This is a genomic window from Streptomyces sp. AP-93 (genome assembly GCF_022808175.1).
Classification (GTDB): Bacteria; Actinomycetota; Actinomycetes; order Streptomycetales; family Streptomycetaceae; genus Streptomyces.
Genome location: NZ_JALGBX010000020.1, coordinates 114301 through 171187, shown reverse-complemented (window position 1 = coordinate 171187; position 56887 = coordinate 114301). Strand labels below are relative to the sequence as shown.

The 56887-nt window shown below is 72.2% G+C and carries 47 protein-coding genes and 1 pseudogene (2 of these 48 running past the window's edge); 13 read left to right on the top strand and 35 right to left on the bottom strand.

Annotated features, from left to right (window positions below):
- Positions 1–1855, top strand: the 3' portion of a protein-coding gene (locus MTF69_RS29465) for an MMPL family transporter (protein WP_243339209.1). Its footprint begins 323 nt before the window's first position; the window shows 1855 of its 2178 coding nt (coding positions 324–2178); the start codon falls outside the window, past its left edge; it ends in the stop codon at positions 1853–1855.
- 37 nt (positions 1856–1892) lie between these two features.
- Here the strand turns inward: MTF69_RS29465 and MTF69_RS29460 are convergent, their stop codons facing one another.
- From MTF69_RS29460 to MTF69_RS29450, 3 genes are all read right to left on the bottom strand, one after another.
- Positions 1893–2402 (bottom strand): O-acetyl-ADP-ribose deacetylase, encoded by a 510-nt coding sequence (locus MTF69_RS29460; RefSeq protein WP_243339208.1) that lies wholly within the window; start codon positions 2400–2402, stop codon positions 1893–1895.
- 73 nt (positions 2403–2475) lie between these two features.
- Positions 2476–3018, bottom strand: a complete 543-nt coding sequence (locus tag MTF69_RS29455) for a MarR family winged helix-turn-helix transcriptional regulator (protein WP_243339207.1) — start codon at positions 3016–3018, stop codon at positions 2476–2478.
- A 10-nt stretch (positions 3019–3028) separates the two neighbouring features.
- Entirely contained in the window at positions 3029–4447 is a 1419-nt protein-coding gene (locus tag MTF69_RS29450; protein WP_243339206.1) for an MFS transporter, read from the bottom strand.
- A gap of 317 nt (positions 4448–4764) precedes the next feature.
- Here MTF69_RS29450 and MTF69_RS29445 point away from each other — a divergent pair, with 317 nt between their 5' ends.
- Both MTF69_RS29445 and MTF69_RS29440 read left to right on the top strand, forming a co-directional pair.
- Complete coding sequence (locus MTF69_RS29445; protein ID WP_243339205.1) at positions 4765–5955, top strand: inorganic phosphate transporter; 1191 nt, start codon at positions 4765–4767, stop codon at positions 5953–5955.
- Positions 5956–6016: 61 nt separating this feature from the next.
- Entirely contained in the window at positions 6017–7180 is a 1164-nt protein-coding gene (locus MTF69_RS29440) for an FUSC family protein (RefSeq protein ID WP_243339204.1), read from the top strand.
- Between the two features lie 22 nt (positions 7181–7202).
- Here the strand turns inward: MTF69_RS29440 and MTF69_RS29435 are convergent, their stop codons facing one another.
- From MTF69_RS29435 to MTF69_RS29425, 3 genes are all read right to left on the bottom strand, one after another.
- Complete coding sequence (locus MTF69_RS29435) at positions 7203–8624, bottom strand: NAD(P)/FAD-dependent oxidoreductase (RefSeq protein WP_243339203.1); 1422 nt, start codon at positions 8622–8624, stop codon at positions 7203–7205.
- A gap of 157 nt (positions 8625–8781) precedes the next feature.
- Positions 8782–9606: an inositol monophosphatase family protein gene (locus MTF69_RS29430; RefSeq protein WP_243339202.1), complete on the bottom strand. Its 825-nt coding sequence runs from the start codon at positions 9604–9606 to the stop codon at positions 8782–8784.
- A gap of 245 nt (positions 9607–9851) precedes the next feature.
- A complete protein-coding gene (locus MTF69_RS29425; RefSeq protein WP_243339201.1) occupies positions 9852–10022 on the bottom strand; it encodes a hypothetical protein in 171 nt (56 codons plus the stop codon).
- A 262-nt stretch (positions 10023–10284) separates the two neighbouring features.
- Between MTF69_RS29425 and MTF69_RS29420 the strand changes: the two genes are divergently transcribed.
- Complete coding sequence (locus MTF69_RS29420) at positions 10285–10953, top strand: DUF4352 domain-containing protein (RefSeq protein ID WP_243339200.1); 669 nt, start codon at positions 10285–10287, stop codon at positions 10951–10953.
- 132 nt (positions 10954–11085) lie between these two features.
- On the opposite strand, the gene MTF69_RS29415 is transcribed toward MTF69_RS29420, so the two are convergent.
- Positions 11086–13539 carry a tetratricopeptide repeat protein gene (locus MTF69_RS29415; protein WP_243339199.1) on the bottom strand — a complete coding sequence of 818 codons (2454 nt, stop codon included), beginning with the start codon at positions 13537–13539 and terminating at the stop codon, positions 11086–11088.
- A 185-nt stretch (positions 13540–13724) separates the two neighbouring features.
- Here MTF69_RS29415 and MTF69_RS29410 point away from each other — a divergent pair, with 185 nt between their 5' ends.
- Both MTF69_RS29410 and MTF69_RS43505 read left to right on the top strand, forming a co-directional pair.
- Positions 13725–14180: a carboxymuconolactone decarboxylase family protein gene (locus tag MTF69_RS29410; protein WP_243339198.1), complete on the top strand. Its 456-nt coding sequence runs from the start codon at positions 13725–13727 to the stop codon at positions 14178–14180.
- 212 nt (positions 14181–14392) lie between these two features.
- Entirely contained in the window at positions 14393–15172 is a 780-nt protein-coding gene (locus tag MTF69_RS43505; RefSeq protein ID WP_243339197.1) for a 4'-phosphopantetheinyl transferase superfamily protein, read from the top strand.
- Here MTF69_RS43505 and sbnB read toward each other — a convergent pair.
- From sbnB to MTF69_RS29370, 7 genes are all read right to left on the bottom strand, one after another.
- The gene (gene sbnB / locus MTF69_RS29400; RefSeq protein WP_243339196.1) at positions 15147–16148 is read right to left on the bottom strand and encodes a 2,3-diaminopropionate biosynthesis protein SbnB; all 1002 of its coding nucleotides are present in this window, start codon (positions 16146–16148) and stop codon (positions 15147–15149) included. The genes MTF69_RS43505 and sbnB overlap by 26 nt on opposite strands.
- Before the next feature lie 88 nt (positions 16149–16236).
- Positions 16237–17214, bottom strand: coding sequence for a 2,3-diaminopropionate biosynthesis protein SbnA (gene sbnA / locus MTF69_RS29395; RefSeq protein WP_243339195.1), 978 nt, complete (start codon positions 17212–17214; stop codon positions 16237–16239).
- On the bottom strand, positions 17211–22541 hold the full coding sequence (locus MTF69_RS29390) for a non-ribosomal peptide synthetase (protein WP_243339194.1): 5331 nt from the start codon (positions 22539–22541) through the stop codon (positions 17211–17213). The genes sbnA and MTF69_RS29390 overlap by 4 nt, the downstream gene beginning before the upstream one ends.
- The gene (locus MTF69_RS29385; protein ID WP_243339193.1) at positions 22531–25884 is read right to left on the bottom strand and encodes an amino acid adenylation domain-containing protein; all 3354 of its coding nucleotides are present in this window, start codon (positions 25882–25884) and stop codon (positions 22531–22533) included. The genes MTF69_RS29390 and MTF69_RS29385 overlap by 11 nt, the downstream gene beginning before the upstream one ends.
- 178 nt (positions 25885–26062) lie before the next feature.
- A complete protein-coding gene (locus MTF69_RS29380; RefSeq protein ID WP_243339192.1) occupies positions 26063–27028 on the bottom strand; it encodes an ornithine carbamoyltransferase in 966 nt (321 codons plus the stop codon).
- Complete coding sequence (locus MTF69_RS29375; protein WP_243339191.1) at positions 27022–27225, bottom strand: MbtH family NRPS accessory protein; 204 nt, start codon at positions 27223–27225, stop codon at positions 27022–27024. The genes MTF69_RS29380 and MTF69_RS29375 overlap by 7 nt, the downstream gene beginning before the upstream one ends.
- Positions 27226–27474: 249 nt before the next feature.
- Complete coding sequence (locus MTF69_RS29370; RefSeq protein WP_243339190.1) at positions 27475–28815, bottom strand: MFS transporter; 1341 nt, start codon at positions 28813–28815, stop codon at positions 27475–27477.
- A 184-nt stretch (positions 28816–28999) separates the two neighbouring features.
- Between MTF69_RS29370 and MTF69_RS29365 the strand changes: the two genes are divergently transcribed.
- Both MTF69_RS29365 and MTF69_RS29360 read left to right on the top strand, forming a co-directional pair.
- On the top strand, positions 29000–30259 hold the full coding sequence (locus MTF69_RS29365) for an ATP-grasp domain-containing protein (protein ID WP_243339189.1): 1260 nt from the start codon (positions 29000–29002) through the stop codon (positions 30257–30259).
- A gap of 87 nt (positions 30260–30346) precedes the next feature.
- A complete protein-coding gene (locus tag MTF69_RS29360; RefSeq protein WP_243339188.1) occupies positions 30347–30853 on the top strand; it encodes a GNAT family N-acetyltransferase in 507 nt (168 codons plus the stop codon).
- Here MTF69_RS29360 and MTF69_RS29355 read toward each other — a convergent pair.
- The 7 genes from MTF69_RS29355 to MTF69_RS29325 all read right to left on the bottom strand — a co-directional run bounded on the left by MTF69_RS29355 (position 30843) and on the right by MTF69_RS29325 (position 38337).
- On the bottom strand, positions 30843–31844 hold the full coding sequence (locus MTF69_RS29355) for a TIGR03842 family LLM class F420-dependent oxidoreductase (RefSeq protein WP_243339187.1): 1002 nt from the start codon (positions 31842–31844) through the stop codon (positions 30843–30845). The two genes, MTF69_RS29360 and MTF69_RS29355, sit on opposite strands and share 11 nt — an antisense overlap.
- Positions 31845–31857: 13 nt before the next feature.
- Complete coding sequence (gene hydA, locus MTF69_RS29350) at positions 31858–33246, bottom strand: dihydropyrimidinase (protein ID WP_243339186.1); 1389 nt, start codon at positions 33244–33246, stop codon at positions 31858–31860.
- Between the two features lie 160 nt (positions 33247–33406).
- Positions 33407–34702, bottom strand: a complete 1296-nt coding sequence (locus tag MTF69_RS29345; RefSeq protein ID WP_243339185.1) for an aspartate aminotransferase family protein — start codon at positions 34700–34702, stop codon at positions 33407–33409.
- Entirely contained in the window at positions 34699–35541 is an 843-nt protein-coding gene (locus MTF69_RS29340; protein ID WP_243339184.1) for a nitrilase-related carbon-nitrogen hydrolase, read from the bottom strand. Before MTF69_RS29340 ends, MTF69_RS29345 begins: the two co-directional genes overlap by 4 nt.
- A 173-nt stretch (positions 35542–35714) precedes the next feature.
- Complete coding sequence (locus tag MTF69_RS29335) at positions 35715–37442, bottom strand: hypothetical protein (protein ID WP_243339183.1); 1728 nt, start codon at positions 37440–37442, stop codon at positions 35715–35717.
- Positions 37443–37487: 45 nt separating this feature from the next.
- A complete protein-coding gene (locus MTF69_RS29330) occupies positions 37488–37886 on the bottom strand; it encodes a PPOX class F420-dependent oxidoreductase (protein WP_243339182.1) in 399 nt (132 codons plus the stop codon).
- A 22-nt stretch (positions 37887–37908) separates the two neighbouring features.
- Complete coding sequence (locus MTF69_RS29325; RefSeq protein WP_243339181.1) at positions 37909–38337, bottom strand: MarR family winged helix-turn-helix transcriptional regulator; 429 nt, start codon at positions 38335–38337, stop codon at positions 37909–37911.
- A 134-nt stretch (positions 38338–38471) separates the two neighbouring features.
- Between MTF69_RS29325 and MTF69_RS29320 the strand changes: the two genes are divergently transcribed.
- Positions 38472–39356 carry an MBL fold metallo-hydrolase gene (locus MTF69_RS29320; protein ID WP_243339180.1) on the top strand — a complete coding sequence of 295 codons (885 nt, stop codon included), beginning with the start codon at positions 38472–38474 and terminating at the stop codon, positions 39354–39356.
- Here the strand turns inward: MTF69_RS29320 and MTF69_RS29315 are convergent.
- From MTF69_RS29315 to MTF69_RS29305, 3 genes are all read right to left on the bottom strand, one after another.
- A complete protein-coding gene (locus MTF69_RS29315; RefSeq protein WP_243339179.1) occupies positions 39353–39616 on the bottom strand; it encodes a hypothetical protein in 264 nt (87 codons plus the stop codon). The two genes, MTF69_RS29320 and MTF69_RS29315, sit on opposite strands and share 4 nt — an antisense overlap.
- A complete protein-coding gene (locus tag MTF69_RS29310) occupies positions 39613–40041 on the bottom strand; it encodes a hypothetical protein (RefSeq protein ID WP_243339178.1) in 429 nt (142 codons plus the stop codon). Before MTF69_RS29310 ends, MTF69_RS29315 begins: the two co-directional genes overlap by 4 nt.
- A gap of 142 nt (positions 40042–40183) precedes the next feature.
- Positions 40184–40435, bottom strand: coding sequence for a helix-turn-helix domain-containing protein (locus MTF69_RS29305; protein WP_243339177.1), 252 nt, complete (start codon positions 40433–40435; stop codon positions 40184–40186).
- A gap of 64 nt (positions 40436–40499) precedes the next feature.
- Between MTF69_RS29305 and map the strand changes: the two genes are divergently transcribed.
- Positions 40500–41267, top strand: a complete 768-nt coding sequence (gene map / locus MTF69_RS29300) for a type I methionyl aminopeptidase (RefSeq protein ID WP_243339176.1) — start codon at positions 40500–40502, stop codon at positions 41265–41267.
- Positions 41268–41270: 3 nt separating this feature from the next.
- On the opposite strand, the gene ggt is transcribed toward map, so the two are convergent.
- On the bottom strand, positions 41271–43070 hold the full coding sequence (ggt, locus tag MTF69_RS29295; protein WP_243339175.1) for a gamma-glutamyltransferase: 1800 nt from the start codon (positions 43068–43070) through the stop codon (positions 41271–41273).
- A gap of 101 nt (positions 43071–43171) precedes the next feature.
- On the opposite strand from ggt, the gene MTF69_RS29290 reads away from it, so the two are divergent.
- Positions 43172–43897: a hypothetical protein gene (locus MTF69_RS29290; RefSeq protein WP_243339174.1), complete on the top strand. Its 726-nt coding sequence runs from the start codon at positions 43172–43174 to the stop codon at positions 43895–43897.
- On the opposite strand, the gene MTF69_RS29285 is transcribed toward MTF69_RS29290, so the two are convergent.
- The 6 genes from MTF69_RS29285 to MTF69_RS29260 all read right to left on the bottom strand — a co-directional run bounded on the left by MTF69_RS29285 (position 43857) and on the right by MTF69_RS29260 (position 50922).
- On the bottom strand, positions 43857–45113 hold the full coding sequence (locus MTF69_RS29285) for a cytochrome P450 (RefSeq protein ID WP_243339173.1): 1257 nt from the start codon (positions 45111–45113) through the stop codon (positions 43857–43859). The two genes, MTF69_RS29290 and MTF69_RS29285, sit on opposite strands and share 41 nt — an antisense overlap.
- Positions 45114–45185: 72 nt before the next feature.
- Positions 45186–45731: a hypothetical protein gene (locus MTF69_RS29280; protein WP_243339172.1), complete on the bottom strand. Its 546-nt coding sequence runs from the start codon at positions 45729–45731 to the stop codon at positions 45186–45188.
- The gene (locus MTF69_RS29275) at positions 45728–47176 is read right to left on the bottom strand and encodes a HAMP domain-containing sensor histidine kinase (protein ID WP_243339171.1); all 1449 of its coding nucleotides are present in this window, start codon (positions 47174–47176) and stop codon (positions 45728–45730) included. Before MTF69_RS29275 ends, MTF69_RS29280 begins: the two co-directional genes overlap by 4 nt.
- A 9-nt stretch (positions 47177–47185) precedes the next feature.
- Positions 47186–47869, bottom strand: a complete 684-nt coding sequence (locus MTF69_RS29270) for a response regulator transcription factor (protein ID WP_243339170.1) — start codon at positions 47867–47869, stop codon at positions 47186–47188.
- 90 nt (positions 47870–47959) lie between these two features.
- Entirely contained in the window at positions 47960–49801 is a 1842-nt protein-coding gene (murJ, locus tag MTF69_RS29265) for a murein biosynthesis integral membrane protein MurJ (protein WP_374324219.1), read from the bottom strand.
- A complete protein-coding gene (locus tag MTF69_RS29260) occupies positions 49747–50922 on the bottom strand; it encodes a peptidoglycan bridge formation glycyltransferase FemA/FemB family protein (protein WP_243339169.1) in 1176 nt (391 codons plus the stop codon). The genes murJ and MTF69_RS29260 overlap by 55 nt, the downstream gene beginning before the upstream one ends.
- Positions 50923–51139: 217 nt before the next feature.
- Between MTF69_RS29260 and MTF69_RS29255 the strand changes: the two genes are divergently transcribed.
- Positions 51140–52351 carry an Ig-like domain-containing protein gene (locus MTF69_RS29255; RefSeq protein ID WP_243339168.1) on the top strand — a complete coding sequence of 404 codons (1212 nt, stop codon included), beginning with the start codon at positions 51140–51142 and terminating at the stop codon, positions 52349–52351.
- 151 nt (positions 52352–52502) lie between these two features.
- Positions 52503–54110: a CocE/NonD family hydrolase gene (locus MTF69_RS29250; RefSeq protein ID WP_243339167.1), complete on the top strand. Its 1608-nt coding sequence runs from the start codon at positions 52503–52505 to the stop codon at positions 54108–54110.
- 52 nt (positions 54111–54162) lie between these two features.
- Here the strand turns inward: MTF69_RS29250 and MTF69_RS29245 are convergent.
- From MTF69_RS29245 to MTF69_RS29230, 4 genes and pseudogenes are all read right to left on the bottom strand, one after another.
- A pseudogene (locus tag MTF69_RS29245) lies at positions 54163–54306 on the bottom strand (amino acid ABC transporter permease); the annotation flags it as partial.
- 32 nt (positions 54307–54338) lie between these two features.
- A complete protein-coding gene (locus tag MTF69_RS29240; RefSeq protein ID WP_243339166.1) occupies positions 54339–55565 on the bottom strand; it encodes a transposase in 1227 nt (408 codons plus the stop codon).
- 50 nt (positions 55566–55615) lie between these two features.
- Positions 55616–56527, bottom strand: coding sequence for a glutamate ABC transporter substrate-binding protein (locus MTF69_RS29235; protein ID WP_243339165.1), 912 nt, complete (start codon positions 56525–56527; stop codon positions 55616–55618).
- An 11-nt stretch (positions 56528–56538) separates the two neighbouring features.
- Positions 56539–56887, bottom strand: partial view of an amino acid ABC transporter ATP-binding protein gene (locus tag MTF69_RS29230; protein WP_243339164.1) — the final stretch only. Its footprint extends 395 nt past the window's final position; only the last 349 of its 744 coding nucleotides appear in the window; its start codon lies off the right edge, out of view; it ends in the stop codon at positions 56539–56541.

The window sequence follows — 56887 nt, the reverse complement described above, 5'->3', positions numbered from 1 at the left end:
CATCGGGCCGGGCGTCGGCGGTGGCGCGCCGGAACAGTGGTCGGAACACCTGGCCGAGGACGGACGGTCCGCCTACGCCGTGATCACCCTCACCGGGACCGGCGAGAAGAGCCGCGCCGAGCAGTTCCAGGCCGTGCGGGACGGGGCGCGGGCGCCCGGGGCGGGTGTCGGCGTACTCGTCGGCGGCCGTGAGGCCACCCTCGCCGATTTCAACCGGCTGACCGCCGAAGGCATCCTCATGGCGGAGATCATCGCGACGCCGATCCTCTCCCTCCTGATGCTGTTCATCTTCCGGGGGGTGGTCGCCGCCGCCATGCCGCTCGTCGTGGGCCTGCTCTCGGTCCTCGGCGCGTTCACCGTCACCCGGCTGCTCACACAGGTCACCGACGTCTCGGTGTTCGCCGTCAATGTGATCACCATCGTCGGTCTCGGACTCGCCATCGACTACTCCCTCTTCGTGGTCAGCCGGTTCCGGGAGGAGCTGAGTGCGGGGGCGGACGTCCCCACCGCCGTCTCACGGACGATGACGACCGCGGGCCGCACCGTCCTCTTCTCCGGATCGACGGTCCTGCTCGCCCTGGCCGGCCTGCTCACCATCCCGCTGCCCTTCCTGCACGGCATCGCCTACGGTGGCGGCGCCGCCATCGCGATCGCCATGCTCAGCACCCTGGTCGTGCTGCCCGCCGTGCTCGCCGTACTGGGACACCGGATCGACCTGCTTCCCGTCGGCCCACCGGCCTACCGCCCCCGTACGGGCCGCCGCTGGAGCTGGGACCGGGCCGCTCGCGCCGTCATGCGCCGGCCGGCCGGCTACGGGCTCGGTGCCCTCGCAGTCCTCGCCGTGCTGACCGCGCCGTTCCTGCACGCCTCCTTCGAGACCGTCGATGAACGGGTGCTGCCCTCCGGAACCGGCAGCCGCGTCGTCGCCGAGCGCCTCGCGGCGGACTTCCCCGGCGGTGGCCACGGCCGGCTGCTCGTCATGGCCGACGGGACCCCGGAAGCAGCCGCGTCCCTCGCCGTCCGGGTCGGCGCGATGCCATCGGTGGCCTCCGTCGCACCCGTGGCGACGGGCCCCGACGCGACCCTGCTGCGCGTGCTGTCCTCGGCCGGTGAACAGGGGGAGGGTACCCGGCAGCTCGTGCGGGACATCAGGACACTGCCCGGCGCCCAGGTCACCGGCCTCGCCGCCCAGGTCGAGGACCAGTCGAAGGCCATCACCGAGGGCCTGCCGCTGCTCGCGCTGCTCGTCTGCGGTTCCACCTTCCTGCTGCTGATGGCCGCGTTCCGGTCGCTGCTGTTGCCGCTCAAGGCCATCCTGATGAACCTGGTCTCCATCGGCGCCTCGTTCGGCGTCCTGGTCTGGGCCTACCAGGACGGGCACCTGGCCGGCCTGCTCGGTTTCACCGCACGCCCCCTCGAAGCGAGCAATCTGGTCCTGATCACGGTCCTTCTGTTCGGACTCGCGACCGACTACGAGGTGTTCCTGCTCTCGCGCATCCGCGAGGAGTGGCGGCGGAGCGGGGACGCCACCTCCTCGATCGCCATCGGGATGCAGCGGACGGGCGGGATCATCACCTCATCGGCCCTGCTGCTGATCGTCGTGGTGGCCACCTTCACCACCGGCGGGATCGGCTTCCTGAAGCTGATCGGCATCGGCATGACCGTCGCGCTGGTCGTCGACGTGACGCTGGTCCGCATGGTTCTCGTACCGGTGTCCATGCGGCTGCTGGGTGGCGCCAACTGGTGGTTCCCCGGCGCCGGGGACGACGCCCCGGCCCTCCCGGCCGCGCGCCGTCCGGAGCCGGCTGATTCGGACCGCAAGGCCGCGGCGGGAGTCGACGTCACACCCCGTTGACGTCCGCGTCGTCGAGATCCTCCAGACCTCGTCGCGGTCAGCCCAGGGCTGCCTGGAAGGCCGCGTACGCCGCGGCATCGAAGAGGACGAAGCGGACCTCTTCCACCGACGTGACGGCGGCGCTCACTGTTTCCACAGCGATGCGGGCGCCGTCGTCCATGGGCCAGCCGTAGATGCCCGTCGAGATGGCCGGGAAGGCCACGGTACGAGCGCCAAGCTCGTCCGCTACCCGGAGCGACTCCCGGTAACACGAGGCCAGCAGCTCCGACAGGTCCTCCTCGTGGGTAAATCGCGGGCCGACCGTGTGGATCACGTGCTCCGCCGGAAGCCGGCCGGCCGTGGTGGCGACGGCCTGGCCCGTCGGCAGGCCCTTGCCGTAGTGCGAGCGGCGCAGGTCCTCGCAGGCGGCCAGGATCTCCGGGCCGCCGCGCCGGTGGATCGCTCCGTCGACCCCGCCGCCGCCGAGCAGCGAGGAGTTCGCGGCGTTGACCACGGCGTCGGCCTTCTCGGCGGTGATGTCGCCCTGGACGAGGGTGATGCGCGGCATCGGGGTTCCTTCCTTCGCGGGTGCTCGCACGCTATCGGGGCCCTTGCGGCCACACCGCTGATTTATCCGCTGATCAATCCGCTGATTTGCCCGCTGATTGATCCGCCTCCTCCAGGCGGGCGGCGAGGCGGGTGAGGGCCGGCAGGGCCACGTGGAGCGCCGCGCGGTCGGCGTCGGGCAGGGCCGTCAGCGCGTGCTCCAGGCGGCGTTCGTGGGCGCGCGTCCAGGCCGCCAGCCGCAGCCGGCCGCTGTCGGTCGCGCTGACGGCGGCGGCGCGCCGGTCCTCGCTGTCCACCCCGCGGCTGACCAGCCCGTTCATGGTGAGCTGGGCGATGAGGCCGCTCACCGTGGACTGGGCGAGGCGGGTGCGGGCGGCGAGTTCGCTGACGCGGACCGGGGAGTGTTCGACGCAGACCTGGAGGAGTTCCACCTGGGCCATGGGGAGCTGTTCCCAGGGGTATTCCGTACGGATCGAGGCGCGCAGCGCCCTGCGCAGGCGGGTGACGGCGGCGGTCAGCGCCCTGGCTTCGGGTGAGCCCCCGCCCGGCGGGGTGACCGGGGTATCCGGGGAGTCCGGGGAGTCCGGGGAGTCCACCGCGCGCGGCATGCGTGACATGCCGACCACGCTACTCGCGCTCCGCCGCGGCCGGGGCTCGGCCCGCGCCGCGCCCGGACCCCGTGACGGCCATGGCGACGGCCGCGGCCAGCAGGATCAGCACCGCGAGGTGTCCGCCGTCGCCGCCCGTGTGCAGGGCCAGGGTGACGAGGGCGACGCCGATCGCGGTACCGAGTCCGCGGGCCATGTTGATCAGGCCGCCGCCGGTGCCGGGAGCGTCCTTCGGCACCGCCCGCATCACGAGGGCGTTGTTGGCGGGGGCGAACAGGCCGAGCCCGAGGCCGAGTACGCCGAGCGCGCAGGCGAGCGGCGCGGGCGCGGGCGCCAGGAAGAGCAGGGCGGCCAGGGCGCAGCCGGTCAGCGCCGATCCGTACAGGCAGCGCGCCCGGTCGCAGACGGCGGCGGGCAGGGCCCGGTCGCCGCCCACCGCGCCGAGCGCGAATCCGGCGGGCAGTGCGGTGAGGGTCGTTCCGGCGGCGAGCACGCCGTACCCGGACCCGAGGAGGAGTACGGGTACCAGCACCAGCGGGCCGAACAGGACGAGGTATCCGCACAGCGCCGCCGCGAGCCCGCCCCGGATCCCGGGGGTCCTCAGCAGCGCGGGGTCGAGCAGGGGTGCGGGGGCGCGCCGCTCCTGCCGGACGAGGGCGGCGGTGGCCCCGAGGGCGACCGCGCCGGCGGCCGGTCCGGTCCAGGCCGGCACGTGCAGTCCCGACAGGGAGCTGAGCGCGACGAGCAGGGCGGCGGTGGCGGTGGCGAGCCACAGGACTCCGGCCCGGTCGAAGCGCCGTACGGGGGCCCGGTCGCGGGTGCGCGGGAGCAGGTAGTGCCCGGCGGCCAGGGCGATCAGCCCGACGGGCACGTTGATCCAGTACGTCCAGCGCCAGCCGAGCCCGGCCACGAGAGCGGCCCCGACGGTGGGGCCGAGTGCCAGCCCGACGGCCTGGGCGGCGGCCTGGACGCCGAGCGCGGTCCGCAGCCGTGCGGCGGGCGTGCCGGTCTTCACCAGGGCGACGCTGTTGGCCTGGAGCATGGCCGCGCCCACCGCCTGCACCACCCGGAATCCGATGAGGGCGATGAGGGTCGGGGCGAGGCCGCAGGCCGCCGAGGCCGCGGTGAAGAGCGCGAAGCCGTAGAGGTAGGAGAGTTTGCGGCCGTGGGCGTCGGAGAGCCGGCCCACGGGCACCAGCAGGGCCACGAGGGTGAGCAGGTAGGCCAGCGAGACCCATTCGACGCCCGCGAGGGGAACCCCGAACTCGGCCCGGACCCCGGGGTAGGTCATGGTCACGATGCTGGCGTCGAGCTGGCCCATGAAGGCCCCGAAGCACACGGTGGCAACCGCCAGGCGCCAGGCGCCGGGGCGCGAGCGCACCCAGTCGGGCCGGGCCCGTTCCCGTACGAGGAGGGCGGGGGTGAAGGGGAGGGACATGGGGGCTCCTTTCGTACCGGCCGTACCGAATCCCCCACACACAAAGATTACATCGGACGCCGATCCATCTGTCGTCGAAGAAAAGGCGGAAAGGCCCGCCCCGCGGGGGCCATAAGGCCCGGACACCGCTTCCACCACGGCCGGCGCCAGAATTCGCGACGGAATTTTTTACGGATTTTCCCGGCATTTTTACGCCCCTATACTTAACGCCGCCTTATTCGTTTTCCGTTCACCGGGGAGGCCGATTCGTCCGGTCCGGCGCGCCTATGGTTCTGACGTCCCACTCCACTCGCAGAGACGCGCAGAGACACGCCCTCATGGACTCCTCCACGACGCTCATCGCGGTCACCATCGCTGTGGCCCTGCTCTTCGACTTCACCAACGGATTCCACGACACGGCGAACGCGGTGGCCACGGCCATCGCCACCGGAGCATTGCGGCCCAAGGTCGCCGTGGCCATGTCCGCGGTGTGCAATCTCGCCGGCGCGTTCGTTTCGGTGGCGGTCGCCAAGACGATCTCCGGAGGCATCATCGACGAGCACGCCGGAATACGTCCGCCGGTCATCCTCGCCGCCCTGGCGGGGGCCGTCCTGTGGAATCTGGCGACCTGGCTGCTCGGAATTCCCAGTAGTTCCTCGCACGCCCTCGCGGGCGGGCTGATCGGCGCCACGGTCGCCTCCGTGGGCCTCCAGGGGGTCAACGGGACGGCCGTGGTCGGCAAGATCCTCGTCCCCGCCGCCCTGTCTCCGCTGATCGGCGGACTCGTGGCGTACGCGGCCACGCGGGCGGCGGGCCGGCTGCGCGGTCCGGAGCGTGGTGAGGGCGCAGCGGGGCGCGGGACCGGAGCCGGGCGCGGGGCGCGCGCCGGGCAGGTGCTCGCGGCCGCCCTCGTCTCCCTGGCGCACGGCACCGGCGACGGGCAGAAGACCATGGGCGTGATCACGCTGACGCTGGTCACGGCGGGCTCCATGCCGGCCGGGTCCGCGCCCCCGCTGTGGGTCATCGTGGCCGCGGGGCTCACGATGGCCCTGGGCACCTACACGGGCGGCTGGCGCATCATCCGCACCCTCGGCACGGGCCTGACCCGGCTCGGCCCGCGGCAGGGCTGCGTGGCCCAGACGAGCGCGGCGGCCGTACTGCTGGCCTCCTCGCACCTGGGCTTCGCGGTGTCGACCACGCACGCCGTCACCGGCAGTGTCGCCGGGGCCGGGCTCGCCACCCCCGGCGGGGTCCTGAGCCGGACGACCGTGCGGGCCATGCTCGTGTCCTGGGTGCTCACGCTGCCCGCCGCGGGACTCGTCGCCGCCCTCGCCGTGCTGCTCACGGAGCAGGGCGCCTGGGGCCAGGACACCACGGCCGCCCTGCTGGTCTGCGCGACCCTCGCCTTCTGGGCCCGGTCCCGCCGTACGGCCGTCACCGCGCGGAGCGTCGCGCCGGAGACGGGCACGACCTCTGCCACGACCCCTGCCGCCACCACCGCCACCGCCACTGCCGCCGCAGCCGCCTGAGCCCCGTGCCACCGCAACCGCCTGAGCCCGGCTCCAGATCTCGTGACGTAAGGTCCCCAAAGTGAAGGTATCGGGCAGCACCGTGGCACCAGCGGGCCTGCGGTCCCGGATGACCGCCGGCTTCGGCGACGGAAGCATGGTCCTGCGCGCCGCGGTCTCGGCGGGACTCGCCTGGTGGATCGCCTCCGTGCTGCTGCACTCCGAGTCCGCCTCGCTCGCCCCCGTCGGCGCCATCCTCGCCGCACAGACCACGCCCTTCGCCACCGCGCGCAAGAGCCTGCAGCGGGCGGCCGGCATCCTGTTCGGCTTCCTGCTCGGCGTGGCGGCCACCGCGTCGATCGGCACGAACACGGTGAGCGTCGTCCTGGTGGTCCTGGCCGGCATGTACGCGGGACGCGTGATGAACCTCGGTTCGCAAATGCACCAGATCGCGCTCACCGCCGTGCTCGTGATGGGCGCCGCCACCACCTTCGGGTACGGGGCCGCCCGGCTGGAGGACAACGTCGTCGGCGTGCTCGTCGGCACGTGCGTGGGCATCGCGCTGCCCGCCCCCGGGTTCACCCGCCGCGCCGGTGAGGAACTGGCCCGCCTGAACCGGCAGATGGCCGCCCTGCTCGCCGAGATCGCCCGGGGCCTGGCCGAGGACGACTGGTCCGCGCGCACCGGGGACTGGGTCCGGCGTGCCCGCTCCCTGTCCAAGGAGCTCGACACGGTGCGCCAGGCCGTCCGCGAGGCGGAGGACGCGATCCGCTGGCGGCCGCGCGGACGGCTCGCGCGGCCCCGCCTGGACCGGCTCGCCGAAGCCACCCACTGCCTCGACCACGTCGGCCACCAGGTCCGGGGGATCACCCGCGGCCTGTACAACCTGACCTTCCGCGAAGGCCGCCCGCCCGCCCTGCACTGGGCGCAGCACGACGAGCACCTGCTGCCCCGTCAGGCGGACTTCCCCGCCGGGCTGGACGCGGTACTGGCCGCGCTCGCCGCGATGCTGGGCGACCTGGCCGGCGTACATGTGCGGGAGGATGCCCCGTCGCCCGAGGTGCGGGCCCGCCTGGCGGAGCTGCTCGGCGAGGCCGAGACCTGCTTCCTGCGGACCGCGCTGGCGCAGTCCCCCGGCTACGCGGACTGGCGGGTCCTGTGCACCGCCGGGATCCTGGAGGACGCCCGGAAGATGCTCCACGAACTCGACCCCTCGATCGGCCCCCACAAGGCCGCTTTCGGGTAGTCCTCCAGGCGTGTGTGCCCCCTCAGGCGCCCTTGCGGCGCAGGTGGCGCCAGACGGCCTTGGCCGCGTTGTGGCCCGACATGCCGTGCACGCCGGGGCCGGGCGGGGTGGCCGAGGAGCACAGGAACACGGCCGGGTGGGCCGTGTTGTACGGGGACAGGGTGAGCTTGGGGCGCAGCAGGAGCTGGAGCCCGGAGGCGGCTCCGCAGGCGATGTCGCCGCCGACGTAGTTGGGGTTGCGGGCGGCGAGCTGCGGCGGGCCCGCCGTGGCGCGGGCGAGCACCAGGTCGCGGAACCCCGGCGCGAAGCGCTCCAGTTGGCGCTCGACGGCTTCGGTGAGGTCGCCGTCCCAGCCCGCCGGGACGTGCCCGTACACCCAGAAGGTGTGCTTGCCCTCGGGTGCCCGGCCGGGGTCGACCAGGCTGGGCTGGGCGGCGATGAGGAAGGGGGTGCGCGGGACGCGCCCGCCGGAGGCCAGTTGCAGGGCCGCGTCGATGTCGCGGGTGCGCGGACCGATCTGTACGGTGCCGGCCCGGCGCGGCTCCTCGGCGGTCCAGGGGACGGGGCCGTCCAGGGCGTAGTCCAGCTTGAACACGGAGGCGCCGTAGCGGTAGCCGTCGTAGACCCGGCCCAGGCGGGCGATGCGGGCCAGCGCCGTCGGGGAGGTGTCGAAGACGTACGCCCGGGCCGGCGGCAGGTCGTCGAGCCGCTTGACCTCGAACCCGGTGTGGACGGTCCCGCCGAGGTCGCGCAGGTACCCGGCGAGGGCGTCGGAGATCGACTGCGAGCCGCCGCGCGGCATCGGCCAGCCGTTCGCGTGCGCGGCGAGGGCGAAGACCAGGCCGACGGCGCTGGTCCCGATCCCGCCGAGCGGGGCGATGACGTGCGCGACGAGCCCGGCGAACAGGGCGCGGGCGCGGTCGTCGCGGAAGCGGCTCAGCAGCCAGGTGGAGGGCGGCAGCCCGGCCAGCCCGAAGCGGGCGAGGGTGAGCGGGTCACGGGGCAGCGCGGTGTCCGGCAGCGACATGAAGTCCCGGGCGAGGGTGTCCCACTTGCCGAGGAACGGCCACACCAGCCGCCGGTACGTGCCCGCGTCGCGGGGGCCGAAGGACGCTGCCGTCTCCGCGACGGAGCGGGAGAGCACGGCCGCCGTGCCGTCGTCGAAGGGGTGCGCCATGGGCAGCGGGGCGTGCAGCCACTCCAGCCCGTACCGCTTCAGCGGCATGGTGGAGAAGACGGGGGAACCGGCGCCGAGCGGGTGCACCGCCGAGCAGGGGTCGTGCCGGAAGCCGGGGAGGGTGAGCTCCTCGGTCCGGGCCCCGCCGCCGACGGTGTCCGCGGCTTCGAAGACGGCCACCGAGAAGCCGCGCCGGGCCAGTTCAACGGCGGCCGTGAGCCCGTTGGGCCCGGCCCCCACCACGACCGCATCGAGGATCGACGGCACTTGCGACTCCTTCGTCCGGCGGCGTCACCGCACCCAGGGTATTGCGCCTGTCCATAGGCGGCTCCGCGATCCGCGCCGACTCCGTTCGCTCCGGGATGAGCGTCGGGCTCGGCCGTGGGCCGGGGCCGTGGTGCCGGGCGCGGGCCCGGCCGCCGTCTCACTCGCCCCGCAGCAGCTCCCGGATCCGTACGGCCGTGGCCTCGTCCCGGCCGACCGCGAACGGCAGCGCGTTGTCCCGGTCCACCCGGAAGGGGACCCCGTCGACGGTGCTCTGGGAGCCGCCGGCCTCGGCGACCAGGAGCAGCCCGGCCGCGTGGTCCCAGGCCGAGGGCCAGTTGAAGGCCAGCCCGTCCATCTCTCCCCGGGCCACCTTCAGGTATTCCAGGCCCGCCGAACCGCACGCGCGGGAGGCCACGCCGGGGACGTCGAGGCGCGCCAGGATCCGGCGCTCCTCCTCGGTGGTGTAGAGCGGGTGCGCGGTCGCGACCCGCAGCTCGGCGCCGGGCTGCGGCGAGCCGCTCAGGATCCGCTCGCCGTTGACGTACGCGCCCTGCCCGCGCACGGCGGTGGCCATCTCCTCCAGCGCCGGGGCGAAGGTCCAGGAGGCGAGGAGCTCCCCGCGGTGCGTGAGGGCGACCAGGGTGCAGAACGCCGCGTCCCCGTGCACGAACTGCCGGGTCCCGTCGACGGGGTCCACGATCCACACCGGGGCGTCGGCGCGCAGCGCCCCGTACACCCCGGGGTCGGCGTGCACCGCTTCCTCGCCCACCACCGCCGATCCCGGCAGCAGCCGGGTCAGGGCGGCCGTGAGGTACTCCTCGGCCATGCGGTCGGCGTCGGTCACCAGGTCGTGCGGGCCGCTCTTCTGGTCCACCTCGTGGTCGGCGAGCTGGCGGAATCTCGGCATGATCTCGATCGCCGCCGCCTTGCGAACGGCTTCGTCGACGTCGGACAGGTTCCGGGCGAGGAATTCATCGATCATGCCTCCATCACATCACGCCCGGCTGACAATCCCCACCGCCGGACCCGGCGGGCGCCCGGCCCCCGGGTGGACCGCGGGTGAACGCGCCACCGGGCGGGCGGCGGCACCGGGAGGCACGGGGAGACACCGGGAGGAACGGGTCGGCAACGGCCGGTGAGGACCGGAACCGGTCCACCTCAGGACCGCGCGGTCACCCGCCGCAGACCCCGTAGCGGAGCGCCCGGCTGCGGTGCGGTGCGGTGTGCTCAGTCCGTGAGGAAGACGCCTTCGCGGCAAGCGCGGCAGACGAAGACGTAGCCCAGCTGCCCGCCGAGGTTCATCGCGGTCCGCGCGGAGATCCCTTCCTCCAGATGTGCCGCGAATTCCGTCGTGCCGGCGCAAGAGGGGCAGGCCAGTCCCGTCTCGGGCACGGCCACCGGCTGGAGCTCCTCCCTGGGAAAGACGTAGACCCGACTCGCCCCGGACGCCGGGTCCCAGAACTCACATGCGCCGGGGTCGTTCTGACACACGAACACCGACACGCACAGGGGCCAGGTGAATCCGGCAGGAGCCACGAACGCCGGCCGGGCAGGGGCCGGTAGTTGAAGATGCGAGTATCACAGTTCGGACACCGCACCCCATGCGCACCCATGTGCCCATACGGTGACCTGATTCGCACAAGTCCCGTGGGGGTCCCGCATGTCCAACCAGTTCCCGCCGCCCGGTCAGCAACCTGACCCGCAGCCCCAGCCCGGGTACGGGTACGGGTACCCGCAGCCTGGACCGTCTCAGCAGCCCGGCTGGGGCCACCCGCCCGCTCCCCAGCAGCCGAAGAAGAACAGCACCGGAAAGATCGTCGGGTTCTCGTGCCTCGGCATCATCGGCCTCTTCGTGCTCATCGGCATCGTCGGGGCGCTGCTCGGCGGCGAGAGCAGCCCGAAGGCGGGGAAGGAACCCGCCTCGCAGGCACCGGCTCCGGCCGCGTCGTCCGCCCCGGCGAAGGCCCCGGAGGCCGCGCCGTCGGCGAAGCCGGAGAAGAAGGCCGCGGTCGTCGTGGTCGCGAAGAACACGAAGTTCAAGAAGAGCATCCTCGCGGACGGCAGCGACTACACGAGCGTGTCGGTGACGGTCACCAACAACAGCTCGAAGGCGATCAACGTGAACCCGCTGTACTTCACGATCACCGACACCAACGGCACCAAGCACGTGGCCGAACTCGCGGCCGACGAGAACCAGATGGACACCGTCGAGCTGGCGCCGGGCGAGAACATCACCGGCACGATCACCGGCAAGGGTGTCTTCACCGCGAAGACGGTGACGTACACCGACGGGCTGATCGGGGACAGCGTCCGCGCCAGCGTGTCCTGACCGCTCCGCCCGCTGCTGCGCCCCGCCTCCCGGCCGTACGGGGGGGGGTGGGGCGCAGCCGTGTTCGGGCCGGACGTGAAACGACGGGGTCAGGCCCGGCCGGAGCCCCTCGACAGCTTCAGGGCGATCCGCTCAGCGCGCCCCCGCGCCGAGCTCCTCCAGGAGGGAGCGGCCCGCCGTGCGGTGCTCGGCGGCCGCGGCCGGGTCCGTGTCCTCGAGCAGGACCGCGATGCCCTCGTGGGCCAGCGCCTCCTCGTGCCGGTAGCCGAGCCCGGGGGCCAGCTCCAGCGTCTGCCGGTGCAGGCGCAGGGCCTCCTCGGGCAGTCCCGCGAGCCGGCAGGTCTCGGCGTAGCCGCCCAGGAAGCGGACCTTCCAGTGCTCCTCGAACAGCTCGTCCAGCAGCGCGAACGCCTCCCGGTGGCTGGCCAGGGCCTCCTCGTACCGGCCCATCCGGCGCAGCCCGACGCCCAGGCAGTTGAGGGACCACGCCTCGTTGTTCACGTGCCCGTCCTCGCGAGCCAGTGCCAGCGCCCGGTGCAGGTGCTCCGACGCCTCCTCGGGCGCCTCCGCGGCGATGGCCACGCCGAGGGTGATGCGGGCCGTCAGGGTGGGCGGCCACGCGGGGTCCGGGTGGGAGACGTCCAGTACCTCCCGGGCCCGCCGCGCCGCCTCCTCGCGGTCTCCCAGCTGGAGCAGCGCCCAGGCCTCCGAAGCGGCCGCGTGGGCCTCGCCCGCCGGGAGCCCGGCTTCCCCGTACAGCTTCCCGGCCAGCCGGAACAGTTCGAGCGGCTCCTCGGCGCTCGCCCGGTCCCAGCTCAGGTAGCCGCGGCGCAGGGCCAGTTCGGCTTCCGAGCGGGTGTCCCCGGTCTGTGTCACCCGCAGTCCGGCCGCCTCGTACGCGGCTGCGGCCTCGGCCATCCGGCCCGCGTTGTAGCGCGCGAAGCCCAGGTCGCTGTAGGCCTCGGCCAGGCGCAGCGGATCTCCCAGGCGTTCGGCTGCGGCCAGCGAGCGCTCGAAGAGGTGGTTGAGGTGGGTCGTACCGCAGCGCCGGGCGAAGTACGCGCGCAGGAAGCGCGGCAGCTCGCACACGTGCGCGTCCGCACCGACGGCGACCGCCGTCTCGAAGGCGGCGATCATCGTCTCGTACTCCGAGACGAGCCAGGAGCAGGCCGCGTTCTTGTCGGCGAACCGCGGCAGGGCCGCCGGAGGCCTGCCCGCGGTGGGCGGCCGTCCGGGCGAGAGCACCGGCATCGCGGCGTCGGCCGCGGCCGCCGCGTGCACGAAGTAGTCGAGGAAGCGTCCCAGTGCGCGCTCCCGCTCGGCCTCGGAGTCCTGCTGCGCGCAGGCGCCGCGCGCGTGCTGGTGCACCAGGTCGTGGAGCCGGTAGCGGCCCGCCGTCGGCTGCTGGACCAGGTGCGCGTCGACCAGGTCCTCCAGCATCTCCCGGGCACCGTGCAGGGTCACGTCCGCCAGCGCCGCGGCCGCGTACGCGTCGAAGGAGCCGCCGGGCAGCATGCCCAGCATCCGGAACAACCGGGCCTGGCCCCGGTCCAGTTGCCGTACGGACATGGCGAAGGCGGTGTCGAACTCGCTGGCCCCCTCCGTCAGCCGCTCCACGAGGATGCCCACCGTCCAGCCCGGCCGGTGCCGCAGCCGGGCCGCGGCCAGCCGCAGGGCCAGCGGCAGGTGGCCGCACAGCCGCAGCACCTCGGCGGCCGACTCCGGCTCGCGGGCAAGCCGGCCGCCGGGACCGCCGGGGTCGCCGCTGGCCCGGGCCAGCAGCTCCGCGCTCTCCCGCGGGCTGAGCACGTCCAGCGACACCGGGGGCACCTCGTCCAGGCCCATCAGCCGGTTGCGGCTCGTGATCAGGACGACCGAGTCGCCGGCGCCGGGCAGCAGCGGGCGGACCTGGTCCGCGTCGGCCGCGTTGTCGACGACCACGACGGCCCGCCGGCCGGCCAGTTCCGCGCGCCAGCAGGCCGCGAGCTGTTCGAGGCCCTCCTGCGGGACCCTCTCGGACGGCACGTCGAGCGCCCCGAGCAGCATCCGCAGCGCGGAGTCGGGATCGAGGGGGTCCCGGCCCTCGGTGAATCCGTGCAGGTCCACGTAGAGCTGGGCGTCCGGGTAGTCGGCGGCGAGGCGGTGCGCGGCGTGCACCGCCAGGCAGGTCTTGCCCACGCCCGCCATGCCGTCGACGGCGACACCCCGGTGACTGTCCACCGCGGCGAGCACGGCGGCGAGTTGGGCCTCGCGTCCGGTGAAGTCGGCCGCGTCGCGCGGCAGATCGTTACGGGGCCTCGGCTGGACCTGGCGGCTGGCCTTCGGGGGCGCCGGCAGCGGGTTGGCGGACCCCAGCTCCCAGAGGGGGCGCAGCGGGCGCGGATCGCGTTTGACCAGTTGGCAGAGGGCGACCACCGCGGACCAGGGCGGCACGGTCTGGCCGCTGAGGTAGCGCGAGAGCGAGGAGGAGCTCAGTCCCGCGTCCCTCGCGAGGGCCCGTACCCCGAGCCCGGACAACTCCTGGAGCAGCCTCAGGCGTGCGGCCAGCTCGTCCTGCGGGTCGGCCTTGGCCGTCCGCCGTTCCATGTCCACGGTTCCCCCCGTATTCCCGTCCCGCCGCGCCCGAATTATCCCGGGCCCCATAACCGCTGGTCAAGGATGTTCCGCCTGTCCCAGGGTGTCCCACCGCCATCGCCGCGGCGGGCCGGTGCGGCTGTTATGGAGTCACACCCCGAGAGGGGAACGGAAACCCTGAAGAGGAGCACACCGAGATGCAGTCCCGCATGCAGAACCCCGCCGTCGTCCTGTCCGATGCGATGCAGCCCATCCAGGACATCTTCAAGGCCGTGCACTCCGGAGGCGTCGACGGGCAGATCCTGGAGCTGGTGCACCTGCGGGTCAGCCAGATCAACGGGTGCAGCGCCTGTGTGGACGGCGGCGCCAAGTCGGCCCGCAAGGCCGGCGTGAGCGACGAGCGGCTGGCCACGGTCGCCGCCTGGCGCGAGACCCCGTACTTCTCCGAGGAGGAGCGGGCGGCCCTGCTGCTCGCCGAGGCCGCGACCCGGCTGGCCGACCGTCCCGACGCGGTGAGCGACGAGATCTGGGACACGGCCGCCACCTACTTCGACGAGAAGCAGCTGGCCGCGATCGTCCTGATGATCGGTGTCACCAACATGTTCAACCGGCTCAACGCCACGACCCGCCAGATCGCCGGCGCGTGGGGATGACGGGCGAGGCGCGATGAAGGAGCGGTGCACCAAGGAGCCGAGGGCGTCGGCGCGCCGGGGGTCGCGCGCCGACCAGGCGGCGAAGGACGAGTCCGCCGCGGTCGGGAAGATCGCCATGCTCGTGAGGAACGCGGCACACTGACACCACCCAGCCGGCCCTGCCGACAGCCGGCGCCGCACCGTGCCACGCCGTACGAGGAGAACGATCGATCGTGCTCAAGCCCCGCGTCCTCACGATCGGTTCGAAGCCCCCGCCCGCTGCGCAGTCGCCGTCGGCCGCGTCGACGGCCGCGCCATCGGCCGCCTCGACGGCCGTCTGGCTGGTCGACACCGACGAGCAGGACGGTGCGGCGGCCCGGCTGGCCCCCGAGGTCCTGGACCCGGCCGAGCACCGGCGGGCGGCCGCCTTCGTACGCGAAGAGGACCGGCGCCGCTACGTGGCCTCCCACGTGGCGCTGCGGCTGCTGCTCGGCTCCTGGCTGGACCTCGCCCCGGGCCGGGTACGGATCACCCGCGCGCCCTGCCCCTCGTGCGGCGGCCCCCACGGGCGGCCGGTGTCCGAGGACGGGCCCGTCCACTTCTCCCTGTCGCACAGCGGCCGGCTCGCGCTGGTCGCGCTGGGCCCGGTGCCGGTGGGAGCCGACGTGGAGAGGCTGCCCCCGGCATCGGCCGTGCGCGAGCTGGCCGGGCAGCTGCACCCGCGGGAGGCCGCGGAGCTGGAGGCCCTGGACCCGGCGGAACGCCCCGAGGCCTTCGGCCGCGTCTGGGTCCGCAAGGAGGCGTACCTCAAGGGTCTGGGCATCGGTCTCGCCCGGGGCCTGGCCCTCGACTACGTCGGCACCGGGGACACACCGGCGAACGGTGTGCCGGGCTGGTCCCTGACGAACGTGGCCGTCCCCCCGGGCTTCACCGCCGCCGTGGCCGTGACCGCGACGCCCTCCGCCCCCACCTCCCGATGGGGCGTTGCTACCAGCGGGTCGTCTCACCGATGAAGTCGGGGATGTCGACGGCGGTACCGCGGCGGCGTGCCTCGGCCAGGATGTGGTGGCCCACCGCCAGGTCGAGGATGCCGAGGCCGAAAGGTGAGAAGACGGTTGCCTTGGCCGGGTCCAGGGAGACCTGGCCCTGGAGCAGGGCGCCCAGCGTGCCGTCGATGAAGTCCCGGTTTCCCGTGAGCTGTTCGGCCAGGTGGGGCGAGGTGTGCGCCTTGAGGCAGTGGTCGACGTCGTCCACCACGTTGTTCGTCTTCAGGAGCAGCTCGGGTTCCAGGTCACGCAGCGAGACGTTGAGAACAACCTGGCCGGGGCGCAGTGGCGTGTCGCCGCTCACATACGGAGTGGCAGCCGTCGTGGCGAAGACGACGAGGTCGCGGGTGAGGGCTTCGGCGAGGCTTCCGGTGGCAGTCGGCACGCCGAGGCGTGCGTCGGCGTGCGCGGTGAGGTGCCCCGCGCTGGCGGCGTCCAGATCGTGGACGAGGACATCCGCGACCCGCACACCGTGGGCGTCCAGGTAGTCCAGGATGGTGCGGGCGATCACGCCGGCGCCGATGAAGGAGACGCGTACCGGCTCGTCCGACGGGAGCAGTTCGGCGGCTGCGACGGCCGCGGAGGCGGCCGTACGGGAAGCGCTGATGCTGGCCGCCTCCAGGCAGGCCAGCGGATAGCCCGTCGCGTAGTCGTTGAGCAGGAGGGTCGCCGAAGCGCGGGGCAGCCCTTGGCGGATGTTGTCCGGGAAGCTGGCGATCCACTTGAGGCCAATGGTGTCGACGTTGCCGCCCAGGTAGGAGGGCAGCGCGATGACGCGGGCGTCGGGCTTCTCGGGGAACCGCAGGAAGTAGCTGTCGGGGTTCACCGACTGGCCCTGCTCATGGGCCACATAGGTCTCGGCAACGATGCGTAGTACGTCCTTGTGCGAGTCGCCGAGGATCGCGGACACTACGGCCCCGGGAACGACGCTGAAGTTCGCCATTGGTTCTGTGTTCCTGATTCATGTCGGGAGTGAGTGACGACGGGGGCAGGAGGAGCGGGGAGGGCGGATCGACGCGGGATCGACGCGTTCACCTCGTGGACAAGGTGTCCAGAGACGTCAGCGCGGCGCACTCGGTGTACCGGTCGGCGACCCAGGTGTCGGAGTAGACCGTGTCCACGTACTTGTCGCCCATGTCCGGGGAGATCGCCGCGATCCGCGCACCGGCCGGCAGCGTCGGGCCGAGATGCCGTACGGCGGCCAGCACGGTCCCCGTGGAGCCGCCGGCCAGCAGCCCGTACCGGGCGGCGACGAGCCGGCACGTCGCGATGGTGTCGACTTCTTCGATCAGCACCTTCTCGAACGTGCCGGTATCGCGGTAGATCTCCGGCAACCGGCTGGTGCCCAGCCCCGGGATGAAGCGGGGCGCCGCCCGGCCGAAGGTGACCGAGCCGACGGAGTCCACCGCGATGATCCGGGTGTGCGGGCTGTGGTGCGCGAAGTACTCGGCACACCCCATCAGGGTCCCGGTCGTGCCCGCCCCGACGAACAGGGCGTCGACGTGTCCGAGACCCTCGTGGATGGCCCGCGCGGTCCAGTCGCGGTGGGCGCTCACGTTGGCGGGGTTGGCGTATTGGTTGAGCCAGAAGAGGTCCGTCTGGTCCGAGAGCCGCTGGTGGATGTAGTCGATCCTGGTCTGCAAGTAGCCGCCGTTGGCGTCCCGCTGGGTGACCTCGACCACCTCCGTGCCCAGGCTCTCCATCACACGGATCGACTGACGGGTCGCGTTGGGGTCGGTCACCACGGCCAGCGGGTAGCCCCTGGCCGCGCACACGACGGAGAGGGCGATGCCGAGGTTCCCGGACGAGGACTCGATGACACGGGATCCCGGCCCGAGCGCACCGCTCTTCTCCGCCTCCTCGACCAGCGCGAGGGCCGTCTTCAGCTTGACCGAACCGGCCGGGTTCAGCCCCTCCAGCTTGAGGAACACCCGGGCATGGTCGACGAAGCCGGGCAGGTGCAGGAACACGTCGTCCAGGATGATGTCGGCAGCATGCTCGTAGATCATGACCTGCGGCCTCCGTTGTCCAGAGCCACGGCGGCGAGGTGCTTCTCGACCACCGCCGCGATCTTGGACAGCGGCTCGGGGTCCGCCATGTCCAAGTGCGCGCACTCGATCTCGTGGTTCTCGATCCGCTTCCCGACGTACGGGCGCCACCGGTCCCCGAGCGCCGCCGCCCCGGGCTCCAGGCCCGCGGTGAAGAGCAGCAGATCGCCGTCGAAGGGGGCCGCGGGCGGTTCCGATCCGATGCCGGCCGTGTTGCGGTACACCTCGAACAGCGCCCGGAGCGTGGCCTCGTCCAGGCTGGAGAGGGCCGAACCGCTGTCGGCCACCACCGCGGCCAGCGGCGAGCCACTGTCGGCGAGCACATCCCGCAGCCGGTCGAAGGTCGGCGGCTGGTCCTGTCCCAGGACGCTCTGGTCCAGACCCAGCTCGTAGAGGATGTAGGAAACGAACTCCTCCTCCCCCGCCCGCGCCCCCTCGGGGGCGGCCGGGTGCGCGTCCATGACCGCCAGCAGGGCGACTTCCTGGCCCTGCCCCTTCAGCCGGACCGCGACCTCGTGGGCGATACGGCCTCCCCAGGACCAGCCGAGCAGGTGGTAGGGGCCTTCCGGCTGCACCGAGCGGAGCTGCTCGACGTAGTCCGCGGCCATCTCTGCGGTGCTGCGCGGAGCCAGGTCGGGGCGGGTGATACCGCGGGCCTGGATGCCGTAGATCGGCCGGTCCGCGTCGATCATCTGGACCAGCCGGGCGTACGGCCAGGCCAGGCCGCCCGCCGGATGGACGCAGAAGAGCGGCGGCCGGCTGCCCGTGGTCCGCAGCGGCAGCAGTACGCCGAGGCCGGCCTCCCGGTCCTCGACCCCCAGCCGGGGGCCGAGCGCCGCGACGGTCGGCGCCTCGAAGAGCGCGCGGACCGGCAGCTCCACCTCCAGCACGGCGCGGACCCGCGACGCCAGCCGGATCGCCAGCAGGGAGTTGCCGCCGAGGTCGAAGAAGCTGTCGTCGAGCCGGACCCGCTCGATGCCGAGGACCTCGGCGAACAGGCCGCACAGCGTCGCCTCCCGCTCGGTGCGGGGCTCCCTGCCCGCGAGCTCTCCCGCCAGTTCGGGGGCGGGCAGGGCTTTGCGGTCCAGCTTGCCGTTGGGGGTCAGCGGCAGACTGTCCATCACGACGACGGCGCTCGGCACCATGTGGTCCGGCAGCAACCGCGCGACATGGCGTCGCAGCGACACCGCGAGCTCACCCGTACGGCGAGCCCCCGTGGGGTCGTTGACCATCGACTGCCAGGGCCGGGACTCGGTCGGCGGCAGGTACACGTCGGCCGGCGGCGGCACCAAGGCGGCCGAGCCCGGGCCCGCGCCCGGGCCCGCGGGCAGGACGACGGCGTCGAAGGTGTCGGCCTCGCCCCGCGACCAGGTGGTGTGTACGGTACGCCCGCCGCCGCGGCCCCAGGCGTGCACCTGCTCGGGGTCCACCGCGTGGTCCGGCAGGTACGCCAGCCGCGCCCTCACTTCGTCGAGCGGCGCCCCCTCGGCCAGGGCATCGGCCGCGGCGACCTCCCCGACGAGCCGGGCGTTGGGGATCCCGGTGATCCGGACCGGACCCTCGTGTTCCCCGAGCCGGGCGCCGAGGGCGGTGAGGTCCGTCAGGCCCTCGGCAACGCCCCACGCCAGCTCCGGCAGCGCGGCGAAGGAGTCCGCGGCCACCGGGGCCTTGTGCAGCACCACCTCGTAGCGGTGCCGGATCAGCTCGTTGTGCGGCGCGCCCTGCTTGAGCCGGATGTCGACCGCACCGATCTTCCCGCCGCTCTCGGCGGCCAAAGTGGTGAAGAAGTCCGGGTCGATGACCAGTTCACGCTCCAGGAGGGTGGCGCGCTCGACCGCGGCCGCCAGGGCGACCGTGTCCCGCCGGCCGTTCTCGGCGCGGCCCGCCTGGATCGCCGTGTGGAAGGCGCGCAAGGTCCGCGCGCGGCGTACGTCGCCGATGAAGATCCGGCCGCCGGGCACCAGCAGGTCCAGTGCCTGCTCGATGACCTGCCGCAGGTAGGCGCCGTTGGGGAAGTACTGCACCACCGAGTTGATCACCACGGTGTCGTAGTGCCCGGCGGGCAGCCCGTCCGTGACGTGCGCAGGCCGGCTGCGCAGATTCACCTTGCCGGTGAGGCCCTCGCGGCGGATGTGGGCTTCCAGCAGCGAGATCGCCGTCGGGGAGAGGTCGATGCCCGAGTACTCCTCGACGGAGTCCACCACCTTGGCCAGGAGGAGGCCCGAGCCGACGCCGATCTCCAGCACGCGCGACGGTCCGAGCTCCAGGATCCGGCGGACCACCTCGCCGCGCCACTGGCGCATCTCCTCCAGGGGGATGGGATCGCCGGTGTAGCTGGAGTCCCAGCCGCCGAAGTCCTCACCGAAGGGAATGTCCCGGGATTCCTCGATGTCGATCGCCTCGTGCACCTCGAGCCATTCCGTGAGCTGGCGGTCCGTCATGGAACCTTCCGCCGAACCGGGTTCGGCGACACGGCCGGCGACGTCCGTGATGCCGGCGCCGTCCGGGCCGTCCTCGGCCGGCACCACGTACGCCACCACCTGGAGTCCGCCCAACCGGTCCTCACGTGTGACCACGGCGCTGCGGGCCACGGCCGGGTGCCGCTGCACGACGGACTCGATCTCGCCGAGCTCGACCCGGAACCCGCGGATCTTGACCTGGTCGTCGGCGCGGCCGACGTACTCCAGGTTCCCGTCGTCCAGCCGCCGGACGAGGTCGCCGGTACGGTACATCCGCTCGCCGGGACCGCCGAACGGGCAGGGCAGGAACCGCTCCGCGGTCAGCCCCGGACGCCCCAGGTAGCCGCGCGCGAGGCCCTCGCCCGCGAGGAACAGTTCACCCACGACGCCGGCGGGTGCCGGGGCGAAGGAGCGGTCCAGGACATAGGCACGGGTGTTCCACACCGGGCGTCCGATGGTCTGCCGCGCCTCCCCGTCCGGGTCGTCGGCCAGGGGGTGGAAGGCGGCGTCGACGGTGTATTCGGTCGGGCCGTAGAAGTTGTAGGCGGCCAGTCCCTCCGCCCCGGCCAGCTCGGCCCGGAGCGATTCGCGCATGGCCTCGCCGCCGACCACCAGCACCGCGGGCCGGGCGGCCCCGGTCAGCAGCCCCGCCTCGACCAGCTGCTCCGCGAACGACGGCGTCACGTCCACGACGTCGATCCGGGCGCTCGCCACGTAGTTCAGGAACGGGACCGGGTCGTACCGGCTCTCGTCATCCACCAGATGGAGTTCGTGCCCGTCCAGCATCCACAGCAGACCGGCCACCGAGGCGTCGAAGGAGATCGAAGCGGCGAGCGCCACCCGGAACTTCTCACGGCGCGCCCGGGCCGTCTGCGGCCGGTAGAGCTCGGCCCGGTGGTCGTGGAAGAGGTTCACCACGCTCTGGTGCTGGACGCCCACCCCCTTGGGGACGCCGGTCGACCCGGAGGTGTAGATGACGTACGCCAGGTTCTCCGGGTCCAGCGGGGCGGTCCGCTCCCCGTCGCGCAGGTTCTCGTCCGACAGCGCGGCGAGCGACGCGGCCGTCGCCCCGTCGTCCAGGGCGAGTACGGATGCGCCGTCGGGCAGTACGGGGGCCAGCGCGCCGGTGGTGACAACCAGGACCGGGTCCGCGTCGGTCACGAGGTGCGCGATCCGCGCGGCCGGGTAGCCGGGGTCGACCGGCACGTACGCCGCACCCGATTTCAGCACCGCCAGGACGGCGACCAGCAGCTCCGGCGACCGGGGCAGGGCGATGCCCACCAGGCGTTCGGGACCGGCCCCGCGCTCGGCGAGGAGGCGGGCGAGCCGGTTGGCGCGGCTGTTGAGCTCCGCGAACGTCAGCTCCGCACCCGAGGCGACGGCGGCGACAGCCTCGGGGGTCCGCGCGGCCTGGGCCTCGTACAACTCGGCCAGCGTGGTGCGCGGCACCTGGTGGCCGGTGCCGTTGAACCGCTCCAGTACGCGCTCGCGCTCCTCCGCGCCCAGCACGTCGACCGCGGACAGCGGCTGCTCCGGATCGTCGGCGACCGCCTCGATGAGGCGCACCAGCCAGCCGAGCAGCCGCTCGGCGGTGTCCCGGTCGACGACGTCTTCCTGGTGGTCGAGCCGCAGCGTGAGGGAGGTGCCGGGGAAGACCGTCAGACCCAGCGGATAGTGGGTGGCATCGACGCTGAAGGCGTCGACGACCCGAACCCGACGCGCGTCCGGTTCGCCGTCCCGGTCCGTCTCCGGCTCGGTGGGGTAGTTCTGGAAGACCATGAGCGTGTCGAACAGCGTGCCGACACCGGCCTCCTGCTGGATCTCGGTCAGTCCCAGGTTCTGGTGCGGGAGCAGCCGGCCCTGGTCGCTCTGGAGCTCGCCCAGCAGTTCGGCCAGGGGCGCCTGCGATCGCACCCGCAGTCGGGCCGGCAGGGTGTTGATCAGCAGCCCGATCATCCGCTCGACGCCCTGGATCTCGGCCGGACGGCCGGACACGGTCACACCGAACACGACGTCCTCGCGTCCGGTGAGCCGGGCCAGGGCCATCGCCCAGGCACCCTGGACCACGGTGTTCAGGGTGAGCCCGTGTGTACGGATCCGCCGGGTCAGCCGCCCGGTCACCTCGACTCCGAGCCCGGCCTCGACCGTGGCGGGCAGGCTCGGCAGCCTCCCGGCGCGCGGCGGCACCACGAGCGTGGCCTCGTCGAGCCCGGCGAGCGCGCGGCGCCAGGCGCCGCGCGCCGCGTCCCGGTCGTGACCGGCGAGCCACGCCAGGTAGTTCTTGTACGGGGTCACCGGCGGCAGCCCGGAGCTGTCCCCGCCCTGCCGGTACAACGTCATCAGCTCGCTGATCAGCAGCGGTATCGACCAACCGTCGAGCAGGATGTGGTGATGGGTCATCACCAGCCGCCAGCTGCGCTCGGCGCGCCGGATCAGCATGAACCGCAGCAGCGGCGGGCGGGTCAGGTCGAACCGGTCCAGCTGATCCTCGCCCATCAGCCGGGCGATCTCCGCGTCGCGCTCCGCGCCGGGCAGCCCTTGGAGGTCGAACTCCCGCAGCAGGACGTCCACCCGCGCCGGGATCAGCTGCACCGGAGCGCCCTTGCGGGTCCGCGTACGGAAGCAGGCGCGCAGGTTGGCGTGGCGGTCGAAGAGCGCGGCGATCGCCGAGCGCAGGGCCGCGGCGTCGACGTCGCCGTCCAGCTCGATCACCATCTGCGGCATGTAGACGTCGACGGACTGCTTGTCGTACAGGGAGTGGAAGAGCATGCCTTCCTGGAGCGGCGAAAGCGGCAGGATGTCGGTCACCGCGGCGTTGTCAGTAGTCATTGGCCCACTCACTCGCAAGATCGTCGATTTCGTCCTGGCTCAGGGTCAGCAGCGTCAGATCGGACGGCGTGGGGCCGCCCGAGCCTGGCTTGCCGGTATGCGACACGAGGCCTCTGAGCGCCGTACACCACAGGTCGGCCAGCTCCTGGACGGCCGCTGCGTCGAGCCGGCCGGGCGCCCACGTCCAAACGGCCGTGATCGTCGGGTCGTCCGGGGGGCCCGAGGCGACCGTGGTGATCTCCAGGGTGTGCGCCGGGGGAGTTCCGGTTCCGTACGGGACCACGCGGGCCGCCGCGTTCTCCCACGGGCCGTCGGCGGTCCTGCCGCGGTGGGCGAACCCGATGCGCGGACCGGACTGACCGGACTGCCCGGACTGCCCGTCCTGCCCGGACTGCCCGGACTGCCCGGACTGCCCGTACTGCCCGGACAAAGCCGACGCCGTCCCGGTCGGGAGGTGGCGCAGCAGCCCGTGTCCGGCGCCGTGGCCGGGGACGGCGGCGCGCACCTGCTCCTTGACCTGCTTGATGGCCGTGCCGGCGGCCGGCCCACCCGCGGCGACGTCCTCCCAGTCGGGCAGTCCCACGTCGACCACGAGGGGGAAGGAGTCCGCGAAGAGGCCGAGGGTGCGGGAGAGGTCCACCCCGGGGGCGAACGGCCGGCGCCCGTCGTCTTCGAGGTCGAGCAGCACGGCGCTGCCCGCCGCCACGTCATGCCGGGCGCGCCACCGGCCGATCGCCAGCGCGAGGCCCGTCAGCAGGATCTCCCGGGGTTCGGCCTTGAAGGCCTCGGACACCTCGGAGAGCAGCGGTCCGGCGAGGTCGGCGGGCACGGTCACGGACAGCCGGCCGGCCGTGCCGGCCCCGTCCGCCGTCGGGGCCGGGAGCGCTGGATCGGGGGTGGCCGGGGTCTGCGCCCGGCCCGGTGCCTCCTCCTCCAGGGCGGGGCTGGTGGCGGCGGCCGCCCGGTGCAGGGCCCAGCGGCGGTAGGAGGTGGCGACCGCAGGGAGTGAAACCGGCTCACCGGCGGCCAGTGCCGCCATGGCCGTACCGAGGTCCTCCAGCAGGATCCGCCAGGACTCCGCGTCCGTCACGAGGCGGCGGACCAGCAGCAGCAACAGGCCCGGGGCGTCGTCGGCGTGGCCATGGACGGCGAACACCTGTCGGCCCTCGTCGTCGGCCGCCTCGGCCTCCTCGGCTGCCACCCGCAGGAGCGTGGACTGCGCGTCGGCCGTGCCCAGGCCCGTGACGTCGACCACGCGCACGCATGCGGCGGCGTCGACGGCGCCCGGCGGGGCGATCCGGAGGCTGCCGTCCGCCGGCGCGTCCAGCCGCAGGGCGTCATGGTGGTCGCACACCGCCTGGAGGGCCCGGGCCGGCTGCCCGGGACCGGTGGCCGCCGGCGTGGACACCACCGTGTACTGCCACGCCCGCGCCTGCGCTCCGAGGCGGATCACCGGCGGTGTGAGCGGAACGGGGCCGAGGTTGGCACCGGGCTCCTCGACGGTGCAGGCCCTGTCCGGGGCCGGCTCCAGCAACGGAGCCAGCGCTTCGACCCGCTGATGGGCGAAGACGGCCGCGGGTTCCAGCACCCAGCCGGCCCGGTGGGCGCTCGCCGCCAGCCGGATCGCCATGACGCTGTCGCCGCCGAGGTCGAAGAACCCGTCGTCGATACCGACCCGGTCGAGTCCCAGCACGTCCGCGAACAGGCCGCACAGCAGTTCCTCGGCCGGAGTGCGGGGCGCGGTTCCGGTCGCCGGCGCCGACAGGTCGGGCGCCGGGAGGGCCTTGCGGTCCAGCTTGCCGTTCCCGTTGAGGGGCAAGGCGTCCAGGAGGACGACGGCAGCCGGAACGTAGTAGTCGGGCAGGTCCGCGGCCACGTGGCGGCGCAGCGCGGCGGGGTCGGTCACGGCTCCGGGGCGCGGGACGACGTAGGCGACGAGCCGTTTGTTGCCCGGAGTGTCCTCCCGCGCGGTCACCACGCTCGATGCGACGGCCGGGTGGCGTCTCAGCACCGCCTCGACCTCGCCCGGTTCGACGCGGAAGCCGCGGATCTTGACCTGGTCGTCGATCCGGCCCAGGAACTCGAGGTTCCCGTCCGCCCGCCATCGCGCGAGGTCACCGGTCCGGTACATCCGCTCCCCCGGCTCCCCGTGGGGGCAGGGGACGAACCGCTCCGCCGTCAGTCCGGGCCGTCCCAGGTAGCCGCGGGCGAGTCCCGGTCCCGCGATGAACAGCTCGCCCTCGGCACCGACCGGCACCGTACGCAGATCCTCGTCGAGGACGTACGCACGGGTGTTCAGTATCGGGGCACCGATGGGCGGCGCCACCGTACTGCCGGCCGTGACCTCGACCGCCACGGAGTCCACGGTCGTCTCGGTCGGGCCGTACGCGTTGAACATCCGCCGCCCGGGCGCCCATTGGGCCACCAGTTCGACCGTCAGGACGTCCCCGGCCGTCGCGATGGACTTCAGGGTGGGGTGCTCGGCAGGCGGCAGCGCGGCGAGCACCTGCGGCGGGATCGTCACGTGGCTGGCCGACGTCCGCCGGATCAGCTCGCCCACCTGGTGCCCGGACAGGCAGTCCTGGGGGCGGATGATGAGCGCCGCCCCGGAGGCCAGTGCCATGACCAGGTCGCCCACGGAGCAGTCGAAGTTGAAGGAGGCGAACTGGAGCACTCCGCCACCGGCCGTGATCCCGAAGCGCTCGATGTGGTCGGCCGCCAGGCTGCCGAGCCCGCGGTGGGTCATCACCACACCCTTGGGCCGGCCGGTCGACCCGGATGTGAAGATCACGTACGCGGGATGGTCGGGGTGCAGCGGCCCGGTGCGCTCGCCGTCGCCCACGTCGTACGCCTCTTCGCGTGCGAGCCGCTCGGCGACGAGGGCGGCGTCCAGATCGAGGCGGCCCGTGCCCTCGGGCGGGATGACGCCGGGAAGCGCCGCCGCGAGATCCCCGGCCGTCAGCACGAGCAGCGGCCGCGCCGAGTCCAGGACCTCGTTGATCCGGGACGCCGGATGCTCCGGGTCGACGGGGATCCAGGCGGCGCCGGCCTTGACGACGGCGAGGATCGCGGTGACCATCCTGGCCGAACGCGGCAGCGCCAGGGCCACCAGGCGCTCGGGCCCGGCGCCCCGGGAGAGCAGGATCCGTGCCAGCCGGTTGGCCTCCTCGTTGAGCTCCCGGTAGGTGAGGGCGGTCGTGTCGTGGACGACCGCCGTGTTGTCCGGTGTCCGCAGCACCTGCGCCTCGAACAGCTCCGGGAGCGTTGCGACGAGGCCGCGGCGGACCGTGTTGTTCCATTCCTCCGGGACACGGGTGTGCCCGGCGGTCGACTGTAAAGTCATGAGAAATCCCCCGTGCTCAACCAGCGGGCACCGCAGTCCATCCGGCGCCCGCCGGGTAAAAGAATGGTGAAGGCCCGGGAACGTGAATGGAGAATTCCGGGCACGTCAAAGGAGTAGATGCCGCCGGACGAATTCCCGGCGCCCCTCCGTCGTATCGGGGTGTCGAAATGCCGTGTGGTCAGCGCCGACCGGCGCACCACTCCAGAACCGCCATCGCCGCGTACATCTTGTTCTCGGCCTGATCGAATGCCAGGCTGCGCGGACCGTCGAGGACCTCGGCCGTGACGTCCTCGCCGCGGTGGGCGGGCAGGTCGTGCAGGAAGACGGCTTCCGGACTGCGGTCCCACAGGGCGGTGGTGACCTGGAACGGGGCGAAGACACTGCGCCATTCGGGGTCCGGCTTGCTGGTGCCCGTCGTCTGCCACCGGGTGGTGTAGAAGACGTCGAACCCCTCGGGCGGAGTGTCCATGGAGTGCAGCTCCACGACGGTCGCACCCGAAGCCGCGGCGTTGGCCGCGGCCCGTCCACGGATCGCGGGCTCCAGACCGTAGCCGAACGGCGTGCGCAGTTCGAGGTGGACGCCCTTGAAGCGGCTGAGGGTCAGCGCCAGGGCGGCGGCGGTGTTGTTGCCCTCGCCGAGGTAGCAGATCCGCAGTCCCTCGACGCGGCCGAAGTGGCCGAGCAGGGTGGCCAGATCGGCGACGGCCTGGGTCGGGTGCTCGTCGGCCGTCATGGCGTTCACCACGGCCATACGGGGCTGGGCAGCCAAAGTGCGCAGGTCGGCGGGGTCTCCGGCGGAGCGGACGACCAGGATGTCGAGCATCCGGGAGAGGACCTCGGCCGTGTCCTCCAGCGTCTCGCCCGTGTTGGTCTGGAGGTCGTCGGGCCCGAACGAGATGATCTTCGCGCCCAGCCGCAGCGCGGCGGCGGAGAAGGAGGTCCGGGTCCGCGTCGAGGTCTTCAGGAAGTGGATGCCGGCCACCAGGCCGGTCAACTGCTCGCCCGAGCGCACCGGTCCGTCGGCGAACTCCGCCGCCCTGGTGACGAGTGCCGTCAGCTCGGTGTCGCTGAGGTCGCTGGTGGAGATCAGGTGCCGCACCGCGGATGTCCCCGACTCCGCGGCGCTGCCCCGGGGGCTCAGCATGCGCCCTCCTTCATGCGGCGGCGCAGTCCGGCCGGCCGCATGTCCGTCCACACCTCGTCGACCCGCGACGCGCACTCCTGCCGGGTTCCCTCGAACCCCTCGGCACGCCAGCCGAGCGGTAATTCCAGGTCGGCGGGCCACATCGAGTACTGGTCTTCGGTATTCGTGACGACGCGATAGCGCCGTTCGTCGGTCATGCTCTCTCCAGAACTGGGGTCGCCAATTTTTCGAGTACGAACAGAGACTCTCACGCGGTTCTGCCGAACGGTAGGTTCGACAACTGGCCGCCGTTGATGGATAAGTGCCGGGCCGACAGCGGCTGCTGACGGAGGGTATTAAAGATCATGGACACGAAGGGGCGTTACGGACAGGACACCTGAACGCAGCGTAAATGAAATGTGGCCCAGATCACCATGGCCCGCATTTCGCGGAAGCTGCTGGTCGCATTACGTATTGACGCTGCCTTGAGAGGCGCTTGCGGAGGCCTCGACGACGGTGGCGGGATCCGCGGACCGGACGCGCTCACCCCAGCGGACGACGGGACGCAGCGCCGCGGCAGCGGCGACGAACAGGCCGCCCAGCAGGATCCAGCCGGGCGCCCCCCAGTAGACGATCAGCCCCGTCAGGGCGAGCGGCCCGATCATCTCGGCCACGGTCGTGCCGTTGCCGAAGAACGCCTGGTACTGGCCGTGCTTGCCCTCCGGGGCGAGGCCGAAGCTGAGTTCCCAGCTCCCCGCCGCCTGCATCATCTCGCCCACGGCCTGGATCGCCGCGGCCGTCAGCAGCAGGCCCCCCGCCACCCAGGCCGACTCGCTCGACCCGGTGAAGGCGAAGACGACGCAGCCCGCGGCCAGCAGAACGCTGCCGAGGAAGACGTACCTGCTCGCGCTCTGCAGCCCCGTCACCCCCTGGGAGATCCTGACCTGGAACAACACCACCGCGACGGTGTTGAGCATGAACATCAGCGAGAGCAGCCAGGTCGGCGCCGCCGTGTGTCTGCTGATCCACAGCGGCAGAGCGATGTCCACGAGCGGGATGTGCAGCAGGAGCAGCGTGTTGAGCACGGTCAGCACGATGTACGGCCGGTCCTTGAAGACCGACGTCGGTGTCGATGCGGGCGTCGATACGGGCGTCGATATGGGCGCCGTCCCCGGCGCGGGCACCCCCGCCACCTGCGCCTTGTCAGGCACAGGCACCGGCACCGGCACCGGCGGCACGGCCGGCAGTCGACTCAGCACGATCGCCGCCACGCCGAAGGCCAGGGCGTTCACGACGAACACCGCGTAGTACGCCTCGCGGCGATCGAAGAGCAGGGCGAGGCCGCCGAGTCCGGCGCCCACCGCGAGCCCCGCGTTGTAACTGGCCTGCACATGGGCGCGGACCCGCGTCACCTGGTCCTTCGGCGTCAGTCCTGCGAGCAGCGCCTGCTGGGCGGCCGAGCCGCCGCGCTGGCACACGGCGTAGACGCAGGCACTGACGGCGAACGCGGTGAAAGAGGAGACGAACAGGTAGGCGGAGACGCCCAGTCCGGCGCCGATGAACAGGACGACGGCCGTGCCGCGCGGCCCCTTGCGGTCGGCGAGATGGCCGAGCGGCACGCTCGCCACCAGCGCCACCGACCAGGCGACGGTGAGGCCGAGCCCCATCTGGACGGGCGAGAGGCCGACGATCCTGGTGAAGTACAGCGCGGCACAAATGTAGTACGCCCCATCGCCGGTTCGGCAGATCAGCTGGGCGAGGGCCAGGGCCCTGGGTGGTCCGGGTGGAGGAATCAGACTTTTGATCACGTCACTCCTTGGCGGCTCGAGTGGCCACCACGACGATAGTTGCTCCCTACACGGGCCAAAAGCGGCATCAGGACGGCACCTTGGCCTGATCTCTGCTTGCAGCGGCCTGTCCGTGTATGGATTAGCTAGCACCGCGTAGAAGTTGCAACTGCCATGCATGAGTTCGCCAACGAGAGGGACTGCTGTGACGGAGCACGTGCTGGTGTTCGGCGTCGGATACGACATACCAGCCCGCATGCGTGCGTTCGGCGCAGCGGCCGGGCGTGAGGTCACGACCTCCGTCATGTGCTGGCCGGAACACCTGGAGAAGATCGACGACAGCGGGGAGCACCGCCGCATCCTCGTCATGCGCCCCGAGGCCTCCGAGGAGGAGTGGATCGCCCTCGCCCGCGCCATCCACGCCGTCGACCCGGTCACCCGGATCGGCTCGTTCTACGACGACTGCCGGCCGCAGGCCGCCGCCGCGGCCCGGGCTCTCGGCCTCGACACGCACCGCGCCGAGACCGTCGAGATCGTCATGAACAAGTACGCGATGCGGCAACGGCTCGCCGATACGGGCGTCGAGTCCACGTCCTCCGCCGTCGTCGAGAGCGCCGACGCCTTGCGCGCGTTCGCCGACGGTCACGGCTACCCCTGCGTCGTCAAGCCGCTCACGGGCGCGGCCAGCAGGGGTGTGTCCGTCATCCACGAGCCGGCTCAGGCGCAGGCCGCCCTGGAGCGGGCCGGCGGTGCCGGCCTGGGCCCGCAGGCCACCGTCGAGGAGTTCCTCGCCGGCCCCCAGTTCAGCGTGGAGGCCTTCTCCGAACTCGGTGAGCACGTCGTCGTCACGATCACCCGCAAGTACTCCGACCCCGTCAGCCTGGTCGAACTGGGCCACGTCATGCCCGCCCCACTCGATCCGGACCAGACGGCGGCGGTCAGGCAGCACGTGATCGCCACCCTCGATGCGCTGGGCATCGAATTCGGGCCCACCCACACCGAGGTCATCCTCACCCGTCGCGGACCGCGCATCATCGAGACGCATCTGCGCACGGGCGGCGACGAACTGTGGAACATGGTGACGGACGCGACGGGCGTGGACCTCATCGAATCGCAGCTCCGGCAGGTCCTCGGCGAGAAGGTCCTGCCCGGCATCCGCGAGACGCTGGACGACCCGGGCCGCGTACCGCGGGCGGAGGCCATCTGGTTCGCCGGCGCCCCCGCCGAGGGCACCCTGCTCGAAGTGACCGGCACCGACGCCGTACGCCCCGACCACGTGAAGCTGCACCTGCTCGGTGCTCCCGGCGCCGAACTGGCGGGCCTGCAGAACAGCTTCTCGCGCCTCGCCTGGGCTCGCGCGCACGCCGCCACCGCCCAGGAGGCGGTCACCGAGGCCAGGGCGGCGATCGACGCACTCGCCTTCGTCACCCGGGTCCCCGCCGCCGCCCCGGCCGACCTGCTCTAGGAACCACGCCGCCGGACGGGCCGGAAGCGAGACTCCGGGCCGAACAATCCCATGGCGGCACAACGGTGAGTGGTGATACTCAGCCTTATGGAAGATCTCGTCACCCAGCGGCTCGTTCTGCACCCCCTCACCGTCGAGGAGGCGCAATCCCTCACGCGGGAGGAGCAGGGGGAACACTCACGGTGGGCGCCCGGCTACCCGGCCGCCGCCGACATCGCCGGCGCCCGGCGCCATGTCGAGACCTGCGCGGCGGAAGGCGATCCTCAGCCGTTCGGCGCCTACGAGATTCGCCGCCGGGAAGACTTCGAGGCCATCGGCGGCCTCGGCTTCCACGGACCGCCCGACGAGGACGGCGCGGTGACCATCGGGTACGGTCTCGTCCCGGCCGCCCAGGGCCGGGGATACGCCGCGGAGGCCCTGCGCGGCCTGCTCGGCTTCGCCCGCGCGCAGGGGGTCCGCCAGGTGCGCGGTGACACGGACCGCGGCAACATCGCCTCGCAGCGCGTGATGGCGGCGGCCGGAATGGAACCGGTGGGAGAGGACGAGCGGCTGAAGTACTACGCCGTTCGATGGCCGGACGCCGTCAGCTGTTGACCGTCGGGATGATGTGCTGTCCGTAGGTGTCGACCACAGCCTCCCGGGCGTCGTGCATGGCGTACACCGCGAACTGGTCGACGCCGAGATCCCGCAGGGCGCGGAGCTTCTCGATGTGGGCCTCGGGCGGGCCGAGCAGGCAGAAGCGGTCGACGATCTCGTCGGGGACGAAGTCGGTGGACGGGTTCCCGGCGCGGCCGTGGTGGCTGTAGTCGTAGCCGTGGCGGGATTTGATGTACTCGGTCAGCTCCTCGGGAACCATCGAGGAGTGCTCGCCGTAACGGGAGACGAGGTCGGCGACGTGGTTGCCGACCATCCCGCCGAACCACCGGCACTGGTCGCGGGCGTGGGCGAGGTCCTCCCCCACGTACGCGGGGGCCGCCACGCAGATGGTGATCGAGTCCGGGTCCCGGCCGGCCTCCACGGCGGCCTGGCGGACCGCCTTGATCATCCACTCGGTGAGGTAGAGGTCGGCGAGCTGGAGGATGAACCCGTCAGCCTTCTGGCCGGCCAGCGCCAGTGCCCTGGGCCCGTACGCGGCCATCCAGACGGGCAGCTTTCCGTCCGTGATCCAGGGGATCCGGATCGGGTTTCCGTCGACCAGCGCCTCCCGGCCCTCCGCCAGGTCCCGGATGACCCCGATGGCCTCGCCGAGCCGGGCCAGGGTGTTGGGCGCGCGCCCGGCGACCCGCATCGCCGAGTCGCCGCGGCCGATCCCGCAGACGGTGCGGTTGCCGAACATGTCGTTCAGCGTCGCGAAGGTGGAGGCGGTCACCTCCCAGGTCCGGGTGCCCGGGTTGGTGACCATCGGACCAACCTGCATGCGCTGCGTGTTGGCCAGGATCTGGCTGTAGATGACGAACGGCTCCTGCCACAGCACCGCCGAGTCGAAGGTCCAGCCGTAGCGGAAGCCATTGCGTTCGGCACGCTTCATCAGGCTGACCACCTGCGAGGCCGGCGGATCGGTCTGGAGGACGAGGCCAAAGTCCATGCGGGGACTCTCCTTACAAGTACTGGCAGGTGGAGCGGTGGACGAAGGCCCCGTGGCCGGCGCTACCGGTGAACTCTCGCCGGTCGATGACCAGTTCACCCCGGGACAGGACCGTGTCGACGCGCCCGGTGATCCGCTTGCCCTCGTACGCCGAGTAGTCCACGTTCATGTGGTGCGTCTCGGCGGAGATGACCTGCTCGGCGTGCGGATCGTAGAGGACGATGTCGGCGTCGGAACCCGGAGCGATCGTGCCCTTCTGCGGGTAGAGGCCGAACATCCGGGCCGGGGTCGCGCATGCGATCTCGATCCAGCGACGGCGGCTGATGTGCCCGTCCAGGACCGCCTGGTGGAGCAGGTCCATGCGGTTCTCCACCCCCGGCAGCCCGTTGGGGATCTTCGAGAAGTCGCCGCGGCCCAGCTCCTTCTGGCCCCGGAAGCAGAACGGGCAATGATCGGTGGAGACCACCTGGAGGTCGTTCGTCCGCAGGCCGCGCCACAGCGCCGCCTGGTGCTCGCGCGGGCGCAGAGGAGTCGAGCAGACGTACTTCGCGCCCTGGAAGTCCGGCTCCGCCAGGTTGTCGGTGGACAGGAACAGGTACTGCGGGCACGTCTCACCGAAGACCGGCAGGCCCTTGTCCCGGGCCGCCGCCAGCTCCGCGACCGCCTCCTCCGCCGAGACGTGCACCACGTACAGCGGGGCACCGGCCACCCGCGCCAGCTGGATCGCCCGGTGCGTGGCCTCCGCCTCCAGCAGGACCTTGCGCACCTCGCCGTGGTGGCGGGGGTCCGTCTCCCCGCGCGCCAGGGCCTGTTCGACCAGGACGTCGATCGCGATGCCGTTCTCGGCGTGCATCATGATCAGCCCGCCGTTCCCGGAGGCCCGCTGCATCGCCCGCAGGATCTGCCCGTCATCCGAATAGAACACGCCCGGATATGCCATGAACAATTTGAACGAACTGACGCCTTCTTCGACGAGTCCGTCCATTTCCTTGAGGGAGTGCTCATTGACGTCCGACACGATCATGTGGAAGGCGTAGTCGATCGCGCATTGCCCGTCGGCCTTCGCGTACCAATGGTCCAGGCCCTCCCGGAGCGAGTGCCCGGGTGTCTGCACCGCGAAGTCGACGATCGTCGTCGTCCCGCCCCAGGCGGCGGCCCGTGTTCCGGTCTCGAACGTGTCCGACGCGAAGGTGCCGCCGAACGGCAGCTCCATATGCGTGTGCGCGTCGACCCCGCCCGGGATCACATACTTCCGCGAGGCGTCGATCACCCGGTCGGCGGTCCACTGCTGACTGCCTGCTGACGCCATCGCCACGACACGGCCGTCCTCGATCAGGACATCCGCATGCAACTCGTCGGAAGCCGTGACTACAAGGCCACCGGTAATGAGAGTTCTGGTCATGCCCGAGAAATCCCTTCGCCTTGCAACTCCGAACAAAGAGGGCCGCCGACCGGAACACCGCAATGATGGAAATGCCCCGGTCGGCGGTAAAACCAGTTACGACGCCGGCGACCCACACCACTGGGCCTCGCGTCGCTCAGCACGTACGTCTCCCCCGGTGTCAGTTGAGGCTTCTGAGGGCCTCGGCGAGGATCTCGGCGCCCTCTTCCGCCTCGGCGACGGTGAGGGAGAGCGGCGGCGCGATGCGCAGCACGCTGGTGTTGTGGCTGCCGCCCTTGCCGAGCAGCAGGCCGCCGGCCCGGGCGGCCTCCAGTACGGCGGCGGCCGCGTCCGGGTCGGCCTGGTCGGTGCCGGGTTTCGTCAGCTCCAGGCCGGCCATCAGGCCCCGGCCGCGTACCTCCCGTACGGCGGGCACGGTCGCGGCGATGGCCCGCAGCCGCTCCAGCAGGAGGCCGCCGACGCGGCGGGCGTTGCCCTGAAGGTCGTGTTCGAGGAGGTAGGCGAGGTTGGCGACGCCGGCGGCCATGGTGACCGGGGAACCGCCGAAGGTGGAGATGGAGTTGGAGTCGAGGCAGTTCATCACCTCGGCGCGGGCCACGACTCCGCCGATGGACATGCCGTTGCCGATGCCCTTGGCGAAGGTGATGATGTCCGGCGGGCCGTTCTGGGCGTGGGCCTGCCAGCCCCAGAAGTGTTCGCCGGTACGGCCCCAGCCGGTCTGCACCTCGTCGCTGATCCAGAGGATGCCGTGCCGGTCGAGGACCTCGCGGAAGGCCCCGTAGAGCCCGTCGGGCGGTGAGGTGAAGCCGCCCACGCCCTGGATCGGCTCGGCGATGAGCGCCGCGACCCCGCCCCGGGCCTGGCCCAGTACGTCTTCCAGGTCGGCGACGGCCGCGGCGGTGAAGGCGGTGTCGTCGAGGTGGGCGAAGGGGCCGCGGGTGCGGACGGCGCCGTGGACGTAGTACGTCTGGAGCGGCGAGAGGCTGGTCGGGGACCAGCCGCGGTTGCCGGTGATCGAGACGGTCGAGAAGGACCGGCCGTGGTAGCTGTTGCGCATCGCCAGGATCTGGTTGGAGCGGCGGTACGTCGTCGCGAGCAGCAGGGCGGTGTCGTTGGCCTCGGTGCCGGAGGTGGTGAAGAAGACCCGGGCGTCGGGGATGCCGGACAACGCCGAGACGCGCTCGGCCAGTTCGATCATCGGGCGGTTGAGGTAGAGGGTGGAGGAGTGGATGATCCGCCCGGCCTGTTCGGATACGGCTTTGGTGACCTCAGGCAGGGCGTGGGCGGTCATCGTGGTGAGGATGCCGCCGAAGAAGTCCAGGTAGCGGTTGCCGTCCGCGTCCCAGACGTGGCGGCCCTCGCCGTGGGTGAGTTCGAGGGGGCGGTCGTAGTAGAGCGCGAGCCAGTCGGGCAGGACGGAGCGGTGCCGGCTGTGCAGGGGGATCGGGTTGGTCACGGCTGTACGAGTCCTCCGTAGGCGTCGGGGCGGCGGTCGCGGTAGAAGGCCCACTGGTCGCGGACCTCCTTGATGAGGTCGAAGTCGAGGTCGCGGACGAGGAGTTCCTCTTCCTTGTCGCTGGCGACGTCCCCGACGAACTGGCCGCGCGGGTCGACGAAGTAGCTGGTGCCGTAGAAGTCGTTGTCGCCGTACTCCTCCTGGCCGACGCGGTTGATCGCGGCGACGAAGTACTCGTTGGCGACGGCGGAGGCGGGCTGCTCCAGCTGCCACAGGTACCCGGACAGGCCGCGGGAGGTGGCGGAGGGATTGTAGACCAACTGTGCGCCGTTCAGGCCCAGTTCGCGCCAGCCCTCCGGGAAGTGCCGGTCGTAGCAGATGTAGACGCCGACCCGGCCGACGGCGGTGTCGAAGACGGGGAAGCCGAGGTTGCCCGGGCGGAAGTAGTACTTCTCCCAGAATCCCCTGACCTGGGGGATGTGGTGCTTGCGGTACTTGCCGAGGTAGCTGCCGTCGGCGTCGATGACCGCGGCGGTGTTGTAGTAGAGGCCCTCGGACTCCAGCTCGAAGACCGGTACGACGATCACCATGCCGGTCTCGCGGGCGAGGGCCTGCATCCGCTGGACGGTGGGGCCGTTGGGGACGGCCTCGGCCCAGCGGTAGTGCTCGGGCTCCTGGACCTGGCAGAAGTAGGGGGCGTTGAAGACTTCCTGGAAGCCGATGATCTGCGCACCCTGGGCGGCGGCCCGGCGGGCGTGCTCCTCGTGTTTGGCGATCATCGACTCGGTGTCTCCGGTCCAGGTGGCCTGGACGAGTGCGGCGCGGACGACTTGGGCCATGAGCTGCTCCTCGCGACGGGTACGCCGGCTTCTACGCACGTAGAGGGTGTACGACGGCTGCGCGTAGGGAGTTGAAGGTAGGCCTCGGCCAGGCCCGGGGCAAGACCGCGTTGCGCGGTTGGAGTAGTCGATCAGCAAACGCAGGAGTTACGCCGGCACGTGGTCGTTTCCGGTCAGGCGACGGGCAGATTCGCGACGCGAAGGGCGTGCAACAGGTCACGGTGGTGAGCCCCCGAGAGGGCTTCGGCGGCGTGGAGCAGCCGGGGCGCGAACCACCGGGGGTCCCGGCGGGCGAGCCGGGCGGACTCCTCGGCGGTGCGGACCCGGACGAAGGCGGCGAGCAGCGCGTCGGCCTCGGGGGCGTGGCCGGCCTCCGCGAGCACGAGGGCCGCCTCGGCGATCTCGGCGGCCGGGCGGGCCGCGCCCTGGCGCAGCAGGGCGTCGCGGTCGGCCGGCCCGAGTGCGGCCGCGGCCGCGGCGAACCGGGCGGGCGGCAGCGAGGCCGCCTCCCAGAGCAGGGTGGCCCAGTCCGCGGCCAGCCCGGCCCGCCGCAGCTCCTCCCCCAGCCGGACCAGCCGCTCGGCGGGCCCGGCGGCGGCCTCACAGAGCAGCACGTGCGCCTCCCCGCTGCGCCCCTGCCCCCGCATGGCCGCGAGCCCCTCCACGAAGTCACCGGCAGCCCCGGCCCACGGGTCGGACGCGCCGTGCGGGCCGCCGCCGCCTGGGTGCCCGCCCGTACCCCCGGCCCCGGCGTGGCCGCCCAGCCCCGGCGCGGCGGACACCTGCGCGGGGCCCGGCCGTGCGGGGCCCGGCCCTGCGGAGCCCGGGCGGCCGGGCTCGTGCCGGGCCCCCCGGGCCAGGCCCGCCTGCCCGGCCCCGCCCGCCGACGCCTCCTGTTCCCGTGCCGGATCCCCCGCCGGTGCGGGCTCGGCCGCCGGGCGGGCGGGCGGCCCGAAGCGGGCGCCGCGCAGGGGCGTGGCGGACGGCGGCTGTCCCGGGGGCATGGCGACGGCCCGGGCTTCGGGCGCGGCCGCGCCCGCGTACCGGGCCCGGTGGCTGCGCCGCGCACCGCGCAGCCACCGCCCCTCGGCCCGCCCGACGGGCTCCCGCGACGCTTCGGGCACCGGACCCGAGATCGCGTCCGACATCGCGTCCGACGGCGCGCCCGAGGTCGCGCCCGAGGTCTCGTTCCGGGCGGCATCCGCGGGCGCCTCGGCCCACTGCGCATCCCGGGACCCCGCCTGCGCGCCCTCCCGCATCCCTCCCCGCGGACCCGGCCACCCTGCGGCGGGCACCGCGCCCGGCGACGTCGCGGTGCGCTGTGCGGGCACCCCGTTCAGGGGCTCCGGCCACGCCGGCGGCGGGTACGCGGGCCAGTCGGCCCCCGGGAGGCCGGGGGCCGGGGTCACCGCCTCCAGGCGGGTCGTCAGGTCCTCGTGGCGGGCGGTCGCGCGGGCCTCGTCGTCCCGGGTCCAGGAGAGTTCCCGGGACAGGGCCTGCGCCTGCGCCGGGTCCGTCGTTTCCGCGAGCCGCGCCGACAGCGCGCCCAGGGCCGCCCGGGCCCGGGCCCGCTGCTCGGCGGCCGACGCGAGCAGCGTGCGCAGTTCCTCGGTCCCGCCCGGCAGCCGGTCCCAGACGCCGACGGCCGCGGCCCGCAGTCCGGCCGCGTACTGCGTCTCCCGCGCGAGCGCCCCCGGGCCCGCCGATGCCGCCAAGTCCCCCAGCAGGGACTCCAGTACGTCCCAGGGCGGCATCGCGGCTCCGTCCAGGCAGGCCCGCATTCCCTCCGGGTCCCGCCGCAGGAACTCCCCGTACCAGCCTGCCCCGGGATCCAGCCGCTGCGTCAATCCCCGCATGTATCCGGAGAGTTGGCCGATCACCTGCGAAGTCGCGGTCTCCATCCCCGCATTGGATCCCATCCGTGTTACGGGCGGGCTACAGGAGTCTCAAAGCTTGGCGGCGGGCGGGGCAAGCGTGACCGCGATCGCGGTGTGCGGGCGCTCGCGCCGGACCACGGCGGCCGGCACGTCCAGCATCCAGAACTGCCAGGTGTACTTGCGCGTCATCAGCTTCCGCACCCGCTTGAGCCCCGTCGCGTCCAGCACCCGCGCCTCGCCCTCGGCGGCCACGGCCCCGTCGGCCACCCGTCCGCGTACGTCGCAGGCCACGACCGTGACCCGCCCGTTGTTGCGGATGCGCTTCACCTTCCACGCGTCGTTGCGCGTCCACATGTACAGCTCGCCGCCGTCCGCCACCGCCCACACCGGCGTGGCCACCGGCGTGCCGTCCTTGCGGAAGGTGGTGAGACTGACGTACCTCGCTCGGCCCAGTTCCTCGATCATCATGTACCTGACCCTACGCGGTCCGTCACCGGGCGGTGACGGCCCGTTCCAACAGGGCGCGCAGCACGCCCTGCTCCTCCGGGGCGAGCCCGGACACCGGCGAGTCCACGGAGAGGAGATCGAGGAGCCGGGTGCGCAGGGCGGCGCCCTCGGGCGTGAGGACGAGCTGCTTGGCGCGGCGGTCGGTGGGGTGCGGGTGCCGCTCGATCAGGAGCTGCTTCTCCAGCTTGTCGACGACGAAGGTGGCGTTGGATGGCTCGCAGCTCATGCGCTCGGCGAGTTCCCGCATGGTCATCGGCCCGCTCATCTCCCGCAACGCGGTCGCCTGGGAGGCGGTCAGGCCCAGGGTGGCGGCGCGTTCCCGCACGTGCTCGGCGATCCGGTGGGCCAGTCCGTCCACCAGCCCGCACAGCTGGCGCTCGGCGATGGCCTGGAGCTCGGGAGGCGTGGTCATGGCGCCAGTTTAACAAATGACTCAAGCCAGAATATTTACAGCTTGAATGATTTGAACTTGATGCTTATGGTTGGCCTCGCCACCCCGGCGGACCGGCCGGCGGCGGCCTGACGACGACTCGCAAGGGAGCCCCCATGCCCGAATTGACGACGGCGCGCGACGAACGGCTGAACCGGCCCGCGGGCATCCGCTCGCTGTGGCTGGGCGACACGAAGGTCTCGTACGTACCGGACGGCGACGTGCGGCTGCGGCCGCTGCCGCTGCTCCCGGACACCACCGACGAGGTGTGGACCGCCCACCCGGAGTACCTGGACGCCGCGGGGCACCTCGTGGCGAGCGTCGGCGGCCTGCTGGTGGAGCACGGCGGCCGCGCACTGCTGATCGACGCGGGCTTCGGCCCGCAGACGCTCCGGTCCCCGGACGGCCCCGTAGGCGTGATCCACGGAGGCGCGCTCCCCGGCAGCCTGGCCGAACTCGGCCTCGCCCCCGGGGACATCGAAGCGGTGGCCTTCACCCACCTCCACTCCGATCACATCGGCTGGGCCATCCACCCTTCCCCCGACGACGAGCTGCCCCTCTTCCCCCGCGCCGAGTACCTGATCGCCGGGCCCGAGTGGGACCGGCTCGACCTCCTGGCGGCCGAGGGCACGACCGAGCGGGTCGCCGCCCTCGCGCCGCGCGTGCGCACGCTTGGCGACGGGGAGGAGATCTTCCCCGGGGTACGCGTGCGGATCACCCCCGGCCACACCGTCGGGCACGCCGAGTACGTCATCACCGGGGGCGGCCGGCGCCTGATCGCCTTCGGTGACGCCGTGCATTCGCCGATCCAGATCGACCACCCCGACTGGTCCTCGGCCTTCGACCACGACCTCGCCCGGACCGCCGTCCACCGCCGCCGGCTCGTCGCCGAACTGGCGGAGCCCGGCACCATCGGCTTCGGCGTCCACTTCGCCGACGTGATCTTCGGGCACGTCCGGCAGGACGGCGACGGCCCGGCCTGGCACCCGGTCGACGCCTAGGCCGCCCAGGAGGTGTCTAAGGAGTTCCGTACGGCAGGTCGACCCCTCGGGCCTCGGCGGCCGAGCCGGCGGTAGAAGGGATGGGACCGCTCCAGCCCCTCGGCCATCGCTTCCCGGGATTCGACCACGCCGGCGCCCCGGTCGTCGAGGATCATGCCCGGCACCCCCCACAGACCGGCCGCCGCCCGGGCGCCGTAGGAGGTGAGGGTGGCGGCGTAGCGCGCGAGATAGTCGTCGATCTCGGCTTGGATGCCGTTCACGCCACCTCCCCGTGGGTGAGGGTCTCCCACGCCACGAACAGGTCGTCCGTCCCGGCCGGGCGCGTCTTCTCGACCAGCTCGCGGGTGTACGGGAGTTTCGCGCCCGCCCGCACCGCGTAGTGCTGGAGCGCCACTTCCAGGTCCGGGCCCATCGTGCGCTCCAGCGTGCCGCCGCGTGCCTTGCGGGCGTGGGCGGCCTTGCCGTTCACCGACCACAGCAGGGCGTGGGTGTACGCGGCGATCGCGTCCTGCCGTTCGTCCAGGCACGACCGGGGCCCCGACTTGAAGGGGCAGGGCACCACGTCGCCCGGGTCCTTGGCGTGGGCCCGGCCCTCGGGGGCGGCGCACGCCGCGAGCAGCAGGCCGCCCGCGAGGAGGGCGCCCAGGAGTCCGAGGCCGATTCGCTTGGATGCGGATGCGTTCATGTCTGACACGCCTTCACGCTTGCCCCGCGCTCCGGCGCTCCCACCGCCGATTGGGCCGTTCGGCCGCCGGGCCCGCCCTAACGGCACGCCGAGAGGCGGGCCCGGCGGCCGAACGGCCGCGGCCCGCCCGCTCCCCCCGGCCTCACACGGGCACGAGGGCGCAGCGCCGCATCACTTCGTCCAGGGAGAGCCCCAGAGCTCCGGCGAGGGCGGCGACGGTGAAGAAGGCCGGGGTCGGAGCCCTGCCGGTCTCGATCTTGCGGAGGGTCTCGGCGGAGAGCCCGGCGCTGGCCGCGACCTCGACCATGCTGCGGCCGCCGCGGGCCGTGCGCAACAGGGCGCCCAGCCGCTCGCCGCGCTCGCGCTCTTCAGGGGTGAGAGGGGTACGGACCATGAGGTCATCCTACCCCGGAGACCAATAAGTATCCCGTTACAGTTATACCGGTATAGTTATTGGCATGGTGGAACTGAAGACAGACCGATCGATCGACCAGATGCGCGCCGCCGGCCGCGTCGTCGCGCACGCCCTCGCCGCCGTCCGGGACCGGGCCGCCGTCGGGGTCTCCCTGCTGGAGCTCGACCTGGCCGCGCGCGAGGTGCTCCGCGAGGCCGGCGCGAGCTCGCCCTTCCTCGGCTACCGGCCGCGGTTCGCGCCGGTCCCCTTCCCGGCCGTGATCTGCGCGTCCGTCAACGACGCGATCGTGCACGGCATCCCCGACGGCTACCGGCTGCGCGACGGCGACCTGGTCAGCATCGACTGCGGTGCGAAACTGGGCGGCTGGGTCGGCGACGCGGCCGTCAGCTTCACCGTGGGCCGGGCCCGCCCCGCCGACCTGCGGCTCATCTCGACCTCCGAGGCGGCCCTCGCGGCGGGCATCGCCGCCGCCCGGCCCGGCAACCGCGTCGGCGACATCGCCCACGCCATCGGCAGCGTCTGCCGCGCCGCCGGGTACGGCATCCCCGACGGCTTCGGTGGCCACGGCGTCGGACGCTCCATGCACGAGGAGCCGGGCGTGCCCAACGAGGGCCCGGCGGGGCAGGGTACGAAGCTGCGCGCCGGCATGGTGATCGCCATCGAGCCGATGCTGATCGCGGGCGGCACGGACGACTACGCCTGCGACGCCGACGGCTGGACCCTGCGGACCGTCGACGGCAGCCGCGCCGCGCACTCCGAGCACACGGTCGCGATCACCGCCGCCGGTCCGAGGATCCTCACCGCTCTGTAAGGGCTACTGCTCCCCGCTCGGGTGCACCACCATCGCCGACCCGCCGCCCCGCCGGGTCGTCTCGGCCGCGGCCAGCCACCGCCCGTCGGGCAGCCGCTGGACCGCGGTGGCCGCGCCGATCTCCGGGTTCTGCCGGAAGCCCTGCCCGAGGGCCGCCAGCTCGGCGCGGACCGGGCTGTTCCACAGGCCCGGCTCCAGCTCGGTGGTGGTCTGGTTGCGCTGGCTGGCCCGCGGCGCGGCGATGGCCTCGACCAGCGGCAGCCCGCGGTCCAGGTGCCCGGTCAGGACCTGGAGCACCGTGGTGATGATGGTCGCCCCGCCCGGGGAGCCCAGCGCCAGCACCGGGCGTCCGTCCTCCAGCACGATGGTCGGGGACATCGACGAGCGCGGCCGCTTGCCGGGGCCCGGCAGGTTGGGGTCGGGGACGCCGGGCGCCGCCGGGGCGAAGGAGAAGTCGGTCAGCTCGTTGTTGAGCAGGAAGCCGCGCCCCGGGACGGTGATGGCGCTGCCGCCGGTCGACTCGATGGTCAGCGTGTAGGAGACCACGTTGCCCCAGCGGTCGGCGACGGTCAGGTGCGTGGTGTTCTCCCCCTCGAACGTGGTCGGGGCGGCCTGCCCGCCGCCGCCGCAGGCGACCGGATTGCGGGGATCACCGGGAGCCAGCGGGCTGGTCAGCGCCTTGGCCGGGTCGATGAGGCAGCCGCGCGAGTCCGCGTAACTCTGCGAGAGCAGCTCCTTCGTGGGGACGTCCTCGGCGGCCGGGTCGCCGACCCAGCGGCCCCGGTCGGCGAAGGAGATCCGGGAGGACTCGATGAAGCGGTGCAGGTACTGGGCTTCGGTGAGCGAAGCGAGGTCGGTGCGCTCCAGGATGTTCAGCGCCTCGCCGACGGTGGTGCCGCCGGAGGAGGACGGGGCCATGCTGTACACGTCCAGGCCGCGGTAGCCGACCCGGGTCGGGTCCTGCCGCTTGGTCGCGTACGCGCGCAGGTCCCCGGTGGTCAGATCGCCGGAGCGGACCACGCGGGTGGCGGCCGGGTCCACCGGGGGCGTGCGCACGGCCCGGACGATGTCCTCGGCCAGCGGGCCCCGGTAGAGCGCGCCCGCGCCCTTGCGGCCGAGCTCGGCGTACGTGGCGGCCAGGTCGGGGTTCTTGAAGGTGGAGCCGACCACCGGGAGGGCCCCGCCGGGCAGGAAGAGATTCCTCGTGTCGGGGAAGTCCCGGAAGCGGGCCTGGTTGCTCTCGGTCTGGGCCCGGAAGGTGGAGTCCACGGTGAAGCCCTCGCGGGCCAGCTTCTCGGCGGGCTTGAGGAGTTGGCCGAGCGGACGGGTGCCCCAGGACTCCAGCGCGCTCTGCCAGGTCGCCGGGGTGCCGGGGACTCCGACGCCGCGGCCGCTGGTCTGGCCCTCGGCGAAGGGGATGGGCAGGCCGTTCTCCTGGAACAGCGCGGCGGTGGCCGTCGCCGGAGCGGTCTCGCGGCCGTCGATGGTGCGCACCCGGCCGGACCGGGCGTCGTAGTACACGAAGTAGCCGCCCCCGCCGATGCCGGCGGAGTACGGCTCGGTGACCCCCAGCGCGGCCGCCGTCGCCACGGCGGCGTCCACGGCGTTGCCTCCGGAGCGCAGGACGGCGATGCCGACCGCGCTGGCGTCGGCGTCGACGCTGGCGACGGCTCCGCGGTAGCCGGCGGCGACCGGGACCTTCGGCGGGGTGTCGGTCTGCGACGGCGGGGCGTCCGCCCCGGTCGAGACGAGCGCCCCGGCGAGCGCGACGAGCGCTAACTGACGTGCGGCGGGACCACGCATTCGGTTCCTCCAGTCGACTGCCTGTCAGACCTTGGAGCGGCAGCGTAACTTCCTTGCACCCACCGCGTCATGAAGGCGGCGTGACGACTACCATCCGCCGCATGAATGACGACGTCCGCAACATCGTGCTCGGGGTGATAGCCACCGCATGCAGCGGCGGGTTCGGCTGGTTCACCCGGACCTACCTGTGGCGCCGTGCACTGCGCCGCAAGCAGGCCTTCTTCGGCCTGCCGACCGGCTCCGACTGCCTGTTCGTGGTCAACCGGCACATGAGCGGCAGCGAGGGGTCGGTGAACCGCAAGGACGCCTTCGCCCTGCTGGAGATCGCCGGACTGATCAAGGACTGCGGGGCGAACCTGCAGATCGTCACCCATGACGGGGCCCGCCAAGGCTTCGGCGAGCGCGCCGAGTTCTGTGTCGGCGGACCCGTCTCCAACGCCCGGACCGCGGCCCACCTGACCTCCATGCTGCCGGGAGTCCACTTCGACGACAGCCGTGAGCGCTCTCCGGAGCGGGGCGCGCTCACCCTCGGCGGGGAGAAGTACCGCTGGCAGGAGGGCCTGGTCGAGCACGTCCTGCTGGCCCGGCTGACGGCGGGCTCGGGGACGCGGCCGGTGTTCCTCATGGCGGGCCAGACCGCCAACAGCAATCACGCCGCGGCCCGTTACCTCGCCAGACACCACACGTCGCTGGCCCGCGCCTACGGCCAGGACTCCTTCTGCCTCCTGCTGAAAGTGATCAACTCCGACGCCTACGGCCCCGACGTGACCGAACTGGTCGCCGACGTCACCCGGCCGGCCCGGACACCCGCAGCGGCAGCCGTGTGATCCCGTTGATGAAGTTCGACACCAACCGGCGTGGCGGGCCCGCCAGTTCCGGTACCGGCATGGCGGCCACCCACTCCTCGTAGAGGACGCGGAGCTGGAGCCGGGCGAAGTGCGCGCCGAGGCACACGTGCGGGCCGTCGCCGAAGGAGACGTGCGGGTTGGGGGCGCGGCCGAGGTCGAGGCGGCCGGGGTCGGCGAAGACGCGCTCGTCGTGGTTGGCGGAGGCGTGGAAGACCACCACCTTGTCGCCGGCCCGGATCCGCTGTCCGGCGAGCTCGGTGTCGGCGGCGGCGGTGCGGCGAAAGCTCAGCACCGGCGGGTGGACGCGCAGGAGCTCCTCGACGGCCCGGTCCGAGGGGGCCCGGCCGTCGGCGAGTCCGGCGTAGGCGTCCGGGTCGAGGGCCAGGGCGAGCAGGCCGCCGGGCGCGGCGCTGCGCACGGTGTCGTTGCCCGCGACGGTGAGCAGGAAGAAGAACATCTCCAGCTCCGCGTCCTGCAGTCCGGCGAGCGCGAGGGTGGTCATCACGTCGTCGCCGGGGCGGGCCCTTTTCCGGGCGGCCAGTTCGCGGGCGTACGCGAACATCTCCCCCAGCAGCGCGGGCGAGCGCGGGTTCAGCGGCTTCCCGTCCGGGCCGGTCAGCGGGGGCGGGGCGTCCTCGGGATCCTGGTAGCCGATGATCCGTACGGTCCACTCCAGCAGCAGCCCCCGGTCGGCGGCCGGGACGCCCAGCAGGTCGGTGAGGTTCAGCAGCGCGTACTCGTCGGTGACGGTGCGCACCACGTCGGCGGCCCCGTCCTCGGCGCCGTCGCGGGCGGCGCGCAGCAGCGTACGGGCGCGGCCGCGGACCCGGTCGGCGAAGGCGTCGACGCGGGCCGGGGTGAAGGCGCGGGCCACGGTGCGGCGCAGGGTCCCGTGCCCGGGGGGATCCTGGTTGAGCATGGTGCGGCGCAGGAAGGGCAGGTCGGCCGGGTCGGGGTCGCGGATCTGGGTGGCGCCCAGGTGCGAGGAGTACGTGCGGTGGTCGCGCAGGACCCGGACCACGTCGGCGTGCCGGGTGACGGCCCAGAAGCCGGGGCCGGCGGGCCAGCCGAGCACCTCCGGCTCGCTCTGCCAGGCCACCGGCCGGTGGTCGCGCAGCAGCCGGTAGCGCTCGTACGGGACGCCTTCGGCGTACAGGCGCGGGTCGAAGACGTCGGGGGCCGGTCCTTGGTCCATGCGCCACACGGTGGCGGGGAGCGGCCCGGCCCGCAAGGGGCCGGGCGGGGCACAGCGAGCCCCGGCCGGGGCTCAGCGCTCCGGCCTGACCTCGCACACGGCGCTCTGCTCCTTGCCGTCGGAGCCGACGAGGAGGATCTCGGGGGCCGGCCTGACGCTCACCGCCGCCAGCGCCGTGCACGCCAGTTGGCGGCGGGCCGGTCCGGACAGCGGCTCGACCGGGAGCGGCAGGATCACGCGGACGGTGTTGCCGACCGCGGCCGCCTCGACCGGTCCGCGGGCCAGGCCCTTGGCTTTGGCATCCGGAGAAATGGCGTCCGCCGCCGGGACCTCGGTGGTCAGACCGGCCTCCCGGGCGGCCTCGCTCGGGCCCTCCAGCAGCATCCCGATCGTGAAGCCGATGTCCGGCCGCTGCATCCGGTCGGAGACCGGCACCGGGACGAGCGCGCCGTCGGGCGCGATGAAGTACACAAGGCCCGGGTCCGGCGCGGTGGCCAGTTTCACGGTCCCGGCGCGGCCGCTCTCGACGACCCCGGTGGTGGCGATGCCGCAGCCGGTGGCGAGCAGCAGCGGGACGGTCAGCGCGGCCGCGGCCGCTGCCCTGCGCACGCGGGTCATACGCGGGCCTCCAGCGGCATGTCGAGGGTGAAGAGCGCGCCGCCGCCGGGGCCGTTGGCGGCGTGCAGGGTGCCGCCGTGCAGGCGGACGTTCTCCAGGGTGATGGCCAGGCCCAGACCGCTGCCCGTGGAGCGGGTGCGGGCCGCGTCGGCCTTGAAGAAGCGGTCGAAGATGTGCGGCAGCACCTCGGGGGCGATGCCGGGCCCGCTGTCGGCGACCTCGACGAGCAGCCGCTCGCCCTCGGGCCGGGTCTCGGTGCGGACGCCGACGCGGACCGGGGCCCCGCCGTGCTTGAGGGCGTTGCCCACGAGGTTGGCGAGGACCACGTCGAAGCGGCGCGGGTCGAGCCGGGCGCGGACGTCCGGGGGCAGGTCGGTGCTGACCCGCCCGTCGGTCCAGTGGCGGCGTTCCAGGGTCTTGGTGACGGTCTCGGCGACGTCGACCTCGTCGAGGTTCAGCTCGGCGGCGCGGGCGTCGAAGCGGGAGATCTCCATGAGGTCCTCGACGAGCACCGCGAGCTTCCCGGTCTCGGCGCTGATCAGGCGCAGCGCCTTGGCGGTGTCGGCGTCGAGCTCCTCGGCGCCCTCGTCGAGGACCTCGGTGACGGCGAGCATCCCGGCGAGCGGGGTGCGCAGTTCGTGGGAGACGTCGGCGGCGAAGCGGCGGGCGCGGGCCTCGGCCTCCCGGAGTTCGCTGACCGAATGCTCGAGGGCGCGGGCCGTCTCGTTGAAGGTGCGGGCGAGTCCGGCGAGTTCGTCGGCTCCGCGGACCTCGATCCGGGTGTCGAGCCGGCCGCGGCCCAGCCGCTGGGCGGCCTTGCGCATGTCCCGTACGGGCCTCAGGACGCTGCGCGCCGCGAGCAGGGCGGGGATCACGGAGATCGCCAGGCCCGGGACGGCGCCCATTCTGGCGGCCGCGACCAGGGCCTCCACGGTGGTCTGCTCGGTGTCCAGGGGCACGACCGCGTAGAAGACGGCGCCGGTGGACTCGTCGACCTCGTGGAACGTGAAGACGGCGGGCATGCCGACGACGAGGGAGAGGTTGCCGTTACGGTCCTTCGTGCGCTGGAAGGCCCCGTGCGGATGGGCGGTCACCTGGCGGCGGAGCTGTTCCCCGATGGAGGGGGAGGTGGGCGCGCCGCCCTGGTTCGAGGAGGCGCGGAGCTTTCCGTACTCCCCGTAGACGATCCAGGGGTGCGGCTGGCCGCGCTTGCCCAGTTCCGCGACGAGCCGCTGGAGTTCCGCCTGCCCCATGGGCAGTTGGGTGTACTGGGAGTCGACCAGGTCGCGCAGGGTGCTGACGGCGGTGTCCTGGCTCTGCTTGAGGATCGCGTTGCGGGCCTGCTGGTAGGTGAGCGCGGCCGTGCTCACCGCGCAGATGGCGGCGACCAGCAGGAAGGCGGCGATCAGGCGGGTGCGCAGGCCCAGCGGTGCGAAACGTTTCATGCGCGCCGCTTACAGCGGGCCGAAGCGGTAGCCGAAGCCGCGCACGGTCTGTATGTAGCGGGGGGCGCCGTCGGGGTCCTCGATCTTGTGGCGCAGTCGGCGTACGCAGGCGTCCACCAGCCGGGCGTCGGCGTGGTAGCTGTGGTCCCACACGTATTCCAGGAGCTGCTGGCGGGAGAAGACCTGCTCGGGCGAGGCCGACAGGTGCAGCAGGAGCTTGATCTCGCTGGGGGCCAGGGGGAGGCGCTCGCCGTTCTTGGCGACGGTGAGACCGGAGCGGTCGACGGCCAGCTCTCCGTGGAACTCCACGTCGGGGCGGCCGCCCGCGGGCTCGCTGAGGCGGCGCAGCACGGCCTTGATGCGGGCTTCGATGACCTCGGTGCGGGCGGGTTTGACGATGTAGTCGTCGGCTCCGGCCTCCAGGCCGACGACTATGTCGAAGTCGTCCCCGCGCGCGGTGAGCATGATGATCGGTACCTGGCTGTTCTCGCGGATCCGGCGGCAGACCTGGACGCCGTTGATGCCGGGCAGCATGAGGTCGAGCAGGACGAGCTCGGGGTGGAAGCTCGCCATGAGTTCGAGTCCGGCCTCGCCGGTCTCGGCGGCGCTCACGTCGTGGCCCCTGCGGCGCAGGCCGAGGCCCACGCCCTCCCTGATGGAAGGGTCGTCCTCGATCAGCAGTACGCGTGGCATCGGGTCAGTATTCCAGGGTCGTCGATCGGTCCCCTCCCGCTTTCGGCCGATATGGGCGTCCGGCAGCGGGTCCGGCCGGGACGGCAGGTCCTACGACAGGTCCTGGCGGCCGGTCTTGCGTCGTACGGAGTCCAGCAGGTCGGTGATCTCCGTGAGCCGCAGGGGGCGGGCGAGGAGTAGGACGACGAGGACGATCGCCGCGGTTCCCGCCGCGACCCCGGCGAAGTTCCCGAGGGGCCCTTCGATGTTCGCGAACCGCTCGACGGAGCGCGCGGCCGCGTACCCGGCGGCGGCCGCCGGGGTGCAGGCGGCGAGGAGCCGCAGGTGGGTCCGTACGGCGGTGTTCTTGCGCTGTGTACGGGTCCCCGTGCGCGGCCCGAGCCGCCGGGACAGGACGTACGCGGTGCCGGCCGCGCCCGCGGTGAAGGCGATCGAGCAGGCCGCGGCCATGCCGGTGACGGCCCAGCGCGGCGGCAGCAGCTGGTACGCGGCGACCGAGAGCCCGGCGTTGAGGGCGGCGATGGAGAGGTTGAGGAAGAAGGGGGTCCGGGTGTCGGAGAGGGCGTAGAAGCCGCGGGAGAGCACGTACTGCGCGGAGTAGGCGATCAGGCCGGGTGCGAAGGCCGCGAGCATGCCGGCCATGACGGCGACGTCGGCGGGGCCGGTGCGCCCGTACTCGAAGACGCTGCCGATCACCCAGGGGGCGAGGGCGGCGAAGAGCGCGGCGGCGGGGACGACCAGGGCCGCGCTGGAACGCAGCGCGTAGGAGACGTCCTTGCGCACGGCCGCGAGGTCGCCGTCGGCTGCGGCGGAGCTCATCCGGGGCATGAGGGCGGTGACGAGGGAGACGGTGATGATGCCCTGCGGGACCATCCACAGCAGGTAGGCGTTGCTGTAGGCGGTGTAGCCGGCGCCGCCCGCGAGGCCTGCGGCGACGGCGTGCTCCCCGGTGGCGGTGGAGAGGCGGGTGACGACCCAGTAGGCGATCTGGTTGGTCAGGACGAGCAGGACGAGCCAGCCCGCGCTCCGCAGCGGGCGGGCCAGTCCGCTGCCGCGCCAGTCGAAGCGGGGGCGCCAGCGGAAGCGGGCGGCGCGCAGCGAGGGGATCAGGCCGAGGGCCTGGACGACGATGCCCGCGGTGGTGCCGATGCCCAGCAGCCGGGTCTCGGAGGCGCTCAGGCCGTCCGTCGCGCCGTGGGAGACGTACAGGAAGAGCCCGAACACGGCGATGACGACGAGGTTGTTGAGGACCGGGGTCCACATCATCGCGCCGAATCGGCCGCGGGCGTTCAGCACCTGCCCGAGCAGGGTGAACAGCCCGTAGAAGAGGATCTGCGGGAGGCAGTAGCGGGCCAGGGCCACGGTGGTGGACTCCTGGCCGCCGCTGTAGCCGGTGTACGCCGAGACGATGAGCGGGGCGGCCAGGACGGCGGTGGCGGTGAGGACCAGCAGCGCGGCCGTGCAGACGGTGAGCAGCCGGTCGGTGTAGGCGGCTCCGCCGTCCTCGTGCTCCTTGGCGGCGCGGACCAGCTCGGGGACGAAGACCGCGTTGAGGGCGCCGCCGATGAGCAGGATGTACAGGATGTTCGGGACGGTGTTGGCGACCGCGTAGCCGTCGCCGAGCAGGGTGGTGCCCAGCGCGGCGACGATCACGGAGGAGCGGACGAAGCCGGTGGCGCGGGAGACGATCGAGCCGGCGGCCATGAGCGCGCCGCTGCGCAGCACCGAGGTCTTCTTCGGTGCTGCGCGGTCGGTGCGGGGCCCTGTCGCGGCCGCGGCGGCGGTGTCCTGGGCGGCCGGGGTCGCGGTGTCCTGCGCGGCCCCGGCGGCGGTGTCCTGGGCGGCCGGGGTGCCGGCCGCTCTGGGGTCTGCGAGGGTCACCGGCGGGCCATGTACGCCTGGAACGCCTTGTAGAGGGCCGTGTTGGCGCATCCGTCCATGGAGGTCTCCCACTCGCCGAGGGTTTCGACGACCTGTCCGCCGGTGCCGAGCTTCCAGCGCAGCAGCCCGAAGGAGCGTTCGTCGGGGTCGAGGGTGGAGGGTACCCCGCGCATGTCGTATTCGTCCGCTCCGAGTGCATGTGCGTCACACATCATGCGCCACTGCAGGGCGTTGCTGGGGCGGACCTCCCGGCGGTGGTCGGCGGAGGCGCCGGTCTGGTACCAGACCCGGCTGCCGGCCACGATCATGGTGTGCGCGGCGAGGATCTCGCCCTGGTGAACGCCCAGGTAGAGGCGCATGCGGCCGGGCGCCTCGGCGTTCAGGACCTCGTACTGCTGCTGGTAGTACGCCAGCGAGCGGCCGAGCCTGAAGCCGTCGCGCTCCTCGGTGACGCGCAGCAGCCGGTAGAACTCGGGGAGCTCCGAGGCCGCGGCGACGACCGTCTCGACCCCCGCCTTCGTGGCCTTGCGCACATTGCGCCGCCACTCCTGGTTCAGGCCCGACCACAGGTCGTCGACGGAGCGGCCGGCGAGCGGTACGCGAAAGACGTGGCGCGGCTGGGCGTCGCCGTCGTCCTCGCCGCCGCAGCGCTTCCAGCCGCGGGTGCGCAGCCGGTCGGCGAGCGCGGCTCCGACCGGGTCCACCTCGGTGGCGAGCACGTCGGAGATCTGCCGGCCGGGTCCGGTGCCCGCCTTGGCGGTGGCCGCGTCCCAGCGGCGGTAGGCGGGGGTGGGCCCGATGCGCACGGCGAAGGCGCCGGAGGCCTTGAGGTGGTTCTTCAGGGGGGTCAGCCAGCGGTCGATGTCGGGGTCGGCCCAGTCGGCGACGGGTCCCTCGGGGAGGTAGGCGAAGTATTTGCGGGTGCCCGGGAACTGACGGTAGAGAACGAGCCCGGCGCCCTCCATTTCACCTCCGGGGTAGTGCCACCCGACCCTTTCCGATCGCCAAAGGTCCTTTACGCCGCCCCATGACGGGTACTGGAGAAAGCTGGCCCGCCCGTGCTCCGAAAGGAATGCCTGATATTCCGGAACGGACAGCGAGCGCACGGTGAGCTCCCTGTCCGGGCTTCGGGTCCGGTGCTGCTGAGTCGGAGTCACGAGCAGTGCGCACATGGCTGACCGGCCTTCCTGTACGTCCGAATCGGTGGATGCACAGGACTCTCACAGCTGTCCATGACGGCAGTGCGCGGCGATTGTGACCGGACGATGACCGTATTGCTGCGGTCCATGTCACATCGGAAATCCTGATCTTTTCCGCATCTCCTGCAACCTAGAGTTGTTCCGTTCGCATCTTCTCTTGTGGACGATCATTACTTCGGAGGGGTTTTCGTTGAGCCGCACACGCCGGGTCTTCTCTGTACGCAGCCGCACCGCCGTGGCGGCCGGCACCGCATTGCTGGCCGCTTCGCTGGCCGCCTGCGGGGGCGGCGCCGCTTCGGGCGGCGCGGCCAAGGCGGAGGTGAAGCAGAAGCCGGACATGGCGGTCTCGGTGAACCTCACCGGTGACCAGGTCACGGCGGGGAAGCCGGTGACCGTGACGATCGCCGAGGGCAAGCTCGCCGCGGTGAAGGTGACGGACGCCAAGGGCGGCGAACTGGCCGGGCAGATATCCGCCGACGGCAAGACCTGGACCTCGCAGGGCAACGCCCTGCCCTCGGCCGACTACAAGGTCGAGGCCCAGAACACGGACAGCCAGAGCGCCACGACGACGTTCAAGACCTCGGCCCCCGACAAGGTGAACAAGGTCTCGATCAACATCCCCAAGGGCAGCACCGTGGGCGTGGCCATGCCGGTCTCGATCGTCTTCGACAACCCGGTCAAGGACAAGGCCGCGGTCGAGAAGCAGCTGAAGGTCACCACCTCGAACAGCACCGAGGGTTCCTGGGGCTGGATCACGGACTACTCGGGCAAGGACCGGGTGGACTGGCGCCCCAAGGAGTACTGGAAGTCCGGCACCGACGTGAAGGTCCAGATGAACCTGAACGGCGTCGACTCCGGCCCCGGCGGCGGGATGTTCGTCAAGGACTACGTCACCGAGTTCAAGATAGGCAAGGACCGCCAGGTGAAGGTGGACCTCGACACGAAGAAGATGACGGTCTCCGAGAACGGCCAGGCCGTCGCCGCCGTCCCGGTCTCGGCGGGCACGCCCGGCGGCAAGAAGGCTTCCTGGGACGGGAAGATGGTGATGATGGCCAAGGAGGGCACCATCCGGATGGACTCCCAGACGGTGGGCCTGGGCGACTCCTACGACAAGATGGTCGACTACTCGATCCGGCTGACCTGGTCGGGCATGTACGCGCACGCCGCCCCGTGGAACACCGCCAACTTCGGCCGCGCCAACACCAGTTCCGGCTGCGTGGGCATGTCGGACGAGAACGCCAAGGCGTTCTTCGCGGCGTCCCAGGCCGGTGACCCCTTCGAGGTCGTGGGGCAGGGCTCCAAGGGCAATCCGGACGTCGGCAACGGCTACGGCGAGTGGAACCTCAGCTGGGCGCAGTGGCAGGCCAGGAGCGCCGCGGCCGGAACCCCGCAGGTCGGCTGAGCACGGCGGGGCGACACCCCCCTCCTTTTTGTGAAGTTGACCATCATTCAATCGTTACCGGCACGTAACTTACTCACGGGTTACTTCCGGTAAGCCCCTCCCGTTACCGTCGGGTCACTTTGACACCCCCGGCACACGCGAGGAGCGATCGATGGTCCGTACCGTCCGCACCACCAGCACCGCGACTGCCATGGCAGCCGTACTGGCAGCAGCCGCCCTGGGCCTGGCCCCCCATCAGGCCCAGGCGGCTCCCGCCCGTACGACCACCGCCGTCTCGGAAGCCTCGGCGTCGTCAGCGGAGCTCACCTTCCACGACATCCCCGGCTCCGGCGGCATCACCCTCAAGGGCAACGTCTTCACCCCGGCGGGCGCCGGGGCCGGCGCGAAATACCCGCTGATCGTCCTCCCGACCAGTTGGGGCATGCCGCAGATCGAATACATCGCCCAGGCCAAGAAGCTCGCCGACTCCGGTTACGTGGTGGTCAGTTACACCTCCCGCGGCTTCTGGCTCTCCGGCGGCGAGATCGAAACCGCCGGCCCGGCGGACATCGCCGACGTCTCCGCCGTCATCGACTGGGCGCTCGCGAACACCCCGGCCGACGCCGCGCACATCGGCACCGGCGGAGTCTCGTACGGCGCGGGCATCAGCCTGCTCGCCTCCGCGAGCGATCCGCGCATCAAGGCCGTGGTCGCGCTCAGCGGCTGGGCCGATCTCATCGAGTCCATCTACTCCGGCCGCACCCAGCACCTCCAGGCGGCCGCCCTGCTCGGCGGCGCCGGCTTCCTCACCGGACGCCCCGGACCCGAACTCCGGCAGATCCTCGGCGACTTCCTCGGCTCGAAGCTGGACCGGGAACCGCAGATGATCGAGTGGGGCAAGAAGCGCTCCGCCGCCGAGAAGGTGGACGCGATCAACGCCAACGGCGCCGCGATCATGCTCGGCAACGCCTGGGGCGACACCATCTTCCCGCCCAACCAGTACGCGAAGTTCTTCGAGAAGCTCACCGGCCCCAAGCGCCTGGAGTTCCGCCCGGGCGACCACGCCACCGCCGAGCTCACCGGGCTCCTCGGACTGCCCAACGACACCTGGACCAACGCCCACCGCTGGTTCGACCGCTACCTCAAGGGCGCCGCCAACGGGGTCGACACCGAGGCCCCGGTACAGATCAAGCCCCGCAGCGACGGCGGGTACGAGGGCTACGCCGACTGGAAGTCGGTCGGCGACGGCGGCACCGAGAAGCTGATGCTCTCCGACAGCGAGCACCTCTTCACCGGAATCGACTCGGGCGCCAACGGCGGGATCGTCATGCTCTCCAGCCTGCTCGACCAGATCGCCCAGGCCCCGCCCACCACCTCCATCCCGCTGCTCCCCCGCGCCTTCGCCGCCGTCTGGCAGTCCCCGCGGTACGCGCAGGAGCGCCGCGTCCGCGGCACGGTCAGACTGCACACCACCGTCACGCCCTCGAAGTCCGACGGCACCTTCGTCGCGTACCTCTACGACGTGGGCCCGCTCGGCATCGGCAAGCTCATCAGCAACGCCCCGTACACCTTCCACGGGAAGCCGGCCGGCCAGTCCTTCGGCGTGGACCTGGAGCTCTTCTCCACCGCCTACGACGTCCCGGCGGGGCACCGCCTCGCGGTCGTCGTCGACACCGTCGACCCGCTGTACATCGAGCACAACCCGACCGGCGGGCAGCTGACCTTCTCCTCGCCGCGCACCGATCCCTCGTACGTCTCGGTGCCGCTGCGCGAGCAGTGATCCCCGGCTGCTGCCGGGCCGGGTGTGGCTCTCGGGGTTTCGGTCCTGCGGGTCAGATCCGGCCCGGCAGCACCGTTGTCGCCGGATCGTCCGGACCGATCTCGATGTCCACCGCCTTCGTCTTGAGGCTGCGGCGCTCGCGCCGGGCCACCCAGGTGGCGAACCAGGACAGGAGCATGCACATCCCGATTTGAAGTGCTCTCCCGACTGCAGCCGGGAGATTCCCGCTTACCTTGCGGCAGCGGGCTTGACGCGCTTGGCACGCCTGACGACTGCCCTCCCGGCAGCCGGGACGAGCGCGAGGCCCATCCGGTACAAGTGCAAGACGTTGCGGGCCGCATTGTGGTCGGCGTTGCCCGACCAGCCGCAGTCCAGGTTCTTGCACACGAACACGGCCTGGGATTCGCGGCTCCCGGGCGTGGTCAAGCCGCACGCGGAGCAGCGCTGGGAGGTGCCGGGGGCCGGGACCTTGGCCAGGGTGCCGCCGTGCCGGGCGGTCTTGTACGCCAGCATGGCGACCGTCCGGCCCCACGCCTCCCCGCTGATCGAGCGGTTCAGCCCGGACTTCTGGGCGACGTTCCGTCCCGGCTCTTCGATGGTTCCCTTGGCAGACTTGACCATGTTCGCGATGGTGAGTGCTTCGACCACGACCGTGCCGTACGTGCTGGCGATGGCGGTGGTCGTCTGGTGCTGCCAGTCCAGGGCTCTGCGTTTGGCTTTCGCGCGGAGTCCTGCGATCTGGTCGTAGGTGTGGTGCAGCCGACCGCTGGTGCGCTCGCCGGGCTTGCGGTGCGCCTTGCGCTGCGCGGCGCGCTGCTCCAGACGCAGGAGCTTCGCCTGCTCCTTGGCGGTCAGCCACTCACCGTGCTCGTAGGTCTCGCCGTCTGAGAGGGCGATGGGCACGGTGACGCCCACGTCGATCCCGGCGTCCGGCCCCCGGTGGGGCCCGGGGCTGACCTCCAGGGTCTGGACGCGGAAGGCGATGTGCCAGCCGAGCGCGTCCTTGATCAACCGGGCCCCGGTGATCCGGTTCTCCGCGTTGGCATGCTTACCCACGGGCAGGCCCTTGGTCCAGCGGAAGCGGACCCGACCCACCTTTGGAAGACTGGCCATGCCCCAGTGGCGGTGCACGCGGGTGATGTTCAGATCCCGGCCTTGTGGGACGTCTACGGACATCACCGTGCGGATTCGGCCCTTGAATTTCGGGGCGGCGGCGCGGCCGCCCCAGCAGTTCTTCCACGCCTGGACGTACGTCTTCAGCACGGCCTGTGCGGCCTGCGCGGGAAGAACAGCAAGAAAGTCGATGTCCTCGCGGGCCTGGCGAACGGCGGCATCCGCGTTCGCGAGAGTCCGTTTTTCCTTCGGCATCATCCGCCACCAGGCGTGCAGCAGGTTCCACATCGTGCGGGCCGCGTGTGCCTGACCATCAGCCTTCAGTACCTCGGCACGCGACATTGAAAGACGGGCGCGGTGCCCGAACTGCCGCTTTACCAGGGCGCCTTGACTCACAGTTGGAAACCTAGCACTGGCTGGTGTCGCCACGTTGGAACCCTCGCCCCGATGTGCGAACCGGTCGTCATGTTGGCCGCAACCTGCGCGTTCACTTGGTTTTCGGCACCAAGTACCGACGGAAAGCGTTCGCCGATGCCGTAGGGCTCCTCGGAGAAGGGCTTGCCGACCACCTTGAGCTCCTCGGGGACCTTGGCCGCGTAGCCGAGGAGGATGGAGTCGTCGGTGGAGACGGCGTCGACCTGGTAGGTCAGCAGGTTGTCGACGCAGACCGAGTACGTGTCGTAGGCGACGAGGACGGCCCGCGGGAACTCCTTCTGGAGCCGCTGGTAGGGGGTGGAGCCGGCGGCCGAGCAGACCTTCTTGCCGTCGAGGTCCTCGGGGCCCTTGATCTCCGTCTCCCCCTTCCGCACGAGCAGGGACTGCCCGGCGAGGAAGTAGGGGCCCGCGAAGCCGACCTGCTTCTTGCGGTTGTCGTTGATCGTGTAGGTGCCGACGTAGTAGTCGATCTGGCCGTTCTGCAGGGCGGTCTCGCGGTTGGCGGAGGCGATGGTCTTGAACTCCACGGTCTTGGGGTCGAAGCCGAGCGAGGCGGACATCATCTTGGCGATCTCGATGTCGAAGCCGGAGTAGCGGCCGCTCGCGGGGTCCTTCTCCCCCATGTACGGCTGGTCCTCCTTGGCGCCGACCACGAGGTGGCCGCGCCGCTTGGCCTTCTCCCAGGTCGGGGAGTCCGGCAGCTGGAAGCCGGTCGCCACCTGGTAGACGGGCAGGTCCTCGGGCTGCGGGCCCTTGACCGGCGGGCTGCCGGACTTGCCGCAGCCGGCGAGGGCGCCCAGCAGGACGAGCGTGGCGGCGAGGGCGGGCAGGGCCCGGGCGCGCGGGGCTTTCGTCGGAAGCTGTCTCATAGGGCCGCCCCTCAGTGCTTGAGGATCTTGGAGAGGAAGTCCTTGGCCCGGTCGCTCTCGGGGGCGGTGAAGAAGGCCTCCGGGGTCCGGTCCTCGACGATCTTCCCGTCGGCCATGAACACGACGCGGTTGGCGGCGGAGCGGGCGAAGCCCATCTCGTGGGTGACCACGACCATGGTCATGCCCTCCGCGGCGAGCTGCTGCATGACCTCCAGCACCTCGTTGATCATCTCCGGGTCGAGCGCGGACGTGGGCTCGTCGAAGAGGAGGGCCTTGGGGTTCATGGCGAGCGCGCGGGCGATGGCCACGCGCTGCTGCTGGCCGCCGGAGAGCTGGGCGGGGAACTTCTCGGCCTGGTTC

Excerpts from the sequence above, each read along its gene's own strand:
- MTF69_RS29460 (WP_243339208.1), bottom strand. The coding sequence starts at position 2,402 with ATGCCGCGCATCACCCTCGTCCAGGGCGACATCACCGCCGAGAAGGCC.
- MTF69_RS29455 (WP_243339207.1), bottom strand. The coding sequence starts at position 3,018 with ATGTCACGCATGCCGCGCGCGGTGGACTCCCCGGACTCCCCGGACTCC.
- MTF69_RS29450 (WP_243339206.1), bottom strand. The coding sequence starts at position 4,447 with ATGTCCCTCCCCTTCACCCCCGCCCTCCTCGTACGGGAACGGGCCCGG.
- MTF69_RS29445 (WP_243339205.1), top strand. The coding sequence starts at position 4,765 with ATGGACTCCTCCACGACGCTCATCGCGGTCACCATCGCTGTGGCCCTG.
- MTF69_RS29430 (WP_243339202.1), bottom strand. The coding sequence starts at position 9,606 with ATGATCGATGAATTCCTCGCCCGGAACCTGTCCGACGTCGACGAAGCC.
- MTF69_RS29420 (WP_243339200.1), top strand. The coding sequence starts at position 10,285 with ATGTCCAACCAGTTCCCGCCGCCCGGTCAGCAACCTGACCCGCAGCCC.
- MTF69_RS29415 (WP_243339199.1), bottom strand. The coding sequence starts at position 13,539 with ATGGAACGGCGGACGGCCAAGGCCGACCCGCAGGACGAGCTGGCCGCA.
- MTF69_RS29410 (WP_243339198.1), top strand. The coding sequence starts at position 13,725 with ATGCAGTCCCGCATGCAGAACCCCGCCGTCGTCCTGTCCGATGCGATG.
- sbnB (WP_243339196.1), bottom strand. The coding sequence starts at position 16,148 with ATGGCGAACTTCAGCGTCGTTCCCGGGGCCGTAGTGTCCGCGATCCTC.
- sbnA (WP_243339195.1), bottom strand. The coding sequence starts at position 17,214 with ATGATCTACGAGCATGCTGCCGACATCATCCTGGACGACGTGTTCCTG.
- MTF69_RS29390 (WP_243339194.1), bottom strand. The coding sequence starts at position 22,541 with ATGACTACTGACAACGCCGCGGTGACCGACATCCTGCCGCTTTCGCCG.
- MTF69_RS29385 (WP_243339193.1), bottom strand. The coding sequence starts at position 25,884 with ATGACTTTACAGTCGACCGCCGGGCACACCCGTGTCCCGGAGGAATGG.
- MTF69_RS29380 (WP_243339192.1), bottom strand. The coding sequence starts at position 27,028 with ATGCTGAGCCCCCGGGGCAGCGCCGCGGAGTCGGGGACATCCGCGGTG.
- MTF69_RS29375 (WP_243339191.1), bottom strand. The coding sequence starts at position 27,225 with ATGACCGACGAACGGCGCTATCGCGTCGTCACGAATACCGAAGACCAG.
- MTF69_RS29360 (WP_243339188.1), top strand. The coding sequence starts at position 30,347 with ATGGAAGATCTCGTCACCCAGCGGCTCGTTCTGCACCCCCTCACCGTC.
- MTF69_RS29355 (WP_243339187.1), bottom strand. The coding sequence starts at position 31,844 with ATGGACTTTGGCCTCGTCCTCCAGACCGATCCGCCGGCCTCGCAGGTG.
- hydA (WP_243339186.1), bottom strand. The coding sequence starts at position 33,246 with ATGACCAGAACTCTCATTACCGGTGGCCTTGTAGTCACGGCTTCCGAC.
- MTF69_RS29340 (WP_243339184.1), bottom strand. The coding sequence starts at position 35,541 with ATGGCCCAAGTCGTCCGCGCCGCACTCGTCCAGGCCACCTGGACCGGA.
- MTF69_RS29335 (WP_243339183.1), bottom strand. The coding sequence starts at position 37,442 with ATGGAGACCGCGACTTCGCAGGTGATCGGCCAACTCTCCGGATACATG.
- MTF69_RS29330 (WP_243339182.1), bottom strand. The coding sequence starts at position 37,886 with ATGATGATCGAGGAACTGGGCCGAGCGAGGTACGTCAGTCTCACCACC.
- MTF69_RS29325 (WP_243339181.1), bottom strand. The coding sequence starts at position 38,337 with ATGACCACGCCTCCCGAGCTCCAGGCCATCGCCGAGCGCCAGCTGTGC.
- MTF69_RS29320 (WP_243339180.1), top strand. The coding sequence starts at position 38,472 with ATGCCCGAATTGACGACGGCGCGCGACGAACGGCTGAACCGGCCCGCG.
- MTF69_RS29310 (WP_243339178.1), bottom strand. The coding sequence starts at position 40,041 with ATGAACGCATCCGCATCCAAGCGAATCGGCCTCGGACTCCTGGGCGCC.
- MTF69_RS29305 (WP_243339177.1), bottom strand. The coding sequence starts at position 40,435 with ATGGTCCGTACCCCTCTCACCCCTGAAGAGCGCGAGCGCGGCGAGCGG.
- map (WP_243339176.1), top strand. The coding sequence starts at position 40,500 with ATGGTGGAACTGAAGACAGACCGATCGATCGACCAGATGCGCGCCGCC.
- ggt (WP_243339175.1), bottom strand. The coding sequence starts at position 43,070 with ATGCGTGGTCCCGCCGCACGTCAGTTAGCGCTCGTCGCGCTCGCCGGG.
- MTF69_RS29290 (WP_243339174.1), top strand. The coding sequence starts at position 43,172 with ATGAATGACGACGTCCGCAACATCGTGCTCGGGGTGATAGCCACCGCA.
- MTF69_RS29285 (WP_243339173.1), bottom strand. The coding sequence starts at position 45,113 with ATGGACCAAGGACCGGCCCCCGACGTCTTCGACCCGCGCCTGTACGCC.
- MTF69_RS29280 (WP_243339172.1), bottom strand. The coding sequence starts at position 45,731 with ATGACCCGCGTGCGCAGGGCAGCGGCCGCGGCCGCGCTGACCGTCCCG.
- MTF69_RS29275 (WP_243339171.1), bottom strand. The coding sequence starts at position 47,176 with ATGAAACGTTTCGCACCGCTGGGCCTGCGCACCCGCCTGATCGCCGCC.
- MTF69_RS29270 (WP_243339170.1), bottom strand. The coding sequence starts at position 47,869 with ATGCCACGCGTACTGCTGATCGAGGACGACCCTTCCATCAGGGAGGGC.
- murJ (WP_374324219.1), bottom strand. The coding sequence starts at position 49,801 with ATGCGCCAACACGGCCCTCTACAAGGCGTTCCAGGCGTACATGGCCCG.
- MTF69_RS29260 (WP_243339169.1), bottom strand. The coding sequence starts at position 50,922 with ATGTGCGCACTGCTCGTGACTCCGACTCAGCAGCACCGGACCCGAAGC.
- MTF69_RS29250 (WP_243339167.1), top strand. The coding sequence starts at position 52,503 with ATGGTCCGTACCGTCCGCACCACCAGCACCGCGACTGCCATGGCAGCC.
- MTF69_RS29240 (WP_243339166.1), bottom strand. The coding sequence starts at position 55,565 with ATGTCGCGTGCCGAGGTACTGAAGGCTGATGGTCAGGCACACGCGGCC.
- MTF69_RS29235 (WP_243339165.1), bottom strand. The coding sequence starts at position 56,527 with ATGAGACAGCTTCCGACGAAAGCCCCGCGCGCCCGGGCCCTGCCCGCC.